This is a genomic window from Parafrankia sp. BMG5.11, from assembly GCF_004337455.1.
This window is the reverse complement of sequence record NZ_SJXI01000171.1, coordinates 1-57,671: the sequence shown is the minus strand read 5'-3', so window position 1 is coordinate 57,671 and position 57,671 is coordinate 1. Positions and strand designations below refer to the sequence as shown.

The 57,671-nt window shown below is 70.6% G+C and carries 54 protein-coding genes and 4 pseudogenes (1 of these 58 running past the window's edge); 31 read left to right on the top strand and 27 right to left on the bottom strand.

Going from position 1 to position 57,671, the window contains the following annotated elements; genetic code table 11:
• From E0504_RS49130 to E0504_RS49090, 9 genes are all read left to right on the top strand, one after another.
• On the top strand, positions 1-624 hold the 3' portion of the coding sequence (locus tag E0504_RS49130; RefSeq protein WP_112106660.1) for a response regulator transcription factor. The gene continues 18 nt to the left of window position 1, outside the view; only the last 624 of its 642 coding nucleotides appear in the window; its start codon lies off the left edge, out of view; the stop codon is at positions 622-624.
• A 178-nt stretch (positions 625-802) separates the two neighbouring features.
• Positions 803-1,945, top strand: a complete 1,143-nt coding sequence (locus tag E0504_RS49125) for a hypothetical protein (RefSeq protein ID WP_112106659.1) — start codon at positions 803-805, stop codon at positions 1,943-1,945.
• Positions 1,946-2,151: 206 nt separating this feature from the next.
• Entirely contained in the window at positions 2,152-2,964 is an 813-nt protein-coding gene (locus tag E0504_RS49120; protein WP_112106658.1) for an SAM-dependent methyltransferase, read from the top strand.
• An 82-nt stretch (positions 2,965-3,046) separates the two neighbouring features.
• Complete coding sequence (locus E0504_RS49115) at positions 3,047-3,718, top strand: TetR/AcrR family transcriptional regulator (protein WP_112106657.1); 672 nt, start codon at positions 3,047-3,049, stop codon at positions 3,716-3,718.
• A gap of 61 nt (positions 3,719-3,779) precedes the next feature.
• Complete coding sequence (locus tag E0504_RS49110) at positions 3,780-4,565, top strand: SDR family oxidoreductase (protein WP_071067153.1); 786 nt, start codon at positions 3,780-3,782, stop codon at positions 4,563-4,565.
• Positions 4,566-5,513: 948 nt separating this feature from the next.
• Positions 5,514-6,692, top strand: coding sequence for an ABC transporter substrate-binding protein (locus E0504_RS49105; protein WP_243657996.1), 1,179 nt, complete (start codon positions 5,514-5,516; stop codon positions 6,690-6,692).
• Between the two features lie 40 nt (positions 6,693-6,732).
• Positions 6,733-7,953, top strand: a complete 1,221-nt coding sequence (locus E0504_RS49100) for a DUF2993 domain-containing protein (protein WP_131628012.1) — start codon at positions 6,733-6,735, stop codon at positions 7,951-7,953.
• A gap of 226 nt (positions 7,954-8,179) precedes the next feature.
• Positions 8,180-8,737: a hypothetical protein gene (locus tag E0504_RS49095; RefSeq protein ID WP_112106654.1), complete on the top strand. Its 558-nt coding sequence runs from the start codon at positions 8,180-8,182 to the stop codon at positions 8,735-8,737.
• Between the two features lie 419 nt (positions 8,738-9,156).
• Complete coding sequence (locus tag E0504_RS49090) at positions 9,157-10,380, top strand: cytochrome P450 (protein WP_112106668.1); 1,224 nt, start codon at positions 9,157-9,159, stop codon at positions 10,378-10,380.
• A 58-nt stretch (positions 10,381-10,438) separates the two neighbouring features.
• Here the strand turns inward: E0504_RS49090 and E0504_RS49085 are convergent, their stop codons facing one another.
• The 6 genes from E0504_RS49085 to E0504_RS49060 form a co-directional block, all read right to left on the bottom strand.
• Positions 10,439-10,969, bottom strand: coding sequence for a DinB family protein (locus E0504_RS49085; RefSeq protein WP_131628010.1), 531 nt, complete (start codon positions 10,967-10,969; stop codon positions 10,439-10,441).
• Positions 10,970-11,047: 78 nt separating this feature from the next.
• The gene (locus E0504_RS49080) at positions 11,048-11,887 is read right to left on the bottom strand and encodes an SAM-dependent methyltransferase (RefSeq protein ID WP_112106652.1); all 840 of its coding nucleotides are present in this window, start codon (positions 11,885-11,887) and stop codon (positions 11,048-11,050) included.
• Positions 11,888-12,149: 262 nt separating this feature from the next.
• Positions 12,150-13,775: a GMC oxidoreductase gene (locus E0504_RS49075; RefSeq protein WP_112106651.1), complete on the bottom strand. Its 1,626-nt coding sequence runs from the start codon at positions 13,773-13,775 to the stop codon at positions 12,150-12,152.
• Positions 13,776-14,337: 562 nt separating this feature from the next.
• Positions 14,338-14,910, bottom strand: coding sequence for a heme-binding beta-barrel domain-containing protein (locus tag E0504_RS49070; protein WP_071063289.1), 573 nt, complete (start codon positions 14,908-14,910; stop codon positions 14,338-14,340).
• A 65-nt stretch (positions 14,911-14,975) separates the two neighbouring features.
• The gene (locus E0504_RS54850; RefSeq protein ID WP_165938881.1) at positions 14,976-15,425 is read right to left on the bottom strand and encodes a hypothetical protein; all 450 of its coding nucleotides are present in this window, start codon (positions 15,423-15,425) and stop codon (positions 14,976-14,978) included.
• Between the two features lie 219 nt (positions 15,426-15,644).
• Complete coding sequence (locus E0504_RS49060; RefSeq protein WP_112106649.1) at positions 15,645-16,067, bottom strand: TOBE domain-containing protein; 423 nt, start codon at positions 16,065-16,067, stop codon at positions 15,645-15,647.
• Positions 16,068-16,941: 874 nt separating this feature from the next.
• Between E0504_RS49060 and E0504_RS49055 the strand changes: the two genes are divergently transcribed.
• On the top strand, positions 16,942-17,373 hold the full coding sequence (locus E0504_RS49055) for a Zn-ribbon domain-containing OB-fold protein (protein ID WP_131628006.1): 432 nt from the start codon (positions 16,942-16,944) through the stop codon (positions 17,371-17,373).
• 1 nt (position 17,374) lies between these two features.
• Positions 17,375-18,520 carry a thiolase family protein gene (locus tag E0504_RS49050; protein ID WP_112106648.1) on the top strand — a complete coding sequence of 382 codons (1,146 nt, stop codon included), beginning with the start codon at positions 17,375-17,377 and terminating at the stop codon, positions 18,518-18,520.
• Positions 18,521-18,652: 132 nt separating this feature from the next.
• Here the strand turns inward: E0504_RS49050 and E0504_RS49045 are convergent, their stop codons facing one another.
• From E0504_RS49045 to E0504_RS49030, 4 genes are all read right to left on the bottom strand, one after another.
• On the bottom strand, positions 18,653-19,327 hold the full coding sequence (locus tag E0504_RS49045) for a bifunctional 2-polyprenyl-6-hydroxyphenol methylase/3-demethylubiquinol 3-O-methyltransferase UbiG (protein ID WP_112106647.1): 675 nt from the start codon (positions 19,325-19,327) through the stop codon (positions 18,653-18,655).
• A gap of 218 nt (positions 19,328-19,545) precedes the next feature.
• Positions 19,546-20,340, bottom strand: a complete 795-nt coding sequence (locus E0504_RS49040) for an SDR family NAD(P)-dependent oxidoreductase (protein WP_112106646.1) — start codon at positions 20,338-20,340, stop codon at positions 19,546-19,548.
• 37 nt (positions 20,341-20,377) lie between these two features.
• Positions 20,378-21,196, bottom strand: a complete 819-nt coding sequence (locus E0504_RS49035) for a TetR/AcrR family transcriptional regulator (protein ID WP_112106645.1) — start codon at positions 21,194-21,196, stop codon at positions 20,378-20,380.
• A 28-nt stretch (positions 21,197-21,224) separates the two neighbouring features.
• Positions 21,225-21,998: a sugar phosphate isomerase/epimerase gene (locus E0504_RS49030; protein WP_112106644.1), complete on the bottom strand. Its 774-nt coding sequence runs from the start codon at positions 21,996-21,998 to the stop codon at positions 21,225-21,227.
• A gap of 527 nt (positions 21,999-22,525) precedes the next feature.
• Between E0504_RS49030 and E0504_RS49025 the strand changes: the two genes are divergently transcribed.
• Both E0504_RS49025 and E0504_RS49020 read left to right on the top strand, forming a co-directional pair.
• Entirely contained in the window at positions 22,526-23,035 is a 510-nt protein-coding gene (locus E0504_RS49025; protein WP_112106643.1) for a MaoC family dehydratase, read from the top strand.
• Positions 23,036-23,084: 49 nt separating this feature from the next.
• Positions 23,085-23,891 (top strand): CoA ester lyase, encoded by an 807-nt coding sequence (locus E0504_RS49020; RefSeq protein ID WP_112106642.1) that lies wholly within the window; start codon positions 23,085-23,087, stop codon positions 23,889-23,891.
• 67 nt (positions 23,892-23,958) lie between these two features.
• On the opposite strand, the gene E0504_RS49015 is transcribed toward E0504_RS49020, so the two are convergent.
• Complete coding sequence (locus E0504_RS49015) at positions 23,959-25,440, bottom strand: CoA-acylating methylmalonate-semialdehyde dehydrogenase (RefSeq protein WP_131628004.1); 1,482 nt, start codon at positions 25,438-25,440, stop codon at positions 23,959-23,961.
• 105 nt (positions 25,441-25,545) lie between these two features.
• Positions 25,546-26,721, bottom strand: coding sequence for an amidohydrolase family protein (locus E0504_RS49010; RefSeq protein ID WP_200835306.1), 1,176 nt, complete (start codon positions 26,719-26,721; stop codon positions 25,546-25,548).
• Between the two features lie 25 nt (positions 26,722-26,746).
• Here E0504_RS49010 and E0504_RS49005 point away from each other — a divergent pair, with 25 nt between their 5' ends.
• Complete coding sequence (locus E0504_RS49005; protein WP_131628002.1) at positions 26,747-27,610, top strand: alpha/beta fold hydrolase; 864 nt, start codon at positions 26,747-26,749, stop codon at positions 27,608-27,610.
• Positions 27,611-27,767: 157 nt separating this feature from the next.
• On the top strand, positions 27,768-28,433 hold the full coding sequence (locus tag E0504_RS49000; protein WP_071063271.1) for a nitroreductase family protein: 666 nt from the start codon (positions 27,768-27,770) through the stop codon (positions 28,431-28,433).
• 148 nt (positions 28,434-28,581) lie between these two features.
• Here the strand turns inward: E0504_RS49000 and E0504_RS48995 are convergent, their stop codons facing one another.
• The 7 genes from E0504_RS48995 to E0504_RS53930 form a co-directional block, all read right to left on the bottom strand.
• A complete protein-coding gene (locus E0504_RS48995; RefSeq protein ID WP_243657995.1) occupies positions 28,582-30,477 on the bottom strand; it encodes an ABC transporter ATP-binding protein in 1,896 nt (631 codons plus the stop codon).
• Positions 30,458-31,471, bottom strand: coding sequence for an ABC transporter ATP-binding protein (locus tag E0504_RS48990; RefSeq protein ID WP_112106638.1), 1,014 nt, complete (start codon positions 31,469-31,471; stop codon positions 30,458-30,460). The genes E0504_RS48995 and E0504_RS48990 overlap by 20 nt, the downstream gene beginning before the upstream one ends.
• 38 nt (positions 31,472-31,509) lie before the next feature.
• A complete protein-coding gene (locus E0504_RS48985; RefSeq protein WP_112106637.1) occupies positions 31,510-33,081 on the bottom strand; it encodes an ABC transporter substrate-binding protein in 1,572 nt (523 codons plus the stop codon).
• A 169-nt stretch (positions 33,082-33,250) separates the two neighbouring features.
• A complete protein-coding gene (locus tag E0504_RS48980) occupies positions 33,251-34,150 on the bottom strand; it encodes an ABC transporter permease (protein ID WP_112106636.1) in 900 nt (299 codons plus the stop codon).
• Positions 34,147-35,100, bottom strand: a complete 954-nt coding sequence (locus E0504_RS48975) for an ABC transporter permease (RefSeq protein WP_112106635.1) — start codon at positions 35,098-35,100, stop codon at positions 34,147-34,149. Before E0504_RS48975 ends, E0504_RS48980 begins: the two co-directional genes overlap by 4 nt.
• 1,552 nt (positions 35,101-36,652) lie before the next feature.
• Entirely contained in the window at positions 36,653-37,423 is a 771-nt protein-coding gene (locus E0504_RS53935) for an ABC transporter substrate-binding protein (protein ID WP_306769444.1), read from the bottom strand.
• Positions 37,420-38,121, bottom strand: coding sequence for a hypothetical protein (locus E0504_RS53930; protein ID WP_306769443.1), 702 nt, complete (start codon positions 38,119-38,121; stop codon positions 37,420-37,422). Before E0504_RS53930 ends, E0504_RS53935 begins: the two co-directional genes overlap by 4 nt.
• Positions 38,122-38,743: 622 nt before the next feature.
• On the opposite strand from E0504_RS53930, the gene E0504_RS48965 reads away from it, so the two are divergent.
• Positions 38,744-39,385, top strand: coding sequence for a TetR/AcrR family transcriptional regulator (locus E0504_RS48965; RefSeq protein WP_112106634.1), 642 nt, complete (start codon positions 38,744-38,746; stop codon positions 39,383-39,385).
• A gap of 97 nt (positions 39,386-39,482) precedes the next feature.
• On the opposite strand, the gene E0504_RS48960 is transcribed toward E0504_RS48965, so the two are convergent.
• Positions 39,483-40,706, bottom strand: a complete 1,224-nt coding sequence (locus tag E0504_RS48960; RefSeq protein WP_071063256.1) for an RtcB family protein — start codon at positions 40,704-40,706, stop codon at positions 39,483-39,485.
• A 364-nt stretch (positions 40,707-41,070) separates the two neighbouring features.
• Between E0504_RS48960 and fabG the strand changes: the two genes are divergently transcribed.
• On the top strand, positions 41,071-41,832 hold the full coding sequence (gene fabG, locus E0504_RS48955; protein ID WP_112106633.1) for a 3-oxoacyl-ACP reductase FabG: 762 nt from the start codon (positions 41,071-41,073) through the stop codon (positions 41,830-41,832).
• 88 nt (positions 41,833-41,920) lie between these two features.
• Here fabG and E0504_RS48950 read toward each other — a convergent pair whose 3' ends face one another.
• Positions 41,921-42,808 carry a fumarylacetoacetate hydrolase family protein gene (locus E0504_RS48950; protein WP_071063252.1) on the bottom strand — a complete coding sequence of 296 codons (888 nt, stop codon included), beginning with the start codon at positions 42,806-42,808 and terminating at the stop codon, positions 41,921-41,923.
• A gap of 187 nt (positions 42,809-42,995) precedes the next feature.
• On the opposite strand from E0504_RS48950, the gene E0504_RS48945 reads away from it, so the two are divergent.
• A complete protein-coding gene (locus E0504_RS48945) occupies positions 42,996-44,213 on the top strand; it encodes an acetyl-CoA C-acetyltransferase (RefSeq protein WP_131627998.1) in 1,218 nt (405 codons plus the stop codon).
• A 77-nt stretch (positions 44,214-44,290) separates the two neighbouring features.
• Here E0504_RS48945 and E0504_RS48940 read toward each other — a convergent pair whose 3' ends face one another.
• Complete coding sequence (locus E0504_RS48940) at positions 44,291-45,448, bottom strand: acyl-CoA dehydrogenase family protein (RefSeq protein WP_131628022.1); 1,158 nt, start codon at positions 45,446-45,448, stop codon at positions 44,291-44,293.
• Between the two features lie 229 nt (positions 45,449-45,677).
• Between E0504_RS48940 and E0504_RS51080 the strand changes: the two genes are divergently transcribed.
• From E0504_RS51080 to E0504_RS48915, 8 genes and pseudogenes are all read left to right on the top strand, one after another.
• The gene (locus tag E0504_RS51080; protein WP_160144284.1) at positions 45,678-45,821 is read left to right on the top strand and encodes a hypothetical protein; all 144 of its coding nucleotides are present in this window, start codon (positions 45,678-45,680) and stop codon (positions 45,819-45,821) included.
• Positions 45,806-46,006, top strand: a pseudogene (locus tag E0504_RS54845) (CoA transferase); the annotation flags it as partial. The gene E0504_RS51080 and the pseudogene E0504_RS54845, both read left to right, overlap by 16 nt.
• 86 nt (positions 46,007-46,092) lie before the next feature.
• A complete protein-coding gene (locus tag E0504_RS53260) occupies positions 46,093-46,251 on the top strand; it encodes a hypothetical protein (RefSeq protein WP_235014047.1) in 159 nt (52 codons plus the stop codon).
• A gap of 16 nt (positions 46,252-46,267) precedes the next feature.
• On the top strand, positions 46,268-46,552 hold the full coding sequence (locus E0504_RS53255) for a DUF4158 domain-containing protein (RefSeq protein WP_131627996.1): 285 nt from the start codon (positions 46,268-46,270) through the stop codon (positions 46,550-46,552).
• Between the two features lie 595 nt (positions 46,553-47,147).
• Entirely contained in the window at positions 47,148-48,083 is a 936-nt protein-coding gene (locus tag E0504_RS48925; protein WP_160144282.1) for an RNA polymerase sigma factor, read from the top strand.
• Between the two features lie 135 nt (positions 48,084-48,218).
• Positions 48,219-48,971, top strand: a pseudogene (locus tag E0504_RS48920) (tyrosine-type recombinase/integrase); the annotation flags it as partial.
• Positions 48,914-49,264, top strand: a complete 351-nt coding sequence (locus tag E0504_RS54840; protein WP_368672080.1) for a tyrosine-type recombinase/integrase — start codon at positions 48,914-48,916, stop codon at positions 49,262-49,264. The pseudogene E0504_RS48920 and the gene E0504_RS54840, both read left to right, overlap by 58 nt.
• A 399-nt stretch (positions 49,265-49,663) precedes the next feature.
• A complete protein-coding gene (locus tag E0504_RS48915; protein ID WP_235014051.1) occupies positions 49,664-50,494 on the top strand; it encodes a class I SAM-dependent methyltransferase in 831 nt (276 codons plus the stop codon).
• Between the two features lie 139 nt (positions 50,495-50,633).
• On the opposite strand, the gene E0504_RS48910 is transcribed toward E0504_RS48915, so the two are convergent.
• Positions 50,634-50,954 carry a hypothetical protein gene (locus tag E0504_RS48910; protein ID WP_131627992.1) on the bottom strand — a complete coding sequence of 107 codons (321 nt, stop codon included), beginning with the start codon at positions 50,952-50,954 and terminating at the stop codon, positions 50,634-50,636.
• Between the two features lie 28 nt (positions 50,955-50,982).
• A complete protein-coding gene (locus E0504_RS48905; RefSeq protein WP_112106626.1) occupies positions 50,983-51,330 on the bottom strand; it encodes a CHAT domain-containing protein in 348 nt (115 codons plus the stop codon).
• Between the two features lie 104 nt (positions 51,331-51,434).
• On the opposite strand from E0504_RS48905, the gene E0504_RS48900 reads away from it, so the two are divergent.
• The 5 genes from E0504_RS48900 to E0504_RS48880 all read left to right on the top strand — a co-directional run bounded on the left by E0504_RS48900 (position 51,435) and on the right by E0504_RS48880 (position 55,289).
• Positions 51,435-52,205, top strand: a complete 771-nt coding sequence (locus E0504_RS48900; RefSeq protein ID WP_112106625.1) for an NYN domain-containing protein — start codon at positions 51,435-51,437, stop codon at positions 52,203-52,205.
• A gap of 353 nt (positions 52,206-52,558) precedes the next feature.
• On the top strand, positions 52,559-52,957 hold the full coding sequence (locus E0504_RS48895; RefSeq protein WP_112106624.1) for a hypothetical protein: 399 nt from the start codon (positions 52,559-52,561) through the stop codon (positions 52,955-52,957).
• 49 nt (positions 52,958-53,006) lie between these two features.
• Positions 53,007-53,234, top strand: a complete 228-nt coding sequence (locus tag E0504_RS48890; RefSeq protein ID WP_112106623.1) for a hypothetical protein — start codon at positions 53,007-53,009, stop codon at positions 53,232-53,234.
• The gene (locus E0504_RS48885) at positions 53,231-54,202 is read left to right on the top strand and encodes a hypothetical protein (protein ID WP_131627988.1); all 972 of its coding nucleotides are present in this window, start codon (positions 53,231-53,233) and stop codon (positions 54,200-54,202) included. The genes E0504_RS48890 and E0504_RS48885 overlap by 4 nt, the downstream gene beginning before the upstream one ends.
• 784 nt (positions 54,203-54,986) lie before the next feature.
• The gene (locus E0504_RS48880) at positions 54,987-55,289 is read left to right on the top strand and encodes a DUF6342 family protein (RefSeq protein WP_112106621.1); all 303 of its coding nucleotides are present in this window, start codon (positions 54,987-54,989) and stop codon (positions 55,287-55,289) included.
• Between the two features lie 180 nt (positions 55,290-55,469).
• Here the strand turns inward: E0504_RS48880 and E0504_RS48875 are convergent.
• The 3 genes and pseudogenes from E0504_RS48875 to E0504_RS48865 form a co-directional block, all read right to left on the bottom strand.
• Positions 55,470-55,838 (bottom strand): annotated as a pseudogene (locus E0504_RS48875) (pyridoxamine 5'-phosphate oxidase family protein); the annotation flags it as partial.
• 2 nt (positions 55,839-55,840) lie between these two features.
• Positions 55,841-56,017, bottom strand: a pseudogene (locus E0504_RS48870) (IS701 family transposase); the annotation flags it as partial.
• Between the two features lie 28 nt (positions 56,018-56,045).
• Positions 56,046-57,671, bottom strand: a 1,626-nt coding sequence (locus E0504_RS48865) for a recombinase family protein (protein ID WP_131627986.1), incomplete at its 5' end; no start/stop codon positions are given.

Below are 57,671 nucleotides of genomic sequence, written 5' to 3'. Positions count from 1 at the left end.
GAGGACTCGCTGCTGATCCGGGTCGGCCTGACGAAGCTGCTCACCGACGGCGGCTTCACGGTCGCCGCGGCGGTGGGGAACGCCGACGAACTGCTGACCGCGGTGGGCGAGCACCAGCCGGAGCTGGTCGTCGTCGACGTCCGCATGCCGCCGACGCACACCGACGAGGGCATCCAGGCCGCGCTGGTGATCGGCCGCCAGTACCCGCGGATCGCGGTGCTGGTGCTCTCCCAGTACGTCGAGGAGCGGTACGCCACCGACCTGCTGTCCACCCGGACCAGCGGCGTCGGCTACCTGCTCAAGGACCGGGTCGCCCAGGTGCCGAGCTTCCTCGACTCGCTGCGCCGGGTGGCCGCGGGCGGCACCGCGCTCGACCCGGAGGTGGTCGCCCAGCTGATGGTCCGGCGCCGCACGGACCCACTGGAGCGGCTGACGCCGCGCGAGCAGGAGGTGCTGCGGCTGATGGCGGAGGGCCGCTCGAACAACGGCATCGTCACCGCGCTGAAGGTCAGTCACAGCGCGGTCGAGAAGTACGTGAGCAGCATCTTCGTCAAACTCGACCTGCCGCCCACCGACACCGACCACCGCCGGGTCCTGGCGGTTCTGCGGTTCCTGGAGGCGTGAGCCGGGAGGCGCTTGCTCCGAGACGTGTCGGACGTGGGAGGCTATCGCCCATATCGGGGGTGACGGATACGGCATGCGGTTGTCACTGTGGCGACTTGCCTCTCCTGGGTCCGCTTCCCGCGTTCCTCCCTTCCTTCCTGCGCCGAGGAGAGCAGCACACGTGACGAGACTTCGTACGGTGGCGGCCCTGGTCTGTTCCATGGGGCTGGCCTTCGGCCTGGTCGCCTGCGGCGACTCCCAGGACGAGCCCGCGACCGCCGGCGGTGCCGGCGGGACGGCCGCCGGGGCGAGCTACACCACCCCGCTCAAGGGGGTCTGCCCGGACACCGTCGTCGTGCAGACGAGCTGGTGGCCGGAGGTCGACTACGGCGCCACCTACCAGCTCCTCGGCGCGAATCCGAAGATCGACACGGGTGATTTCAAGGTGACCGGGCCGCTCGGCGCCACCGGGGTGAACCTCGAGATCCGTTCCGGCGGGCCGGCGGTCGGCTTCGACTCGGTGTCGTCGCTGTTCGAGACCGACGACGACATCCTGCTCGGCTACCTGGACCTGGACGAGGTGATCCGCAACTCCGCGGAGCACCCGTCGGTCGCGGTCCTCGCGCCCTACGCGAAGTCGCCGCTGATGTTCTTCTGGGGCGATCCGTCGCTCGACTTCAAGTCGGTCGCCGACATCGGCAAGTCGGGCAGGACCGTGCTGGTCGGCGACGAGGCGTACATGAACGTCCTGATCGGCGAGGGCCTCCTGCAGCGGTCCCAGGTCGACAACTCCTACGACGGTAGCGTGAGCCGTTTCGTCGCCGAGGACGGCGGCATCGTCCAGGTCGGGTTCGTCACCGACGAGCCGTACCGGCTCGAACACGACGTCAAGGAGTGGGCGAAGCCGGTGAAGTACGTCCTCGTCGGCGACGAGTACCCGGCGTACGCGAACGTGCTCGCCGTCCGCAAGGACAAGCTGGCGGCCAGCCAGGACTGCCTGACGGCGCTCGTGCCGCTGTTCCAGCGCGCGATGGTCGACTACCTGGCCGACCCGAAGCGGGCCAACGACCTGATGATCGAGGTCACCTCGAAGCTGGACACCGCCGGCTACGAGCTGTCGACCGGCCTGCTCGAGGACGGGAACACCAGGCAGCAGGAGCTCGGGCTGGTCGCCAACGGCACCGACGGGGTCTTCGGGACCTTCGACACCAGCCGGGTCCAGAGCCTGATCGGACGCCTGACCCCGGCGCTCACCACGGCCGGGACGCCGCCCGCCCCGGGGCTCAAGCCCGCCGATGTGGCCACCGACGAGTTCGTCGACCGGTCCATCTCACTGAAGTAGCCGAATGGCAGGAGCCGCCCGGCGGCGGCAGGTCATCGCGAGGGCGCGGATTCTCCGGACGGAGGCCGCGCCCTCGCGGCGTGTCGGGGGCTGTGACCAGCCCCAGTCGCGAGAACCGCCTTAACAGGTCTTACGATTTCGGCCGATACGACGGAGACAGCATCGGCCCTCGCCAGAAATGGCCCTCGAACGGGAGCTCACGCGCCGTGACCAACTACCCGCCCCCGACGTTCGACACCACCAGGCCGCACTCGGCCCGGGTCTGGAACTACTACCTCGGCGGCAAGGACAACTTCCCCGTCGACCGCGCGCACGGCGACCGCACCATCGCGGTCTTCCCGCAGATCCTCGACGTGGCGCGGGCGTCCCGGTCGTTCCTGGCGCGGGCGATCACCCACCTGGTCACCGAGGAGGGTGTGCGGCAGTTCCTCGACGTCGGAACGGGCCTGCCGGTCGAGAACAACACCCACCAGGTGGCCCAGCGCCTCGTGCCGGAATGCCGGGTCGTGTACGTCGACAACGACCCGATGGTCCTCACGCACGCCCGCGCCCTGCTCGCCAGCTCCCCGGAGGGTGTCACCACCTACCTGGACTCCGACGCGCGCAACCCGGAGCGCATTCTCGACTTCGCGGCCGAGACCCTGGACTTCACGAAGCCGATCGGCCTGATGCTCATGTCGATCATGGGTCTGATCCCCGATCTCGACGAGGCCTACTCGATCGTGAGCCGGCTGCGCGACGCCCTGCCGTCGGGCAGCTTCATGGTGCTCGAGGACGGGTCCGACGACCGGACGTCCGAGCCGGAGACCCGCAAGGACCTCACCGTCGACGACCTCAACCAGGTCACCACCGTCGGGAACGGATACCACTACCGCTCGGTCGCGGAGATCTCCCGCTACTTCGACGGCCTCGAGCTCGTCGAGCCCGGCATCGTCTCCCCGCCGTACTGGCGGCATGTCCCCGAGCCCGGCGAGCCGCTCGCGCCGCTGGAGTCGTGCGGCGTCGGCCGCAAGCCGTAGCCGGAGCACCGGGTTGGCAAGTCGGGCGTCTTACCGGTAAGGCGCTTGACTTGCTCTCCCGCGCGGTGTTTGTATCCGGCGCATGCCGGTGGTGACCCCGTCGACGAAGGAGCAGATCGTCCGCGCGGCCGAGCGCCTGTTCGCCGCGCACGGCCTGGACGGGATCTCGCTGCGGCAGATCGGCGCGGCGGCCGGCAACGGCAACAACTCGGCCGTGCAGTACCACTTCGGCTCCCGGGACCAGCTCGTCCAGGCGATCTTCGAGTACAGGCTGCCCTGGCTGCACGAGCGGCGCACCCTGCTCATCGCCGAGCACCGGCCCGACGACCTGCGCTCGCTGCTCGACTGCCAGGTGCGCACCCTGCTGGAGCACAGCGAGCTGCCCGGCAGCCACTACCTGTGCTTCGTCGACATGCTGCGGCAGTACGGCCGCAGCGACGTGTTCGAGGGCCTGCCGGCGGCGCTCCGCGACTCGGTGCGGGAGTTCCAGGAGCGCCTGGGCGGGTTCCTGCCCCACCTCGTCGAGCCGCTGCGTGCCCGCCGTGTCGCGCAGGCGATGGCGTTCATCGTCGACGCCGCCGCCGACCGGGAGCGCGCACATGCGCACGGCCGTCCCGTGGTGCCCTTCGCCCTGCAGGTCACGGACCTCCTCGACGGCATGGTCGGCTTCCTCAAGGCACCCGCCTCACCGCGGACGCTCGCCGTGCTCGAACGCACCGACCCGGCCGCCGCGGTGTGGCCGGCCTTCCTGTAGACCAGCCCGCCGCGCCGGCAGCTGGCTGGGCGCGCCGGCCACACGGATGAGCGGGGACGCCATGACTGTCAGACTCGACGGCGCGGTCGCGGTGATCACCGGGGCGGGCAGCGGCATCGGCCGGGCCGCCGCGCACTCGCTGGCCCGGCGCGGCACCCGGGTGGTCGTGACCGACGTCGACGCCGGCCGCGCCGCCGCCGTCGCCGGTGAACTGGGCGACGCGGCGGTCGCGGCGCGCTGCGACGTCACCGCCGCCGCCGACCTGGAGGCCGCCCGCGATCTCGCGCTGGCCCGGTTCGGGCGGGTCGACGTGGTCATGAACAACGTCGGCATCCTGGCCGTCGGCGCGGTCGAGGACATACCGCTCGAGGCGTGGCAGCGGGTCATCGACGTCAACCTGCTCGGCGTCGTGCGCAGCAACCTCGTCTTCCTGCCGCTGCTGCTCGCGCAGGGCTCGGGGCACGTCGTCAACACCGCCTCGACGGCGGGGCTGCTGCCCTACGGGTTCGACCGCCTCCCTTACACGGCGACGAAGCACGCGGTGGTCGGGCTCTCGGAGTCGCTGGCCCTCTACCTGCGCCCGCGCGGCATCGGCGTCACCTGCCTGTGCCCGGCCGGGGTCGCGACCAACATCATCGAGAACGTCACCTTCTTCGGGGAGCCGAAGCCGCCGCGGGGGCCGCGGTTCCCGGTTCTCGATGCCGACCCGGTGGGCGAGATCGTCGCGGACGCGATCGAAACGGGCCGGTTCCTGGCGCTGACCGCGCCGGAAACAGCCGATGACCTGCGCGAACGCGCTGCTGACATCGAGGCCTACCTGGACAGGATCGTCGGCGAGCAGGGCTGAAGCGCGTTCCCTGCGCCCGTGACGGCGCGTTCACCGATGGTGCTGAACGCGGAAATTCGGCGTTCGCTACCGGGAAGGCGAGGGCTGATCCCGCCACCCATGCCCGCGCGGTGCTGCCGGAATAGGCCCGCTCGCCGCCACCGTTCGCCGGCATCTTCCTGATTGCTCCGCGGCCCCGGTACGCGGGAATGTCGATCCGGAGCTGAAAGAAATTCGCGTCGAGACCGGGCTGGTCTGCCGGCGGCATTCAATGCGGCCGTCCCGGCGAGTGCGCGGGTTATCCTGGCGATGTCGCCGCCGGCGCGGCGCGTTCGGCGGGCCCGGCGGGCGCGCGAGCCCGGCGGGTTCCGTGGGTCTGTACGGGTGCCGTGGGGTTGGCCGGTGCCGCCGCCCGGCCGCCCCACAGCCGGAGCGGCCCCGGCGCCGGCCGCCCGGAGGACTCCCGCTGTGGCGGGTGGTATCACGGGACCGGCCTTGGTCGCCCCGGGGCCGGCGCAGAGCGGAGCATTTCCGCCCAGCCGGCGGGCGATACGGAACTTGCTGTACAGCAATTATTGGGATTGGCGGGCATCGTCCTGAAGTTGCCGCCCCGGCCGGGTGGGTGCATTGATGCCGTCCGGTTCCTGTTCCTGTTAGGGTGCAGGAACAGCCGAGATTTTGGTCCGGTGGGCGTGCGGCAGGTGTTCTCGCGCCCGGCCCGTCATCGGCCCGAGGAGGGTGACGCTTTCTTTTGCGGGGCAATGGCGGGTGTCCGCACGCGGATGCCGGCCGAATACAGAAAATCCCTGGCGGTCGTGCCCGCGGTTCCGAGGCGCGCGGTCCCGCCCGTGTGCCTCGGTTATCGGGGCCGGTGTCGCGACATGGCGTGGGACGAACATTGATTCTTGGTTGGGGGCTGATATGAACTCCGCTCGATCCGTGTTGTGTGCGGTGGCGGCCGCATTATCCGTGGCGTCGCTCGTCGGCTGTGCGGGCGACGACGCCACTACGAACACCGCGGATGGCTGCGTCGCGCCCGGCGTCACCGCGGACGAGGTCGAGGTGGGGATGCTGTACCCGGACTCGGGTGGCCTCGCCAGCTCGTTCAGCGCGGCGCGGGCCGGCATCGACGCCCGGTTCGGGCTCGCGAACGCCTCCGGCGGGGTGCACGGGCGCCAGATCAGCTACGTGTGGCGCGACGACCAGGCCAACCCGTCGACGAACCTGACCATGAGCCGGCAGCTGGTGGAACGGGAGGGGGTCTTCGCGGTCCTGGAGACGAGCACCGCCACCTCCGGCGGGGCTCCCTACCTGGCCGAGGCGGGGGTGCCCGTGGTCGGCCTCGCGGTGGAGGAAGCGTGGTCCAGGTACCGGAACATGTTCTCGTTCTCCTACCTCTTCACCGACGGGGGGTCGGTCGACACGTTCGGCCGGTTCGTCCGTGAGCACGGTGGCACCCGGGCGGTGATCGTCCGGGACTACGCGGGCGGGAGCACCTCGGTGCAGTTCGCCGACCAGCTGATCGTGAGCCTGCGAGCCGCCGGCGTCGAGATTCCCGCGGAGCAGGTCACCGAGTACCAGCCGGGACGGGCGAGCGCCTCCCGGATCGCCGAGTGGATGCTGAACAACGGCGTCGACACCCTCGTCGCCGCGATGGACACCGAGACGCTCGCTCAGCTCGTCGACGCCGCGGGCGAGGCCGAGGTACCGCTCAAGGTCATCCTGACCGGCCGCGAGGTCAGCGCGGAGCTGCTGGAGACCTACGGTGCCCGGCTCGCGGGGGTCACCTCCTATGCCAACTACCTGCCGTTCCAGGTCAGCTCCCCGGCTCTCGGCGCCTACCGGGCGGCGGTGGCCCGGTACGCCCCCCAGCTCGTCGACCCGGACCAGACCCTCGCCCTGACCGCCTACGTCGTCGCGGACATGCTCGTCCGCGGGCTGGAGGAGGCCGGGGAGTGCCCGAGCAGGCAGTCCTTCATGGACGGCCTGCGCGCCGTGGAGGACTATGACGCTGGCGGTCTCATCACCAGAACCGACTTCGGCGAGGATTTCGGGCGCCTCCGCGAGTGCTACGCCTTCGTCCGGGTCAACGCCGAGGGCACGGGCATCGAGGTGGTGGACCCCGACTTCTGCGGCAGTAGGCTCTGAGCCTGGCCGACGCCGAGCGGAGCGGAGCGGAGATGTCCCGGTGAACCACGGCGGTGACGGGACGGGCCAGCACGCGGACGAGGGCGACATCCCCGCCCACCGCTCACCGTGGGCACGGCCCGCATCGGGCGAGTGGCCCGCATCGGGCGAGTGGCCCGCATCGGGCGAGTGGCCAGCGCCGGGTGGCGACCAGCCGACGATGGACCTGCACCACCGCGCCGGCGCGGCGGCCGCCACCGGCCCGCGCTCGGGGCAGCCGGCCCCCCCGCCCCCCGCCGGGGCGTTCCAGTCGGGCCGGCCGGCGTGGCCGGCGGCCGGCGGAACGGGGGGCACGGACCGGTGGGAGGAGAACCACCAGCCCGACGAGCCCGGCCGCCCGCCGATCCCTCCGACGATGTCCTACGGATCCGCCCCGGACGATCATCGGCTGCTGGCCGGGACGACCCCGTCGGCCGGTACGGCTCCGGCACGCCGGCGGCGGCGCCGGTGGCTGTGGGCCCTGGTCGCGGCGGCCGTCGGCTTCGTGCTGCTGGTGGTGGGTGACCGGGCCGCGGTCTCGGTCGCCGAGGGTCAGATGGCCAAGCAGATCAAGGTCAGTGTGGCGGAGAGCCTGGAATGCGGTGCCCCCGCGCCGACCGTGCGCGACGTGCACATCGGCGGCTTCCCCTTCCTCACCCAGATCCTGCTCGGCAAGTTCGAGGAGATCGGGGTGACGATCGAGGGAATCGCCACCCCGGGGCCCCGGATCTCCGCCGTGCAGGCGCAGCTGTCCGGCATCCACGTGCCGCTCGGGGACATGATCTCCGGGTCGGTCGGCGCGGTGCCTGTTGACGACATCCGGGCGACCGTCCGGCTTGACTACGCCGACCTCAACACCTACCTGGCCGGGCTGCCCGGCGCCCTCCAGGTGAACCCGGTCGACGGCGGGCGGCGGGTCGAGATCTCCGGGCGCACCGACCTGTGGCTGTTCGGCTCCCAGGAGATCGGGGGCGTCACCACCTTCGAGGTCCGTGACAACGTGCTCACGCTCGTCCCCAGTGAGGTGACGCTGCGCGGGGCCATCAACGCCACGATCCCCGTGCCCGTGGGCGGCCTGCTGCCCCCGATCAAGATCCCGGTCGGCCAGCTGCCGCTGGATCTCGACATCGTCGAGGCGTCGACGGGCGGGTCCGGGCTGTCGCTGACCGCCACCGCCCACGACGTCGTCCTGCCCGCGGCGGAGCAGCCCGCGCCGCGTCAGTGCCCGCCCGGCAACACCTGACCATCCGGCGGCCCTCCCAGCACAACCGTGGCAGCGCGGCGCCGCCGGGCCAATGGCCATTCAGAGATACGGGAGCCCTGGCGCAGCTTCGGCACGGCGTCGGCCGTTCGTTCGCCGCGTCGGAGCGTCGCTGACCGCTTTGGTTCCGAGGACCGATCACGGCGGGACGCCCCCGACCGGGGGAATTCTGTGGCCGGTCGCGCTGCATGCCAAGAACGACGGCTGGGTGAAGACCACTCGGGTTCTTAGCGCCCGGGTGATACGTGAGCTGCTAGGTTTCACCGCGACGCTGATGGACGAGTACTGGGGCCAGATGCAGTTGGACGCGCCGACCGGCCGGGTTGCCTGGATGGGACCCGTGCCAGTGCCGGTATGGCTGGGCATCGGGCGGGATTTCACCGAGCACTGGGTTCATGACCAGCAGATCCGTGCCGCCGTTGGCGCACCCGGACTCGATGACGACTACTACCTGGGCACTGTGCTAGGCGTCTTCATCTGGGGCCTGACCTGCCACTACCGGTCCAAAACCGGCCCGGATATCGATCTGGTCACTGAGTTCACCGGAGAGGCGGCCGGCGTCTGGACGCTGCAACGCCGCAGCGAAAGCTGGGACCTCACCGAAAGCCGAGTTTCTGCCGCGTCGACTTTGGTCCGGATGCCGGCAACAGTAGCCTGGCGAATGTTTACCGGGGCCTTGAGCGACCGCGAACTCAGGCTCATCGAGCGGACGGGTGATCTCGACCTTGCCGACCATCTGCTCGCCGCCAGATCAATCATCATCTGACGTCAAGCGGCACAGAGGGCGTCAAACGAGGTACACGCCGGTTCCGTCGCGGGGACGTTCCACCGGCGGCTGCCGGCTACCCGGGGGCCTCGATACCTGCGCCCTTACGCCCGGCACTGAGGTGGGGTCTCGCCTGCCCCCGCCACCGAGGCGTTGGCCCGTGCGCGCACAGCCGGTGGTGGGCGTCGGCGGAACGCCGTCCTGGATGGCCGTTCCCGGCCTCGGTCGCGCGCCGTCCGGGGGACCGCGTGGGTCCCCGGATGCCCTGTGCCCCAGCGTGAAGTGCCGGCCGGTCGCTCTTGTCGAGGCCGGAGCCGACAAAAGATTAGCGAGGACTCACTCACTGGTACGCTGCTCGCGACACAGCCCGTTTGCCCGACTGGGGACGTTTACATGGACGTGTGCGAGGTGCGGTGGAGATGACGGACGCAGCTACCGGTCAGCTGGACGCGGAGTGGGTCGAGCACCATTTCGACCACCTCTCGCCCGAGCTCGCCCGCGATCTGCACCCCACGCTGGCCCTGGCCCGGTCGCGGTGCCCGGTGGCGCACAGCGACCAGTACGACGGCTTCTGGGTGGTGACCGGATACGAGGACGTGCTCCGGGTCGCGCAGGACTGGGAGACGTTCAGCTCCGAGCTGGGCATCACCGTCCCGTACACCCCCACGCCGATGAAGATCCTGCCGGTGACGATCGACCCGCCGCTGCAGCGCACCTTCAAGCGCCTGATAAACACCCACTTCAGGCCGGTCGTCGTCGTCGAGTGGGAGCAGCAGACCCGGGCGCTCGTGAACCGGCTCATCGACGGTTTCGTCGAGGCCGGTGAGTGCGACTTCATGACGGAGTTCGCCCGCCCGCTGCCCGGGCTCGCCTTCTTCGACATGGCGCTGCACGCGCCCGCCGAGGACCTCGAGATGGTCAACCACTGGGCCACCCTGGCGTCGCTGTCGCACCTGGAGGAGTCCCGGGAGAGCCACGGGAAGCTGGCGGCGTGGATCGGGGCGCTCATGGCGAAGCGGCGCGAGGAGGGCCCGCGCGGCGACGTCGTCGACGCCGTCATGAACGCCGACATCGAGGGCCGTCCGATCACACCGGCGGAGGCGGTCGGGACGGTCCAGCTCCTCGTCCTCGGCGGCCTGGAGACGACGGCCGGCGCGCTCGGGATGTCGATGATCCGGTTCTGCCGGCACCCGGAGATCCTCGCGCGGCTGCGCGAGAACCCGGAGCTGATCCCCGACGCGGTGGAGGAGCTGCTGCGCCTCGACGGCTCGTTCATCTGCATCGCCCGGACGGCCCGGCACGACACCGAGCTCGGCGGGCGCCAGATCAAGGCCGGTGAGCGGGTGCTCATCTACTGGGCGTCGGCGAACCGGGACGAGTCCGAGTTCGACAACGCCGACACCTTCGACCTCGACCGCGGCCGCAACCGGCACATCGCGTTCGGCGCCGGGCCGCACCGCTGCGCCGGCTCCAACCTCGCCCGGATGAACCTGCGCATCGCCCTCGAGGAGATCGTCACGCGCCTCGTCGACGTCCGCCTGCAGCCCGGCGCGGACATCGACTACCACTCGACGTTCAACCGGGCGCCGCAGTCGGTGCCGATCACCTTCACCCCGGGGCCCCGGCTGACCCCGGCGGGCTGACGGCCGGGAGCGCCGGTCAGCCGGGCGGTCGGCCCGGAGTGCCGGGAGCGCCGGGTGGTCAGCCGGGGTGGACGAGCCCGCGGACGAACGCCGCCTGGCCGGCATGCTGGAGGTCGTCCGCGACGACGCTCACCAGCCGCACGCCGAGCGTGACGGGCGGGTCCCACGCCTCGTCCACGATCCGGTCGAAGTCCGCGTCCCGCAGCTGTCCGAGGTAGCGGACGGTCTGCTCGTGGACGGCGTCGTGGTAGCCGAGCAGCAGACCGGGATCGGTGACGCGTACCGCGTCGACGTCGGCTGAGCTGTGGCCGTAGCCGATCGCCCGGTACCCGGCCTGCGGCCCGGTGGGTACGGCCAGCCCGAACCGCTGCTCCCAGCCGCCCGTGGACCAGACCTGCTCCGACCCGGCCGCGGCGGCGACGTGGTCGTCCTGCACCCGGGTGAGGTGCCAGACGAGCCAGGTGATCGAGTTGGCCCGGCCGTCCAGCCGGTGGTTCAGCTCGTCCGGGGTCAGCCCGCTGACGATCTCGTGCACGATCTCCCGGATCCGCCCGAACGCGTCGGTGAGGAGCGGGACGCCGGAGCCCATCGCAGTACTGTACGAGGCCGCCGGCGGCGGAGGGGAGCACCTGGCGCCGGCCGGTTCGTCGTGTTCGGCGCGGGCGGCCTACTTGCGGGCGACGCCGCTGTAGCCGGGGACCTCGGCGTCGGTCAGGCCGTCCGCCGTGCCGTCGGGCCGCCACCGGTGGATCACCTGCACGCCGGGCTCGAGCAGCGTCAGCCCGTCGAAGAGACGCGTCACCTCGTCGCGGGTGCGGAACTGGCAGGCGAGCCCCCGCTGCCGGTAGCTGTCCACGATCCGCTGGGCGCCCGGGTCGAGATCGGCGGTGCCGTGGCTGAGGACGAGATGGCTGCCGGGAGCGAGCCGCTCGAGTAGCCGGCGCACGATCGCGTACGGCTCGTCGCCCTCGACGAAGTGAAGGACCGAGACGAGGGAGAGCGCGACGGGCTGGGAGAGGTCCAGAGTCGAGTGCAGCTGCTCGGATTCCAGGATGCTGTCGGGGTCGCGCAGGTCCGCGTCGAGGTAGGCGGTCCGTCCCTGCGGGCTGCTGGTGAGCAGCGCGCGGGCGTGCGCCAGGACGATCGGGTCGTTGTCGACGTAGACCACCCGGGCGGCCGGGTCCACGCCCTGGACGACCTCGTGCAGATTCGGGCTGGTCGGAATGCCCGTGCCGATGTCGAGGAACTGCCGGATGCCCACCTCGGCGGCCAGGTGCCGCACCGCGCGGACCATGAACGCCCGGTTCTGGCGGGCGGCGTCCCGCAGGCTCGGAAAGACGGCGATGGCCTGCTCGGCGCCCTCCCGGTCGGCCGGGAAGTTGTCCTTTCCGCCGAGATAGTAGTCATACATACGCGCGGAGTGCGGAACATCCGTCCGTAGCTGGACGGTCGGGATCTCCTCCACCAGCTTGTTCCAGCGGCGGATACCCGCCGGCTTGTCGCCCACTTCCCGTCCCTCCGCTACGTCCGACCATCCACGGCGTTGCCCCCGTCGCCTTCGCGGAACGGCTGACCTGTGACGTCGAGGTCGTACCGCGAGGATCGGTCCTGTTATGACCGAATTATGGCTGTTCGTCTGCGGAGCGTCTCGGTCGGGCGGCCCCCGCGCGCCGGCCGCGCGGGCGTCGGTTCCGCCGCAGCGGGCCGGGGGTACCGGATTCCGCAGGTCGCGGGATCCGGTACCCCGGGGGCGTGCCGGGAACGGGAACCTAGAAGACGCTTCCGACGTCCTGGAGCACGATCTTGGCCATGCTGTGCTCGGCGAGGGCCGCGATCGTCATGGACGGGTTGCAGGCGCCGGTGGAGCCCGGGATCCGCGCGCCGTCGAGCACGTAGAGGCCCTTCTGGCCGATGACCCGGCCGTAGAGGTCGACCGCGGACCCCATGGGCACGCCGCCCAGGGCGTGCCAGGTCGAGTTCGCCTGGGCGTTCGTGTCGATCATGATGCCGCCGCCCACCTGGGCGATCTTCTGCATGCGCGCGGCGATCAGCGCCTGCAGCGCGGCGTCACCGCTGGACGGCCAGGTCAGGACGGCGTCGTCCTTCGCGGAGTCGTACGCCCAGGTGCCGGCGGGGTTCACGATCCCGAAGCCGACGACCGTCATCAGCTTGCCGGCGGTACTCGGAATGGGGGAGCCCGCGTGGATGATGGTGAGCGGGATCGAGCTGGTGGTGTCGCGACCGCCGACGCAGGCGGGACCACCCTGCTGGGTCCCGATGTCGCCGTTCATGCCGTTCCACACGTAGATGCGGTCGCCGTTGTTTCCCCACTGGGTTCCGACGGCGTCCGGCAGGTTGGGGATCAGCCCCTTCGCCTTGGACTTCACCAGCAGGCGGGTCGTGCCGGCGGAACCCGCGTTGAGGAATACCGCGTCCGCGACGATGGCCTTCGTCTCCTGGACGATGCCGCCGGTGTTGATGCGGTCGACCGTCAGTACCCACTTCTTGTTCGCGTCGAGCGCGATGTCGCGGACGACGTGCAGCGTCGCGACGCGGACCCGACCGGTCGCCTCCGCGGCCTTGAGGTAGGTGACGTCAATGGAGCGCTTACCGCCGTTGTTGACACCGAAGGCGATGTCACTGGTGGTGTAGGTCGGCTGGTACTGGCCGTTCAGCTCACCGCGCACGTACTGCCAGTCGATCGGCAGGGGAACCTGGAACGGCTCCAGGCCCGCGCCCGGAGCGACGTCCCGGAAGACCCGGGAGGACTTGTACGGGTCGCTGTTCAGGATGTCGTTGGGAATCGTGGAGACTCCCAGCATGCTGGCCACCAGCGGATACGCCCACAGGTTCAGCTCGTCGTAGAGGTTCGCGGCCACCGGGATCGACGCGGCGAAGTTCGCCTTCGAGGGCTTCAGTGTCATGCCGTGGTACATGACGGAGCCGCCGCCGACGGCCGCTCCGCAGTTCACCGTGATTCCGTTGCCGGGAATGCTCTCGATCACCCCGGTGTAGGGCTCCCACGTCTTCACGACGCCGCCGACCGTGGCGTGGTCGGTCAGCCAGGCGGAGCGGTTGTCGATGTTGGCGAAGCGGCAGAACGTCGTTGCGTTCGGCCCGGTGGGCCACCGCAGCCCGCGCTCCAGGACCAGCGTCGACACGCCGACCTGGGCCAGCCGCAGCGCGGTCACGCCGCCGCCGAAGCCGCTCCCGATGACAACGGCGCGCTCCCGCTGCACAGTGGCCGGCACGGGGGTGGCGGCCCGGGCCCGGGTGGCACCCGGTCCCGCGGTGAAACCGCCGACCGCGGCGGCGCCGATCGCCGCCGTGCCGATTAAGTGCCTGCGATTGAGGCCGGGGGTGGATTCGACGGCGTCGGGCGTGTTTTCGGGCATGGCGGACTCCAGAGTTGAATTGCGGGCATGACGCGCATCCTTCGGCCGCGAGCGGGTGGACGAGGGTCCACCGGCCCGCGGGGGTGCGCCGACGTAAGTCACGAAATCCGGGCGGACGCAGGCAGGGTCAATTGCCGGGGGGTGCGTCCGCTGCAGGAGAGAATTCAGATGCTCTGGTGCTTGTACGGCCCGGCCTGGCGCGAGCGGGGAAATGTTCCGCTCTGGGCGTCACCCAGCATCGTTAGTAACGGCTCACGTGTCAATAGACAGATGTGTGCCCGTATGGTCGCCTCTTTTGAGAATAGGGCGCCTTGTTTCCCGCGGGGGATTCCTGATCGGGGCGACCTGTTTGTCATATGTGCAGTTCACGCTGCGCCGGCATCGCGGCCGTCGTGGCCTGGGGGCGCGCGAGAAGGCTGCCTCATGCGCGAGCGCCGGACTGGAACAGTCCGGCGCTCGGTGGTTCGTATGAAGGTGGAGTGTGCGAAGGTGGAGTGTGCGAAGGTGCCGTGCGAAGGTGCCGTGCGAGGGCGCTGGGCTTGGGCTTGGTGGGCGGCCTCGGCTACGCCTCGGGCAGCCGGCGCAGCACGTTGTGGTCGGTGTGGGCGACCGGCTCGGACACCCGCGCGTGGTCGATCGTGGTGGTGGAGTCGTAGGTGAAGCTGCCGTCCGGGGCGACGGCGATGGTCACCTCGTAGAGAGTGGTGTTCGCGGCGCGCGCGAGGTACGGGTTGGACAGGATGCCGTACACCGTCGAGCCGACCTCCGCGCGCAGCGTGTAGGTGGTCGCGTCCGGCGCGACGGTGCCGCCGGCGATCAACACCTGGCCGCGGGGAACCATGAAGCAGCGCATCACATGCCCGAGCTCGGCGTCCCACAGCCAGTAGCCGATCTCGGTGTGGAACGGGTTCTCCTCGCCGGTCCGCCAGGCGGCCATGTGGTAGTCCAGGCCGTAGAGATGCTGCGTGCCGTTGTCCACCGGGCCGAACGGCTTGAAGGTGACCCGCTCGCGGAACGGGGTCGTGATCATCGAGCCCTCGGTGTTCCCGAAGGCGACGTCCACCCCCTGGTCGCCCTCCCACTCACCGGCCAGCGCCGCCAACGGACCGAACTCCGGGCCAACCTTTTCCGCCACCGCTGAGTCCTCCTCGACCGGCCATGATCTCGAGCCGGCCTGATACCGGATCGTCCCGAGATTACCTATTGACGTCGAGTGCCCCGTTTGCTGAAGGTCCGTGCCGGCGAGCGCCCGCGGCCCGCCGGCGGGACGTCCGTCCTGCTCACGAAGCCGGCCCCGGCCGGGTGGGACGGGGTGGATGACGGTGCGTCATCGCCCCCTTCCGGCCGGTTGGCCTCGGGTGGGGAGCCGCCGGCCCCTGGGGCGCCGGGCCATCGCCCGGCCGCCGGGAGACGAACGGCAGGCGCCCGCCGTCCCCGGCGGGGAGGTCCGTCGGCACCAAACGCACCGGGCGGACCGGGAAGCACCTCGGCCAGCTTCCGGTGGCTTTCCCGATCACTCTGGTGGAATTCGAAGGCCTGGACGTCTGCGCCGTTCTCGCGCCGTATTTCGGCCAGAATGGCGGCGGTGCGCTCCCGGCCGGACGCGTAGGTGAACCAGACGATGTCGCCGTTGCGGGCGAAATGGCGCACGGTGGCCCGGCCGATCCCGCTCGACCCTCCGGGGGTCGAGCACGTTTCGCGGCAGGGCACGACTGGCGGAGCGAGCGCCGTCCTGCACGTGCCGCCCGGGTACCGCCGTGGATCGCCTCCGGTCGGGTCCGCGCCGGCGGCGGGCGGCTGTCCCCGCGGCCCGGAGGCCGCGGGGAGGGGGCCCGGCCAGGTGGGGGCACGCGGGCCGCGCTGGACTCGTCAGGCGGCGGCGACGGCCACCTCGGTCGACTTGACCAGGGCGGTCACGGCGGTGCCCGCGGCCAGGCCGAGTTCGGCCGCGGCGGCGAGGGTGATCGCCGCGGTGAGCTCGCCGCCCTGCTCGAGGGTGACATGTGCCACGGCCATGGCGCCGCCGGTCTCGATGCTCGAGACGGTGCCGCGCAGCTGGTTGCGGATGCTCAGGCCGTCCACGTTGCCGGTGGCCAGCGAGATCTCGGTGGACTTGATCAGGACGTCGACCCCCGAGCCCTCCTTGAGGCCGAGGTCGTCGACGGCGTCGAGTGTCACCGCCGCGGTCAGGCTCTGCCCGCCGGGCAGCGTGATCAGTACCGTGCTCATCACCGCCCCCCGGGTGATCTCGCTTACGGTTCCGGTCAGCTGGTTGCGGATGCTCAGGCTCACTGGCCACCTCGTCGTGTCGAAAGCATGACTGGCCGGGCGCCGAGCGGCACCCGAGAGCCCTTCCTACCCATTCACTCGCCGGAACGCACTCGTCGTGACCGTGGGTCACCTGTCTGCGGCAGATTCACGAATGTGAGCGGTGAGGTACTGGTACGTGCTACCGGCGGTGTGGATAGAGGTGGGTGTACCCGCAGCCGCCTTTGCTGATTGGCGCGCCTCACTCACCCCGTGAACACGGTTATCCAGGTCGGGTGACTCCGCGGTTGCGGAATGGGATCTTTCCCGTTCAAAGCGATACCGGCCGGCCGCGGGCCGGGATTCGGGTGCCGCGCCCGGTGCCCCGTGCGACGCCGGCCGCCACCGGCCGTGGTCGGCGCCCGACTCCGCGAGTCATCGCGGCCCGCGGCCGATGTGGGTCACGGCGACATTCCGTGGGCGGCGGTGGGTGCCACCCCCGGCCGGCCTGGCCGGGCCGCGGGCCCGTCCACCGCGGTGATCCGGTTGCCGGGACCGTCGCTCCGCCGCCAGATCGTTTCCCGTGCGGGTACGTCGGGAATGTGCATATGCTGCCCCTACCCGGGGGCTGTGCGCCTTCGGGCGACCCGCTGATCGCCGGCGCCCGGCGCACGATCCGCACGATGTGGAGGGCCGGATCCCGTTGCTCGTCCCTCGTCCCGGCCGTGCGCTGGTCCGCGGCCCACGCGATCGGCGGAACCCGGCCACCTGCGTTCGCGGAGTCCCGGGGCGAGGTGACACCGGTGCGGTCCGTCGAAGACGTCCGATGCCGAGCTGAGCGCCGTGGCCTCCGCCGGCCGACATCCGGATGATTTTCAGTGACCTGTCCGTGGCCGGTCACCATGCTAGGAGTGTTCTGATGGCACAGATTCCCTTTGCTCCCGACGTGTTCACCTGGCCCGCGAAAAAACCACAGTTGATCGGCGCCCGCTGCCGCAGCTGCGCGGCGGTCACGTTCCCCGCGCAGGATTCCTGCCCGCGCTGCGGCAAGCTCGAGATGGAGCAGCGCCTGCTGCCGCGCGAGGGCACCCTGTGGACGTGGACCACCCAGGAGTTCCTGCCCAAGGAGCCCTACGCCAGCGGTGAGACGCCCGAGACCTTCAAGCCGTTCGCGGTGGGCCTCGTGCAGCTCGGGGACGACGTGCGCGTCGAGGGCCGCCTGACCGTCAGCAAGCCTGACGAGATCAGGTTCGGGATGGGGCTCGAGCTGGTGATCTACCCGTTCCGCACAGACGAGGACGGTACCCAGGTGATGTCGTACGCGTTCGCGCCGTCCGAGGGAGGAAACTGACATGGAGGACGTCGCGATCATCGGGGTGGGTATCCACCCCTTCGGGCGCTTCGGCAACAAGTCGGCGATCCAGATGGGCGCCGAGGCCGTCCGCTCCGCGCTCACCGACGCCGGCCTGGAGTGGAAGCAGGTCCAGTTCGCCTTCGGTGGGAGCTGTGAGGTGGACAACCCCGACGCGGTCGTGGGCCTGCTCGGCCTCACCGGCATCCCGTTCATGGACGTCTACAACGGCTGCGCGACGGCCGCGACCGCGCTGGAGCTGACCGCCGACGCGATCCGGTACGGCAAGTACGACATCGGCCTCGCGGTCGGCATGGACAAGCACGCCTTCGGCGCCTTCACGGCCGATCCCGTCCACTACAGCGCCCCGCCGTGGTACGGCGACATCGGTCACTTCCTGACGACGAAGTTCTTCGGGATGAAGATCAACCGCTACATGCACGACCACGGGATCTCGCACCGCACGCTGGCCCGGGTGGCGGCGAAGAACTACCGCAACGGCGTGCTGAACCCCAACGCCTTCCGTCGCAAGGCGCTGACGGAGGACGAGATCCTCACCTCCCAGATGCTCAACTACCCGCTGACGAAGTACATGTTCTGCAGCCCGGACGAGGGCGCCGCGGCGATCATCCTGTGCCGCGCCGACATCGCCCGCCAGTACACGTCCAACCCCATCTACCTGCGGGCGAGCACGCTGCGGACCCGTACCTACGGCGCGCACGAGGTGCACAGCTCCTGGGCCGCGGTGGAGCACGCCGAGGCCCCCACCGTGTTCGCGTCGAAGGCGGCCTACGAGACCGCGGGCATCGGCCCGGAGGACGTCGACGTCATCCAGGTCCAGGACACCGACTCCGGCGCCGAGATCATGCACATGGCGGAGAACGGCTTCTGCGCGGACGGCGACCAGGAGAAGCTGCTCGCGGAGGGCGCCACCGAGATCGGCGGCCGGCTGCCGGTCAACACCGACGGCGGGCTGATCGCCAACGGCGAGCCCGTCGGCGCCTCGGGTCTGCGCCAGATCCACGAGCTGGTCCTGCAGCTGCGCGGGCAGGCCGGCGACCGGCAGGTCCCCGGCAACCCGCGGGTCGGCTACGCCCAGCTCTACGGCGCGCCCGGCACGGCCGGCGTGTCGATCGTGACCACCTGACCGCTCCCGCGGACGCCCGGTCGGCCCCGCGCCTCCCCGACGGGGGCGCGGGGCCGATCTCGTCCTGTGCCCCCTGGCCGGGGAATGCGTGGGGCCCGCCGCCGGGCGGTCGCCCACTTCCGGGGTGCCCGGTCAGGTCGGGCGCCGCAGGCGCAGGGCGTTCTCGACCCGGAAGCCCACCTGGCCGTTCGGGCGCGACATGGGCGCCTCGTACATCTCCCGCAGCTCCACCGCCCAGCCCTCGGTGGCCGCGCCCAGCTCGGCGCGGACGTCGTCGGGACCGGCGAGCCTGGTGTGGGGCTTCTTCCTCGGCTCCCAGGACGGGGCACCGGCGTGCCCGACCACCAGCAGCGTCCCGCCCGGGGCCACCCGGGCGGCGCTGGCGCGGAGCACCTCCGCTCGCGGCATGCCGACCGGGGAGTGCAGGAAAAGGGCGAGGACGAGGTCGAAGGAGCCCTCGGGGACGCCGTCGGCCAGGTCCTCGCATCGCCAGGTGACCCCCGCGTCGACGCCGGCGGCCGCCGCGGCGCCGGCGGCCCGGGCCAGCGCCGTGGGTGAGACGTCGACCGCGGTGACCCGCCAGCCCCGGGCGGCCAGCCAGACGGCGTCACCGCCCTCGCCGCACCCGAGGTCCAGCGCCGTCCCAGGCGCCAGCCCGCCGACCTCCCGGACGAGCAGCTCGTTGGGGGCTCCCGTCCACATCCGGTCGGTGCGCCGGTAACGGTCCTCCCAGAACCGGCCGCACTCGCCCGGAGAAGGTGTCGTGCCTGCTGTGTCGGCTGTGCCGTCAGCCGTCGTTCCTGCCACGCCCCATGGTCACGGGTGCTGCGCGCGGGGCGGACCTGTCGCGAGTCCCACGCCGCCGTTCCCTTCGTCCTCCCGAGACCAGGTCACGATGGTCAACAATCAAGATAGTCAACAATGTTGACGGTGCTGGGTCGGCGTTCACGATCATGATCTGGTGATTTCGAACCGGGGCGGGCTCGGCGTCCGCTCAGGAGACGCACGAGGTTCTGAGTCGCGCCTCAGGTGTCGCGGATCCCGCCCAGGCTCGGGCCGCCGTCGACGGCGAGGGTCTGCCCGGTGATGTAGGACGCCGCGTCGCTGGCGAAGAAGAGGATCGCGTTCGCGACCTCCGCGGGCGTCCCTGGCCGGCCCAGCGGGGTGGCCGTGCTGAACTCGGACGTGTCGATGCCGGCGACGCGCCACGCCTCGACCGCGCGCTCGGAGGCGACCGGCCCGACGGCGAGGCAGTTGGCGCGCACCCCGTAGCGCCCCCACTCGGCCGCGGTGACCGTCGTGAACATCTGCAGCGCGGCCTTCGACGAGGCGTAGTGCGCGCCGCCCCGGACCCCGTGCAGGCCGGCGTCCGAGGAGATGTTGACGATCGCGCCCGAGCGCTGCGCCACCAGGTGGCGGCCGGCCTCCCGGGTGCAGAAGTAGGCCGCCCGCACGTTGAGATCGAAGCTGGCGTCCCAGGCCCTGGTCGGCAGCGAGGAGAGCGGGCCCATGCGGGTGCCGCCGGCGTTGTTGACCAGCACGTCGATCCGGCCGAGCTCCTCGACGGCGCGCCGCACCAGCCGGATCACCTGCTGCTCGTCCTTGACGTCCGTCGGCACGGGCAGGCAGCGGCGGCCGGTGGCGGCCCGGATGTCCGCCGCGGTCCGCTCCAGGTCGTCGACGGTGCGCGCGGCGATGGCCACGTCGGCACCGTGGGCGGCGAGCAGCCGCGCCGCCGCCGCCCCGATGCCCGTCCCGCCGCCGGTGACAACGGCCACCCGGCCGGTCAGGTCCAGCAGGTCGGTCGTCGGTGTGGTCACGCGTCGCCGCCGGGGGTGCGCATCCGTCTCGTCTCCTTCACTGGTGGGCGGACGAGGCCGGATCGCCCGCGCCGCCCGTGCTCCCGGGCTGTGCCGGGGGCCGCCGCGGCTCGTCGTGGGGGATCCCCGTAGGGTCGCGCAACTGGAGCGCGTTCACGAACAGCCTGGTGATCTGCGCTATGCCGACGTCGAAGTCGCACACGGGCTGGCCCTGCACGAGCCACTGCTCGGCGAAGCGCCACATCATCGCGCCGAGAGCGGCCGAGGTGACGGCCGGGTCGAGGTCGGGGTCGGCGAGCCGGTGGCGCTGGAGCTGCTCGATGGAACGGGCGACGTCGTCCGAGTGGCGGCCGAAAAGCTGGGTCCAGACGGTGTAGACCTGCTCGTCGTGCCGGGAGACCTGCTCGATCACGCTCATGATCCGCGCCTCGGCGCGGTACGCCTCGAAGTGGACCCGGATCGCCTCGGTCAGCCGCTCGTGCGGCGACATGCTCGAGTTGCGGGCGAGGATGATCGCCATCCCGGCGCTGAGGGCGGCGTCGATGACCGCCGCCACCTCCCGGAAGATCTGGTCCTTCGAGTCGAAGTAGTGGTAGAAGGACCCGTGCGACACGCTGGCGCGCTCGGCGATGTCCGCCACCCGCGTGTCGTGGTAGCCCTTCTCCTCGAAGACCGCCTTGGCGGCCTCGACGAGGCGCGCCCTGGTCTCGGCTCCGCGGCGCGAGCGGGGGCCACCGCCACCGTCGGGACGGCTGTCGGCGGCGGCACCGGCACCGGCCGCAGCGCCAGGACCGGCACCGGCACCGGCTCCGGCGCGGGCCGCGCCGGCTCCAGGACCGGCGCCGGTCCTGGTCACGCGCGCGTCCCGGGTGGGCGGCGCGAGGTCATCGCCAGAACCCGGCGGTCGTCTCGTAGGCGCGGCGGGCGAACTCGGCGACGGGCAGCCCACGCAGCTCGGCGTTGAGCACCTCGACGCTGACCAGGCCCGACCAGCCCCGGTCGAGCAGGGTGGCGGCGAACCGCTCGAGGTCGAAGATCCCCTCGCCGGGCATGGCGCGGCGGTGCATCGTCTCCTTGATCCCGTTCGGGGAGATCGGCGGGAGCGCGTCGTCGAACTGGACGTAGGCGATGCGGTCCAGGGGCACCTGCTCGAGCTGCTCCCAGGTGCTCTCCCCGTTGAAGAAGTGCCACGTGTCGATCAGCACGCCCGCGCGGTCGGGGCCGGCGGCCTCCACGATGTCCACGGCGGTGGCGATCGACTTCGTGCCGCCCAGCGGGCTGAACTCCACCGCCATCCCGGCACCGGCGGCGGCGAACAGCGCGGCGCACCGGGCGATCAACGGGGCGCTCCGCTCGTCGAGCCCCACCCGGAAGCCGGTCAGGACCCACCGGGCGTTCACCGCGGCCGCGGCCTTCGCGACCCGGCGAGCCTGGTCGATCGTGGCCTGCTCGTCGTCGGTCACGATCAGGGCCAGGATCTCGTGGCAGCGCAGGCCCGCCGCGGCGAGGACGGCCGCTCCGGCGGCGTCGGCGTTGGCCTCGGCGAGCCCGACCGACCCGAACCCGGCGCCCGCGGCCGCCGCCACGAGGCCGGCTGTGTCGACGTCCCAGCGCGAGTCGGGCGTCAGCGCCAGCTGGACTTTCGGTTCCGATGTCATCGCCCGTCCCGCCCTGGTGCGCCGACGGCGCGACCGGGGGGCGGCGCCGCAGTGTGTCCGCCGGATGACGGCTCTTCCGAGCCGACGTTCAAAGTTGACGTCAGTGTAAACATATGACGCGGGCAACCCGCAAGACCCCCTGCCTCCCGCGCCCGCCCGGCCCGTCCGCCGGAGCCCCTCGTCGGAGGTGGGACGAGTGCCGTCCGGCCTGGCCTGACATCGGAGAGGAAACGCTCACTTTGAATGATGGGTGGAAGTTCGCGTGCCGAGCCGCGGGCCCTGCCGGGGCCGTGCGCGACGCCGGGCGGTGCGCTACGGGCGACGTCGACCACTATCGGCGGCTAACGGTCGACCGTCGCGCGCGAAATTGCTATAAGGGTTAGTCCGGGGCGCGGCGACCGCGTATACGCGCGTTGACAGTCGCGCTGGCTGGTCCGTACAGTACAGTTCGTCGCGGGACGGATAATCCGGAAAATCGTCGGTGGAATAGTGCGGGCGAAAATCGGGCAGACAGATCAGGCGGAGATGTGACGCGAATTCAGCAGCGCGGGCTTTATTTCGAGGAGCTGCAGACCGGCGCGATCTACGTGCACAGCCCGGGCCGCACCCTCGGCGAGGCCGACAACACTTTCTTCTCCACTCTCACGATGAACCCGCAGAGCCTGCATCTCGACGCCGCCGCGAGCGCGTCCACGGAGTTCGGTGAGCGGCTCGTGAACAGCATGATGACCCTGTCGGTCATGGTCGGGCTGAGCGTCCCGCAGCTGACGCAGGGCACGACGGTGGCGAACCTCGGCTTCGGCGCCATCAGCTTCCCCGCGCCCGTCCTCGCCGGCGACACCATTTACGCCGAGACCGAGGTCCTGTCGAAGCGGGATTCCCGCTCGCGGCCGGCGAACGGCATCGTCGTCTTCGTGCACCGGGCCCGCAACCAGCGCGGCGTGCTCGTCGCGCAGGCCGAGCGGACCGCGCTGATGCTGCGGCTGCCGGCCGGTGAGGGCGCCGGCGGGGAGCCTGCCGGCCCGGACGCCGGCTGACGTATCCGGTGGTCGATGTTCTGCCGGGAGTTTCGAGGTGGGAGACAGCGTGACCGACTGGGCACTGGGATCGTCGCTTCTGTTCTGCCCGGCGGACCGGCCGGACCGGTACGAGAAGGCCCTGGCGGCCGCGGACACCGTGATCCTCGACCTCGAGGACGCGGTCGCCCCCGCGCGGCGCCCTGAGGCCCGTGTGGCGCTCGTCGAGCACCCCGTGGATCCGGCCCGCGTGATCGTCCGGGTGAACCCGCGGTCGACCGCCGACTACGACGAGGACATCCGCTGCCTCGCCCGCACCGGGTACCGCACGATCATGCTGGCGAAGACCGAGGACGTCCGCGAGGTCGAGGAAGCGGACCCCTACCAGGTGGTCGCGCTGTGCGAGACGGCGCGCGGGGTCCTCGCCAGCGCCGAGGTGGTGCGCGCGCGGAACCTGGCGGGCGTGATGTGGGGCGCGGAGGATCTGATGGCGTCGCTCGGCGGCAGCTCGAGCCGGCTGCCCGACGGGCGGTACCGCGACGTCGCGCGGCACGCCAAGTCCACCGTCCTGCTGCACGCCGCCGCCTCCGGCGTGCCGGCGATCGACACGGTCTTCCTGGACGTCGCCGACGTCGCCGGCCTTGCCGCGGAGGCCGACGAGGCCGTCGCGTCCGGCTTCGTGGCCAAGGCGTGCATCCATCCCTCACAGGCGGCCGTCGTCCGCCGGGCGTTCCAGCCGTCCGACGAGGACGTCGCCTGGGCCCGGCGGGTGGTGAAGGGCAGCGAGGGCAGTGCCGTCTTCCTGCTCGACGGCCAGATGATCGACGCGCCGCTCGTCGCGCAGGCCCGCCAGATCCTGCGCCGGGCGGACGCCTAGCCGTGCCGGCCGGGCGCCGGGGGGAGCGGGCCTGGTGTGTGCCCCGTCCCCCCGGAACCCGGGGCTGTCAGCGGTTCGCGGGGAAGACCAGGTCGACGGCGGTGGGGGTCGACTCTGGCCACCGTGAGGTGACGACCTTCGGCCGGGTGTAGAAGCGGATCCCCTCCGGGCCGTAGATCGGGGCGTCGCCGAAGATGGACGCCTTCCAGCCGCCGAACGAGTGCCAGGCGACCGGCACCGGGATCGGCACGTTGATCCCGATCATGCCGACGTCGACCTGGCGGGTGAAGCGGCGGGCAGCGCCGCCGTCCTGGGTGAACAGCGCCACGCCGTTGCCGTACTGGTTGCTGTTGATCAGCTGGATGGCCTCGTCGTAGCTGTCCACCCGCACCACGCTCAGGACCGGGCCGAAGATCTCGTCGTCGTAGACGCGCATCCCCGGCCTGACGCCGTCCAGCAGCGAGCAGCCGACGAAGTACCCCTCCTCACGGCCGGCGGAGCCGTCGACGACGACGCGGGCACCCTCGTCGGTCGCGCCCTGGACGTAGGACCGGACCCGGTCGCGGTGCTCGGCGGTGATCAGGGGGCCCATCTGGGACGACTCGTCCGAGGCCGGGCCGACCACCACGTCGGGGATGCGTGCGGCGATCGCGTCGACCAGCGGGTCGGCGACCGCGCCGACCGCGACCACGACCGAGATCGCCATGCAGCGCTCGCCGGCGGACCCGTAGCCGGCCGAGATGGCGGCGTTCGCGGCCGACTCGATGTCGGCGTCCGGCAGCACAACCATGTGGTTCTTCGCGCCGCCGAGTGCCTGCACCCGCTTGCCGGCGGCGGTGCCCGTCTCGTAGATGGAGCGGGCCACCGGGGTGCTGCCGACGAACGACACGGCGTCCACCCCGGGGTGGGTGAGCAGGGCGCGCACCGCCTCGGCGTCGCCCTGCAGGACGTTGAACACGCCGTCCGGGAAACCGGCCCGGGTGACGAGGTCGGCCAGGATCAGCGAGGCCGACGGGTCCTTCTCCGAGGGCTTGAGGATGAAGGTGTTGCCGGTCGCCACCGCGTTGGCCAGCATCCACAGCGGCACCATGACGGGGAAGTTGAACGGGGTGATGCCCGCGACCACGCCGACCGGGTGCAGCTCGGTGTGGACGTCGACGCCCCGGGAGACCTCCGAGCTGTGCGAGCCCTTCAGCAGATGGGGGATGCCGCAGGCGAACTCGACGCACTCGATGCCGCGGGCGACCTCGCCGAGCGCGTCGGAGTGCACCTTGCCGTGCTCGGCGGCGACGGCCGCGGCGAGCTCGTCACGGCTGGCGTCGAGCAGCTCGCGTAGCCGGAACAGCAGCGTCGAGCGGTTGCTGAGCGAGGACGCGCCCCAGCTCACGGCGGCGTCCCGGGCGACGCGCACCACGTCGTCGACCTCCGCGGGGGAGGCGAGGGTGACCTCCCCGGTCTGCACTCCGCGGCCCGGGTCGAAGACGCGGCCGACGCGGCCGGAGGCCGAGGGGGCGGACTTGCCGTTGATCCAGTGCCCGATCGTCTTCACGCGTTCCTACTCCTGACTCGCATCCTGTACGGATGCCCGATTGTGTCTGGACATGAAGCGCCGGGGCGACCGGGGCAGGACCCCCGGCTGCCCCGGCTGACTGGTTCAGAGGCGGTACAGCCTGCGGGCGTTCTCTCCCAGGATCTTCGCCCGGGCCTGCGGAGACAACGTGGCCAGCTTCGGCCCGACGGTCCCCAGCGGGTCGGGATAGAGGCAGGTCGGGTGGGGGAAGTCCGTCTCGAAGAGGATGTTGTCCTCGCCGACCGCGTCGATCAGTGCCGGGAGCTTGTTCCGGTTCTTCTCGAACCAGAACGTGGCGTAGATGTTGCTCCGGAAGTACTCGGACGGCGGCTTGCGCATCCGGCCGAGCTCCTCGGGAGCGTTCTCGGACATCTCGTAGTCCAACGCCTCGAGGATGAACGGGATCCAGCCGACACCGCTCTCCACCGACACCGTCTTCAGGTCGGGGTGCCGGTCGAAGATCCCGGAGAGGATCAGATTCGTCACCACCCGTGCGTTCCCGATGAACAGCAGTGTGCCGCCGATGGCGAGCTTGGTGTTGTTGTCGTGTGACGGCCACGGGTACTTACCGTAGAACGTCATCGTGGTCACGCTGGCCCCGATGTGGAAGTGGACCGGCAGTTGCAGTTCGGTGCACACCTCCCAGAACGGGTCCCAGGCCGGGTTGGCGAGGTCGGGGGCGCCCAGGTCCTGCGGGTCCGAGGTCATGTTGACCCCGCGTGCGCCGAGGGCGTGGACCCGGCGGGCCTCGGCGACGCACAGGTCGACGTCCCAGGCCGGCATGAGCGGCAGGGGTAACAACCGGTTCCCCGAGTCGCTCTGGATCTCGGCCATGGCGTCGTTGTAGATCTCGACCGAGAGCCGGGTCAGCGCGGGGTCACTGGCCGCGCCCAGGTCCTGGCCGCCGAGGCCGATCGTGCTCGGAAAGATGATCTGCGCGTCGATGCCGCACTCGTCGAGCACGCCCAGGCGGACGGCCGGATCGTAGGCGCCGACGTGGACCTGGTCGATCGTCCAGTGGTGCAGCGCGGTGTCCGCGCTCTCCTTGTGGCCGTCGCGGCCGATGACACCGGCTGCGCTGAAACGCCCGACAGGCTTACCGTCGAAGACCCACATCGGGGTGCCGTCGACATCCTCTACGCGAGGCACCCGGTCACGGTATGCAGCCGGTGCACGCTTGGTGAACAGATCCGGGGGCTCTGACCAGTGCGAATCCGCATCGACGATGAACAGGTCGCTCTCTTTCAAAGATATCGACATGGATGTCGATGTTAATATGTGACTCATGACACGAGCAACAGTTAACGGGTTGTCGGTCGCCTACGAGCTGATCGGCGAGACAGGCCAGCCCTGGGCGATCACGCCGGGTGGGCGTTACAGCAAGGACACGCCGGGTGTGCGCGAGCTGGCCCAGGAGATCGCGCTGACCGGTCGGCGGGTTCTGATCTGGGACCGGCCGAACACCGGCGAGTCCGACGTCAGCTTCGACGGGGCGTCCGAGTCGGAGATGCAGGCGGACACGCTCGCCGCGCTGATCAGGCATCTTGACCTCGGGCCCACGGTCATCGCGGGCGGCTCGGGTGGCTCCAGGGTGTCGCTGCTCACGGCCGCACGTCATCGGGACGTCACCTCCGGCCTGGCCATCTGGTGGCTCAGCGGTGGCATCTACGGTCTGATGAGCATTGGTGTGCACTACGGCAGCGGCTCGTTCACCGCCGCCTGGAACGACGGAATGGAAGCGGTCGCGGCGCTCCCGGAATGGAGCGAGCCCATCAGCCGTAACCCGGGGAACCGCCAGCGTATTCTCGACCAGGACCGCAAGGAGTTCCTGGCCACCATGGAACGCTGGATGTCGGTCTACTGCCCGCGGGAAGGCGAGCTCGTGCCCGGCCTTCCCGATGACGACGCGCGCAAGCTCGATATCCCGGCGCTTGTCCTGCGCAGCGGCGTCAGTGATATTCACCACCGGCGGGAGACCTCCGAGCAGATTGCGCAGCTGCTGCCCAGGGCGGAGCTCAAGGAGCCGCCGTGGAGCGACACTGAATGGAACGACCGGCACACCCCGGAGGCGACGAAGGAAGGTCTTTTCTTCAACTGGCCGAAACTCGCCCCCGTACTGCTGGAGTGGGCTGACGAGAATCTGACCTGATCGAGGTTCGCGGTACGCGGCGGCGCTCCGCCGGGAGCGCCGCCGGCTCCCCGCCGCGGGCCGTGGGCTCCGGGCGGTTTGACGCGCGTCACGGGTGTGGTGAAGGTTGACATGTCGCCATGCCCGTCGCGGGTCGGACCAGAGGAGTAGCTGCCGAATGAGTGATCTGGAACCGGGATCCGCTGCGCCCGCCATCGAGCTCCGCGAGGCCATGCGTACCGCGCGCTCGCTGCGCCGTTTCCGGCCCGACCCGGTCTCCGACGAGGTGCTCGCCCGCTGCCTGGAGGCGGCGACCTGGGCGCCGTCGGGGTCCAACGCCCAGTCCTGGCGGTTCGTCGTGCTGCGCTCCCCGGAGGTCCGCGCCGTGCTCGGCCCGGCGTTCCGCGAGGGGTGGGACTGGGTCCGCACCATCTACGGCCAGGCCGACGAGCGGCCGGCGCCCGACGACGACTCGCGCGAGGCCCGGCTGACCCGCACGATGCTGCACCTCGTCGACAACTTCGAGAGCGTGCCCGTCTACGTGCTGTTCTGCTACCGGCTGACGGGCTTCGTGCCCGAGTTCATCGAGGGCGGCTCGATCTACCCGGCGATGCAGAACTTCCTGCTCGCCGCGCGTGCCGAGGGCCTGGGCACCGTCCCGAGCACGTGGTTCACCTTCGCTGAGGAGAAACTGCGTGCCGTCGTCGGTATCCCGGACGAATGGCGGATCGCCTCGCTGGTGTCCGTCGGCTGGCCGGTGGGCAAGCACGGACCGGTCCGCCGCCGTCCGCTGCACAAGGTCGCCGCCCTCGACACCTGGGACAATCCCCTGCTCAACGGGTGACGCCCGAGGTGTGTCCTCGCTGACGGCTCATCTCGCCCGACGTACGTGCCACCGCCTGGGGCCTCCGGCAAGCGAGGCCCCAGGCGCAGACCAAGGTCTGATGCGGCGTTGCCGGAGCCGATCCCGGAAATCTGGGATCGGCTCCAGGTCAGGCGGTGGTGCCCCCAGAGGTCTTCTTCGTCTCCCCGGCTGCGCTGCCGTCCGCGTCGTCGCTCACGGTCGTCTCGACGGTGGGCGGGTCACCAGCGTCCGTGGCCTGCTCCGTGGTCGCTGTAGCCGTGGGAGGCTCGGTGCTCGCGGGCGCCGCGGTGCCACTCGGCGTCGTCGCGGTCTCGGCCGTGGCCGGGTCGTCGGTGGCCGGGGTTGGCACGGCGGCGGTCCCGGCCGCCACTGACTCGTCGGTGGTCGGCGTCGTCGAGGCCTCGGTCGCGGTCGCGGTCTGCTCACCGACGGCCGATTCGACCGTCGGCGGGTCGCCCGCCGCCTGGTCGTCCGCGGCCTGGTCGTCCGCGGCCTGGTCGTCCGCGGCCTGGTCGTCCGCGGCCGCCGCCTCGTCGCCCGTGGTGGCGGGTGCCGCGGCGGCCTTGGCGAGCGCGGGCTCGGCGGTCACCGACGTGGCGAGCGTGGGCTCGGCCACCACGGGCTTGGCGACCTTGGGCTTGGCGACCTTGGGCTTGGCGACCTTGGACTCGGCGACCTTGGACTCGACAGCCGTGGGCTCCGCCGCCGTCGCAGTCGCCGGTTCGCCGGGCGTGAGCTTGGCGGCCGCGACCGCGGGCTCGCTGGCCGCGGGCTTGCCTGCGACCGGCTCGGCCGCCACAGGCTCGGCCGTCACCGGCTCGGTGGCTGCGGGCTCGGCCGTCACCGACTTGGCGGCTGCGGGCTCGGTGACCGAGGGCTCTTCGGTGACCGGGGGCTTGGTGGCCTCGGGTGTGGTGACTGTGAGCTCGCTCGCCGGGGGCTCGGTGGCGTCGGGCGTGGTCTCGGTCAGGGTGGCGGTGACCGGCGTGGCCACCTCCGTGGCCGCTGCCGCGGCCGCCGATTCGGCCAGCGGTGAGGTCAGCGGGAAGTGGCAGGCCACGTACTGGCCCGGGCGGACCTCGCGGATCTCCGGCTCCTCGGAGGCGCAGCGCTCCTCGGCCAACGGGCACCGGGTGCGGAAACGGCATCCCGTCGGCGGGGACAGCGGGGAGGGCAGATCGCCCTCCAACGCGGGGCCGGTGAAGCCGCGCTCCGGGTCGGTCAGCGGGACGGAGTCCAGCAGCGCCCGGGTGTAGGGGTGGGCGGGCTGGTCGTACACCAGGTCGGAGTCGCCGAACTCGCACACCTTGCCGAGGTACATGACCAGGACGTCGTCGCTGACCGCCCGTACGACCCCGAGGTCGTGCGCGATGAACACGACGGTCAGGTCGAACTCGGCCTTCAGCTCCTCGATCAGGTTGAGGATCTGCGCCTGCACGGAGACGTCCAGGGCGGAGACCGGCTCGTCGCAGATCAGCAGCCGCGGGTGCAGCGCGAGCGCGCGGCCGATCGCCACCCGCTGCGCCTGGCCGCCGGAGAGCTGGCGGGGCAGCATGTCGGCGAAGCGGTCGCCGTCCAGCCCGACCTGTCCGAGGACGGACGCCGACACGGTGGCCCGTTCGGACGCCGGGGCACGGGCGACCGCCAGACCCTCGACGACGATGTCCTTGACGCTGCGGCGGGGGTTCAGCGACGCCACCGGGTCCTGGAAGATCATCTGGATGGAGCGGCGGAGCTCGCGCATCCGGCGTTCGCCGACTCCCTCGATGCGCTCGCCGGCGAACGTGATCTGGCCGGAGGTCAGCCTGTCCAGCCGGAGCACGGCGCGCCCGGTCGTGGACTTCCCACAGCCGGACTCACCGACGATCCCGAGCGTCTCGCCGGGCAGGACGTCGAAGCTGACCTTGGAGACGGCCTGGACCACCCCGCCCTTGGTCGGGTACTCGACCACCAGGTCGCGCACGCTGAGCAGCGCATCCTCGCCGCGCAGATGGGCGGTTCCGCTACCGGCCAACGAGCTCACCTCCGGGGACGACCGCGGCGCCGTCCTGCACCGGGCTGATGCAGGCGACATCGTGATCCGCACCGACGGAGACCATCTGCGGCCCGGGGTCGGCACACTTGGGGTCGACGTGCCCGCAGCGCGCGGCGAACCGGCATCCCGGGGGCGGGTCGATGGGGTTGGGCAGCGAGCCCTGGATGAGCCGCATCGGTGCGTGCCGCTCGTGGTCGATGGTCGGGGTCGCCTCGAGCAGCGCGTGGGTGTAGCGGTGCCGGGGGGCCTCGAAGACCTGCCGGGTGGCCCCGGCCTCGGCCAGGCGCCCCGCGTACATCACCGCGACCCGGTCGGTGCGGCCGGCGACGACCGCCAGGTCGTGGCTGATCAGAATCATGGACATTCCGTGATTGCGCTGGACCCGGCGTAACAGGTCGAGGATCTGGCGCTGGACGGTCACGTCCAGCGCCGTGGTCGGCTCGTCGGCGATGAGCAGTGTCGGCTCGCAGGCGAGCGCGGTCGCGATCATGACCCGCTGCCGCATGCCGCCGGAGAGCTCGTGCGGGTAGTTGCGCAGGCGCCGCTCGGGGTCGGGCACCCCGACCTCCCGGAGGAGGTCGAGGGCCCGACCGCGTGCTTCGGAGCGGCCGACGCCGAGGTGCTTGCGCATCCCCTCGGTGAGCTGCCGTTCCACCCGGACCACCGGGTTGAGCGATCGCCCCGGGTCCTGGAACACCATGGCGATCTGCTTGCCCCAGATCTCGGCGCGTTGTTTGCGGGGGAGGGTGAGCAGGTCCCGGCCCTGGAACACCACCTGGCCGGAGCACCCGGACCGCGCCGGCATCAGGCCCATGATCGCGCGGGCCATCACCGACTTGCCGGACCCCGACTCCCCGACCACGCCCATGGCCTGGGCGGGGTCGAGGTCGAGGGAGACGTCGTCGACGGCGCGCACGACTCCACGCGGGGTGCCGATGTAGGCGCGCAGGTTGCGCACCTGCAGGACAGGATCAGTACTCATGGGCGCAGGGACCTCTCATCCATCCTCCGGACCTACGGCTACTTCTTGATCCAGAGTTCCTCGACCAGCAGCGAGCCGCTGCCGTACTGGACGATCCCGCCGACCTTGGCGGTGCCGATCGCCGCGTTCGTCGACCGCTGGTAGAACACGACCGGGCTCAGCGCGACCAGCCGCTTCTGCACCGTCGCGTAGGCGTCCTTGCGGTCCGCCTCCGTCGTCGCGGTCCGACCCGTGAGCAGCGCGTCCGAGAGCTCCTTGTCCTTGACGCCGGACAGGTTCGCCACGGAGTCCTGGCTGAACGCCTGCCACAGCCGCGGCTCCGGGTCCTGGAAGGACGCCGACGAGACGAGCAGGTCGAAGTCGAAGGTCGTGCGCAGCGCCGCGACCTGGCCGAGGTCGACGATCTTGACGGAGACCGTGATGTTCTTGAAGGCGCTCAGCTGGGCCTGGATGTTCTCCGCGATCGCCCGGTTCTCCGAGGACGGGAAGCTGGAGAAGGTGAACTTCACCGGCTTGCCGTCGGCGGCGAGCTCGTCGAGGAGCTTCTGGGCGAGAGCCTTGTCCGTCTTGTGTAGCGGCGTGTCCGAGAAGAGGGGCGAGGTCTTGTCGAACAGCGTGTCAGGCATGGGGGCGGTGCCGTTGTAGGCGGCGAGGTTGAGCGCGTCGAGGTCGATCGCCGCCGACACCGCCCGGCGGGCGCGGATGTCGTCGAACGGCGCCCGGCGCGAGTTGAACGCCATGAAGTTGCCGCCGTTGAGGGTGGTCACCACGGCGTTGAGATCGGACGTCTCAGCCTTGTCGATGTTGACCGTGTTCGTGTCGATCGCGACGTCGGCGCCGCCGCTGATCACCGTGTTGAGGCGCTGGGTGGCGTCGACCGCCGAGCGCATGGTGAGGCGGTCCAGGTAGGGCTTGGGCGCGTCCCAGTACTTGGGGTTCTTGACGAACTTGATGTCCGCCTGGCGGGTCCAGCTCGCCAGGGTGAACGGCCCTGCGCCGATCGGGTTCTTGTCGAAGGAGTCCCGTCCGGCCTTCAGGGCGTCGGGCGAGGCGATCCAGTTCAGCGACGAGTTCAGGACGGCCTGGGCGTACGCCGGCACGGGGCTGACCATCGTGGCCTTCAGCGTGACGTCGTCGACCACCTCGGTCGACTCGATCATCCGCGCGTCCACGACGTAGGAGGAGCCGACGGTCGGGTCCTTGATGCGGTCCCAGTTGAACTTGACGGCCTCCGCGTTGAGCGGGGTGCCGTCCGAGAACACCAGGCCGGGCTTCAGCTTCAGCGTGAAGGTCTTGCCGTTGTCAGTCGTGGCGAACGACTCGGCCATCGTGTACTTGACCTTGCCGGCCTCGTCGGTGATCATCAGCGTGCCGTACAGCGCGTTGCCGACCGGGGCGGTGATCGCGGCCTGGTTGCTGAGGGTCGCCGGGTCCAGGCTGCGCGGGTCGCTCAGCAGCAGGATCCGGCCCTCGCCGCCGGCGACCGGCTGGCCCGCGGCGCCGCTCGTCGACGAGGCGGTGTCGTCACCGCCTCCACCACCACAGGCCCCCAGGGCGAGTGCCGCGCCGCACACGACAGCGGTGGCGACTAACCGGGACTTACGGAACATCGTTGACCTTTCGTCAGCTCTAGAAACGGAGAGTGTGGAACGGAAGCCGTGCAAACGGCGGGTGGGGGCAGCGCCGTTTGTTCACGGCCCAGGCGGTGCGCGCTGGGAAGAGCCAGTCGCGCACGCCAAGTGGGGTGCGTTCGGTCGCGCGTCCTGCTCGGGCGGGTCGTCAGTCGCGCATCGTCCGGTCGAAGCGGCTGCGCAGGTGGTCGCCCGCCTGGTTGAGCGCGAAGACGGTGAAGAAGATGACGACCGCCGGCACCAGCACCATGTGCGGGGAGTCGGCGATGGCCTCCTTGCCGTCGGAGATCATGCCGCCCCAGCTGGGCTGGGGCGGCGGGATGCCCATCCCCAGGAAGCTCAGCGACCCTTCGGCCACGATCAGCGCGGCCATCACGACCGGCAGGAACGCGCCCAGCGGTGGCAGCAGGTTCGGGAGGATCTCCTTCACCAGGATCCGTGTGTGCCCCGCGCCCATGTTGCGGGCGGCGGTGACGAACTCGCGGGACGACCAGGCGAGGGTGTTCGCCAGCGCGAGCCGGACGAACGTCGGGATGATCAGGAGTGTCAGGCCCACCAGCAGCGTCCGCACGCTCGGCGTGAGGATGGACGACAGCGCCAGGAGCAGGATCAGCGGCGGGAACGCCAGCATCGCGTCGGTGATCAGCCGGATGATCCAGTCGACGGCCTTGCCGAGGTAGCCGGCGAGCATGCCCAGCAGGGTTCCGATGACGGCCCCGATGAGGCCCGCCACGGTTCCGACCAGGAGCGAGACGCGCGCGCCGTACACGCATCGCGACAGGATCGACCGGCCCTGCTGGTCGGTGCCCAGCCACAGGTCGAACGAGCTGAAATCCGGTCCCTGGCGCGGCTTCCCGATGGGAATGGAGTACGACGCCAGCGGCAGCACGTCCGCCAGCGCGGCGAGCGCGATCACCGCGATCAGCCAGACGTACGCCAGGTACACCAGGATCGAGCGGGACTTTCGCACCGCCGGGACGATCGGCGTGTCCAGCGCCGGGGCCGGCGGTAAGTGGACCTCGCGGTCCACCACGTCGGGGGTGGTCATGCGTTGGCAGCCTTCCTGACGCGCGGGTCGAGCCAGCCGTAACTGAGATCCACGAGCATGTTGATGACCACGTAGACCACGGCGATGAACACGACGATGCCCTGAACGGTGATGATGTCGCGGGCAGTGATCGAGTAGACGACGAGCTGGCCCAGGCCCGGCAGCGAGAACAGGGACTCCACGATCACCGTGCCGCCGATCAGCCGGCCCAGGTTGATGCCCACGAGGGTGACCAGGGAGAACGAGGACGGCCGCAGGGCGTGGCGGGACATCACGTAGGACGGGCTCATGCCCTTGGCGCGGGCCGCCCCGATGAAGTCCTCACGCAGCGTGCCGACCAGGTCGGTGCGCAGCAGCCGGTGGAAGGACGCGATCTCGGTCAGGGAGATCGCGAGGACGGGCAGGATGGCGCCGCGGAGGTTGTCTCCGAGGCCCTCGCTGACGCGCGACCAGCCCGTCACCGGGAACCACCCGGCCTGCAGCGCGAAGAAGTAGATCATGACCGGGCCCGCGATGAAGGCGGGTACGGAGAGGAACACCGAGGACAGCGCGGTGATCGCCCGGTCGATCGGAGTACCCGGCCAGCTTGCGGACACCACCGCCAGCAGTACGGCGACGAGCAGCGCGAAGACCAGAGCCATCGCGGCGAGCTGCAGGGTGACCGGCAGCCGCTCGACGATCGCGTCCAGGACGGGTTGGTTGGTCACCGGGGAGGTGCCCAGGTCGCCGGTGACGGCGTTGCCGAGCCAGTGCGTGTACTGCGACCACAGAGGCCGATCGAGTCCCAGCTTGGCGTTCAGAGCGGCGATGGCATCCGGTGTCGCGTTCTCCCCCAGGATGACGGAGGCCGCTGACCCCGGAGCCAGGCTCAGTAGCGCCACGGCCCCCATGGTCACGAGTAAGACCACCAGCAGGCTACGGCCTACACGTCTCGCAACAGTGAGCAGCATGCAGCTCGCTTCCTTGATCCTTCGAAGGTCGCACGGACAACGACTGAACCGGTCTGCGTAACGTCACCGACGGCGAATACGCCGATATCTCTCGGACAGAGTTATAGCCGGTGATCACGCCGTTGCCAACATTTCGGGTGTCCCGGTGTCACCTCCGTCCGCACCGTCACTGACCAGCCCATCGTGGGCCAGAGTAGGGCTCGGTGGCACCCCCCGGCGATGTTGATCTTGTGGGCCCAGTGGTGGTCGCGACATATCGGACACGTCGTTCCCGTGGGGGGAACCCATATATCGCTGTTATGAAAATGCCGTTCTGTGCAAGTTTTCGGTCCATTGGAGAATTCTTTTCTAAGCATTCTTTTGGTGCCTGGCCGGGTGGCGTTGACGGCTGCCCGTGCATGTTGCTGTGAGGAAGCTCTCGTGGTTCGGGTGGTGCGGGGGAACGGTGACCCAGGCCACTGCTCGTCGCCACTGAAACGGGGTGGGGAACTCGCCGGGTGGGGTGTCGAAACGAAGATCCCGTGATTTCCATCACGGCCGGATGCGGCCGGGTCGGGCGGGACTGGAGTGCGGGTCGTTCGCGCTGCAAGGAGGCCTGGCCCGTGGCGTCCTGGTGAGCAGTCAGGGGTGGCCCGTCGTGGCCGGGAGCGCATGGTCGGGACGTCCCGTGGTGCCGGATCGGCACGGTCGGCGCCGCCGGTCCGCCGCGCTGGCCGCTGGGCGGTGCCAAGCCGCCGGCACCCACCGGTACAGCGGTTTTGGACGCCCGGGCGGCCGGGCCGGCGCGGTCCCATCCCGCCCCCGCCGACCGGCGCGGGCGGCCGCGGCCCCCGGTGCCGCCCGCGCGCGGGGCCCGGACGGCGGCCCGGCGGCCGCGGTCGGGCGCCGCCCGGCACGGCGTGGCCGGCGTCCGCGTGGCCGCCGGGAACAGGTCGCTGCCAGGCCGGGAACAGGGGGGAATCAGGCAGATATGCGGCCTGGTTTGGTGCGGTCCACTAGTGCGGACCGGTCCTCGGGAAGTACGAATCCCGCACTGATCGTGACATCGGCCGCGGCCCGGCGGCGCTTCTCATAAATCCGGGTGAAGGGCGGTTCTCGGCCGGTCGTGAAGCGGGCGGCGGCAGCGTCGAACCGGCTGGCCGACAATTGGTTGAATGATTCTGTCCCGGGTCGCCGGCCGGCACCGTGACAGGGGTGTCAACTGGCGGCATGGGAATACCGCCGAACGTGATCCGTCCGGGTCGGGATGCATGCCGGCGGTCAGCGCTCGGCTGTCTCCGGGCAGGGCGAGACCGGCCCCGGTCGCCCGGCACCGCGAGGCCCGCCCGCGACGCCGGGCCGCCCCGTGGGCACGATCGCGGTGCCGGTGCCGGTGCCGGTGCCGAGTGTGGCTGCGTCGTCGTCTCCCGAGGGTGCGGCCCGCCCCCGCGAGCGCGGCGCGGAGGATCGGCGGCGGCGCCGTCGTGCTCGCGTCCGCGTCGCCAGGCTCGCGCCCGCGGGATCCGGCCACCTCGCGTCAGTTCTCCGATGGGCGGAGTGGGTGAGTACTTCTTCACTTGTGGTCGAGAGTGGGAGCGCGGCGGATGGCGCTCGCGTCCACGAGCTCGGCGGACGAGATGCACGAGGCGGCGGCGCGGGGATCCCGGTTGCCGGGTGTGCCGCCGTCCACTGTGTTCCTGATCCGTCCGGTCGAGGTGACGATCGGCCTGGTCGGCCTCAGCTGATGCTTGGCGGGCCGGGGCTCGGACCGCGACCGGTCGTTGTTCGGCCAGCAGAAGAAGAGATCCTTCTCCGTACCGCCCACGACCTTGAACTTCCCGTTCCGCACCTGGACCACGGCGAAGCACTCCTGTTTGTAGTCGTGGGTCGCCGGGTCGTCCTGCGTCGGGCTTTCGTGCTGGCGGCTCCAGCCGATGGGATTGATCAGGCCGTCCGCGCTGTACTCGGTCATGACGTTCGTCGCGGCGATGACCTTGGCGCGGTCAAAGGAGGGTCCGGCGGCGAGAATTCCCTGGTAGGCGAGGTCGGCGTCGATCCAGTCGTTCATCGCGGCCTCGGTGGGCTCGGCGCCGGTCTCGTTCATCCACTTGAAGTAGTCGGCGAGCGCGCTGCCGCTCGCGTCGGCCTCGAACGGGCGGAAGGCGACGCCGATGTAGTCCCCCTCGAACAGGTCGCCCGCCGCGGCGACGAACTTCTGGTCATAGGTGTTCGGATGGTAAAGCGGGATGTCGCCCATGCCCTGGCGCTCGAGCTCCTGTGTCAGCGTCTTCATGCCGTTGAGGTCGAGGCAGGTGCCGATCATGTCGGCGCCGGCACGCTTCATCGCGGAGCCTCGGGGCCGATCCCGTTCGGCAGGCCGAAGGCCAGGTCGTCGTTCTTGTACACGACCTCCTGGCCGGTCTTGTCGTGGTAGAGCTCGATCGTGTCGGTGATGGTCGACGCGCAGCGCTTCGAGCTCTCCGAGACCCCGTAGCCGAGGGCGCCGATCTTCTTAGCGCCGGCGAGCTCCGCCGCGTACGTGAAGGTCCGGTTCGTGCACTCCAGGCAGGTCACTCCGGCGTTGCCGAAGATCGAGTCCTGGCCGGCCATGGCCTGCGGCTGGATGGCCCACACGTACTGCGGGACGCCGGCCTTGGCCAGGTCACCCCAGCAGGTGGGCAGCTGCGCGGCGCCGAAGTCGGCGAACGTGTCGTTCTTGGTGATGATCTGCAGCGCGCCCTGCTGGTTCTGCCCGAGCGCGTCGTCGATCTCGGTGGTGACGGTCAGCCTGCGGCCGTGCACCCCACCCGTGCTGTTACGGAAGGCGAAGCAGGCCTTGATCCCCCGGGAGAAGCAGTCGAGCATGCAGGAGCCGGTCGGGTTGTTGGTCTTCGTGCCGAGAACCGAGAAGCGGATCTCGTCCTGGGTGACCCCCGGCGCCCCGTTCACCGTCAGGTCGGGCGCGGCCGTCGTCTCCCCGCCGTCGGCGTCGTCGCTGGAACTGGAACTGGAACAGGCGGTGAACGCCAGGCCCAGGGTCATCAGTAGACCCAGTAATCGTGTCGGCGGGTACCTGACTTCTTCATCGGGATGATTCATCCTCTGTTTCCAGGCGCGGGGGCTGCTTCCAGGTGGGCGGCACGGCTCGGTGTCGGCTCGACGGCTGGTGACGGCGATGCGGAACGGGCGGTCCGAGACCGCGAAGGCGGGCAATCCTGATGCCTGGTTCGACGGCATTCAGGATGATCTGACCGGGGAGCATAGCGCCATTCGTGCGAGAAGTCTCGCCTTAAAGTGGTGTGCCGCCGTCCTGGACTCCGGGCGCCAAGGCCCCCGGATCATGCCTGGTGACCCGGTTCGTCGGCCGGTGTCGGGACGCGGCGACGTGAGCGTCCTGCGGGCGCGGGTGGGTCTCCGGAAGGTCTTGGGGAGTGAGCACTCACCATTTCTGGTCCGGCTGCGTCCCGCAGGGAGCCCGCCGCGCGGGACGGCGTCCCGTCCGGGAACTGGCAGACTGGCCAGGCAGGGCAGGCGAGCCCCCAGACCGAGGCAGGTGCCGCGATGCGCAACGACCGCACGTTCCACGGTCGTGGCTAGACCCGCGCGCGATCCGGCGGCGTCACCCACGGCCGGGCCGCCGGCGTCCACCGGGGCCGAGCGGGCGGTGCCATCGGCGGCCGAGCCGGCGGTGCGACCCGAGGGTGAGCAGTCGGAGTCGGGCCGCCGTTCCTACGACAGCCCCGTGCGCCGTCAGCAGGCCGAGCGGACCCGGGAACGCATCGTCGCGGCCGGAGCCGAGATGGTCCACGGGTTCCCGAGCTGGGACTGGCGTGAGCTGACCGTGCGGGCCGTCGCCCGGCGTGCCCAGGTCAACGAGAGCACGATCTACCGCTACTTCGGCAGCGAGCGGGGGCTGCGTGACGCGGTGATGCGCCACCTCGAGCAGGAGGCCGGCGTGGACGTGGACACCCTCCGCCTGGACGCCTTCGGCGACGTCATCGGCCGGGTCTACTCCTATCTCTCGTCGTTCCCCACGAGCGGCGGGCCGACCGGCGACCCGACGTTCGCGGCGCTCGACCGGCGCCGCCGCGACGCGCTCGTCGCCGCCGTGGCCGCCGCCGCGGACGACTGGTCGCCGGCCGAGTGCGAGCTCGTCGCCGCCGCCCTTGACGTCTTCTGGAGCGTGCCGTCGTTCGAGCGCCTGATCACCGTGTGGGAGCTGGACGCCAGCCAGGCGAGCCGCGTCGCCGGCTGGGTGATCGAGCTGATCCGCGGCGCCGTCCGGGACGGCCACGGACCGCGCTGACCCGCGTCCGCCCGGCGGCCCGGCGCCCGCCGGCAACGCAGCGCCCGCCCGGCCAGCGGAGCGCGGACCGGGCGGACGCGGGCTGGTCCGGGTCGGGTCAGCCCTTCACACAGAGGACGGCGCGCAGCTCGGCGGCGACGTCCACGAGATCGCTCTGGTGGGCGATGACGGCGTCGATGTCCTTGTAGGCGGCGGGGATCTCGTCGAGGACTCCGGGGTCCTTGCGGCACTCGACGCCGGTGGTCTGGGCGACGAGGTCGTCGGTGGTGAACTCCTTGCGGGCACGGGTACGGCTCATCCGCCGCCCGGCGCCGTGCGCGGCCGAGTGGAACGACTCGGCGCTACCGAGGCCGCGGACGATGTATGAGCGGGTGCCCATGGAGCCGGGGATGATCCCGTACTCGCCGGCCCGGGCCGAGATCGCGCCCTTGCGGGTGACCAGGACGTCCGCTCCGTAGTGGTGCTCCTCGGCGACGTAGTTGTGGTGGCAGTTGACCGCGGCGAAGGCGGTGTCGGCGGCGTGCGGCCCGTGCGTGGGCGGGGTCGGCACGCGCAGCGTGGGCAGGTGGTCGCGCAGCGCGTCGACGTAGAGAGCGAGCATGGTGTCGCGGTTGCGGCGCGCGTAGGTCTGCGCCCAGGTGAGGTCGGCCCGGTAGGCGGCCATCTCGGGGGTGCCGGCGAGGAAGACGGAGAGGTCCCGGTCGCGCAGGCCGGTGTTGTGCGGGAGCTTCTTCGCGGCCGCGATGTGCAGCTCGGCGAGGGTCTTGCCGATGTTGCGCGAGCCCGAGTGCAGCATGAGCCAGACGGCGTCCTCGGTGTCCAGGCAGAGCTCGACGAAGTGGTTGCCCGAGCCCAGGCTGCCCATCTGCGCCATCACCCGGTCTATGCTGCCGCTGCGCCCGGTGACCTTGGGGTGCAGGTCGCCGAAGGTCCCCCACAGGTCGGCGTAGCCGCGGACCCGGCGGGAGATCTCGGTGTGCCCGCGATGGCCGACGGGGATGGCCGCCTCGACCGCGGCCCGTACCGGCCCGAGGTCATCGGGCAGGTCGGCGGCGGTCAGGTTGGTCCGCAGCGCGGCCATCCCGCATCCGATGTCGACGCCGACGGCGGCCGGGGAGACGGCGTCACGCAGCGCGATCACCGAACCGACCGTCGCGCCCTTGCCGAGGTGGACGTCCGGCATGACGGCGACGTGGTGGTGGACGTAGGGGAGTTCCGCGATGGTGCGGAGCTGGTCGAGCGCGGCGCTTTCGACCTCCTGTGGAGAGGTCCACATCCAGATCGGCGCGGTCGCTCCCGCCAGCTCGTGGACGGGGGTCACGGGGCATCACTCCTCGGTCACGGCGCGGGACCGGTGCCCCGCGTGCCGCCGAGATCAACGATGGCCGGTTTCCGTGCCGACGGCCATTCAATTTCCGTTGGCCCGGCGGATCCCCTCCCCGCGGAGCAGGTCGTTCGGACTGATCCGCGGGGCGGGGATCCGCCGTTCGAAGCCCGGCGTCAACCCGTTACCCGTGAGGCCCGCCGGGCAGGTCGTCGCCGTCCTGGACGCGTCGGTCGTCGGCGCCTGACAGACTTTCTCGGCGACCCGGTCTCCGCCCGGTCTCGCCCGGTTCCAAGCGGTCCCGGGGCGGCCCGGTCGCCATTCGTCCGACAAGCGAACGTCATCGTGCGAGGAGACCAGCATGCCCGCTGCCCAGGACCGCGTCGCGATCGTCACGGGGGCCGCCCGCGGCATCGGTGCCGCCACGGCGCGCCGGCTCGCCGCCGACGGCATGGCCGTGGCGGCGCTCGACCTGGAGGAGAGCGCGTCGAAGGGCACCGTCGAGGCGATCGTCGCCGCCGGCGGGACCGCGATCGCCCTCGGCGTGGACGTGAGCGAGGCCGAGCAGGTCACGGCCGCGGTGGAGCGGGTGGCCGCCGAGCTCGGCGGGCCGACCGTCCTGGTGAACAACGCCGGGATCACCCGCGACAACCTGCTGTTCAAGATGTCCGAGACCGACTGGGACCTCGTCATGGGGGTGCACCTGCGGGGCACGTTCCTGACGACCCGCGCTGTGCAGAAGTTCATGGTCGAGGCGGGCTTCGGGCGGATCGTGAACCTGTCGAGCACGTCGGCGCTGGGTAACCGTGGCCAGGCGAACTACTCGGCGGCGAAGGCGGGCCTGCAGGGATTCACCAAGACGGTGGCGATCGAGCTCGGGAAGTTCGGCGTCACCTGCAACGCGGTGGCGCCCGGTCTGATCGCGACCGAGATGACCCGGGCGACGGCCGAGCGCCTGGGGCACACGTGGGACGACTACGCCGCCGCCCGCGCGGCCCAGATTCCCGTGGCCAGGGTCGGCGAGCCCGAGGACATCGCCCACACCGTCTCGTTCCTGGTGAGCGAGGGCGCGGGATTCGTGTCCGGTCAGGTGATCTACGTCGCCGGTGGGCCGAAGGCGTGAACGTGCCCGGTGACCCCGGCCCGCGTTGACGCGGAACACGGGTGTGGTGGGCCGACCCGACCCGCCACGGGTTCGGCCCACCGCCGGGTCACGGCCGGGCGGACGCGTCCACGACCGGGTTGCGGATCGTGCCCACCCGCTCGATCCACACCTCGACGACGTCACCCGGACCCAGGTAGCGGGGCGGCTTGCGGATGTAGCCGACCCCGGCGGGAGTTCCGGTGATCAGGATGTCACCCGGGTTGAGGGTCAGGGTGCGGCTCACGAACGACAGGATCCGGCCGATCGAGAAGATCATGTCGCTGGTGTCGCCGTCCTGTACCACCTCGCCGTTGACGCGGGTGACCAGCCGCAGGCCCGCCGCCGGATCGCCGACCTCGTCGGCGGTCACGACGGGCCCCATCGGCCCGCTGCGGTCGGAGTTCTTGCCCAGCGTCCACTGCGCCGAGGCGCCCTGGGCGCGGCGGGCGCTGAGGTCGTTGAACACCGCGTAGCCGAACACGCCGCGCAGGGCGGCGTCCTCGTCGACATCGGTCATCCTGGACCCTACGATGACGGCGAGCTCGCCCTCCCAGTCCAGGCCCCGCTCGCCCGGCGGGACGGGGACGGGGGTGCCGTCCACCGTCAGGGACGCGGTCCACCGGCCGAAGATCGGTGGCCGCCTGGGCAGTTCCAGCCCGGTCTCCGCGGCGTGCGCATGATAATTCAGCCCCATGCCGAGGATCCGGGCTCCGGCCGGTACGGGCGGGACGAGCTCGACGTCGGCGAGGTCATGCTCACCGGCGGTCATCCGGCGGGCCTTCGCCGTCCAGTCGGCGAGGTCTCCGTAGAACTCGTCGACGTCGGCGACGCGGGCGACCCGGGGGCGTTCGTCCCCGGCCGTGCCCATGGGCCCGCCCTGCGGGCCGGCCCCGTCGGCACCGAACACCAGGCCGACCACGACCCGCCGTCCGTCCCGCAATCCCACGAACCGCATCGAACCCGTCCTCCCTCCCACCCCGACACCGGCCGCCCCGGCTCGGATCGGACACCGGAATTGTGCACCACGGGACGCCAGGAAGCCGGCGCCCGCGTGTTATGACAGCGACATCGTTCTGGTCCAGTTCACCTCCGGCGCCACACATCCGGTCCCCCCGGGCCACCCGACAACTAACGGAGGACTCATGCGTGAGGCGGTCATCTGCGAACCGGTGCGCACCGCGGTCGGGCGCTACGGCGGTGCGCTCGCGGCGCTGAGCGCGCAGGCGCTCGGCGCGGCCGTGCTGCGCGGCCTGCTGGACCGGACCGGCCTGCGGTCAGCGGACATCGATGACGTGATCTTCGGGTCGTGTTATCCGACGATGGAGGCACCCGCGCTTGGCCGGGTGGTCGCCCTCGACGCCGGCCTCGACGTCACCGTCGCGGGCCTGCAGCTCGACCGCCGCTGCGGATCGGGCGTGCAGGCGGTCACGACGGCCGCGATGCAGGTCCAGACCGGAGTGGCCGACGTCGTGATCGCCGGGGGAGCGGAGAGCATGAGCAACGCCCCCTTCTACTCGACCCGGATGCGCCGGGGGTCGGGCGGCGGGGACGTCACGCTGCACGACGCCCTGGCCCGCGGCCGGGTGACCGCGGGCGGCGCGAACTTCCCCGTCCCGGGCGGGATGATCGAGACGGCGGAGAACCTGCGGCGGGAGTACGGGATCTCGCGCTCCGAGCAGGACGAGTTCGCGCTGCGGTCGCATGTCCGGGCCGTGGACGCGCAGGCCGCCGGTCGGTTCGCGGACGAGATCGTGTCGGTGTCGGTGTCGGTGTCGGGTCGCGGCGGTTCGGTCGTCGTGGACGTCGACGAGCATCCCCGCGCCGACGCCAGCCTCGACACGCTCGCCGCGCTGCGCCCGATCATGGGTAGGACCGACCCGGAGGCCACGGTCACTGCGGGCAATTCCAGTGGGCAGAACGACGCGGCGTCGGCGTGTGTCGTCACCCATCCGGAGGCGGCGAGGCGACTCGGCCTGCGTCCGCTCGGTCGGCTGGCGAGCTGGGCGGTCGCCGGTGTGGAACCCGCGAGGATGGGGATCGGACCCGTTGCGGCCACGGCGAAGGCGCTGGAGCGGGCGAACCTCAAGCTCGCCGACATCGACCTGATCGAGCTCAACGAGGCCTTCGCGGCGCAGGTGCTCGCCTGCACCCGGGAGTGGGGGCTCACGACCTCGGACCTGGACCGGCTCAACGTCAACGGTTCCGGGATCTCGCTCGGTCATCCCGTCGCGGCGACCGGTGGCCGGATCCTCGCGACCCTGCTCCACGAGATGGAGCGCCGGGACGCCCGGTACGGGCTGGAGACCCTGTGCATCGGCGGCGGCCAGGGGATCACCGCGATCTTCGAACGGGTCGGCTGATTCGGGTCGGCCGACAGCGCGGGGCCGCCTCGAACCGGGTCGGCCCCGCGCTGTCGGCCGTCACCTGCCGTTCGCGCCTACCTGACGCCGGCGTCGCGCAGGAGCTGACGTGCGATCACGATCTGCTGGATCTGGCTCGTGCCCTCGTAGATCCGGAACAGCCGGGCGTCACGGTAGAAGCGCTCGACCGGGACTCCGCGCATGTAGCCCGCCCCGCCGTGGATCTGCACCGCCCGGTCGGCGACCCGCCCGACCGCCTCGGAGGCGAAGTACTTCGCGCACGAGGGGCCGATCCGGGTGTCGCTGCCGTCGTCGAACCGGGCGGCCACGTCGACGACGAGCGCCCGCGCCGCGTAGAGGTCGGTGGCGGAGTCGGCGAGCAGTCCCTGCACGAGCTGGTGGGTACCGATCACGCCGCCGCCCTGCACCCTGGTCGCGGCATAGGACACGGACTCGTCGACCAGCCGCTGGGCCAGCCCGACGCACAGCGCGGCGATGTGGATCCGGCCGTGGGCCAGGCAGCGCATCGCGGTCGCGTAGCCGCGGCCCACCCCGTCCTCGCCGCCGATCACCGCCGACGCCGGGACCCGCACGTCAGCCAGCAGGACGTCCGCCGTCCACGCGCCCGCCTGGCCCATCTTGTGGTCCTTTGGGCCGACGCTCAGCCCCGGCGCGTCGCGTTCCACCATGAACGCCGTGATGCCGTGCCCGCCCTCGGCACCGGGGTCGGTGCGGGCGAAGACCATGAAGACGTCGGCCAGCGGCGCGTTGGTGATGAAGCGCTTGGCACCGTTGATCACCCACTCGTCGCCGTCGCGGCGCGCGGATGTCGCCAGGCCCGCGGGGTCGGAGCCGGCGTTCTCCTCGGTGAGGGCGAACGCGGCCGTCCACTCGCCCGAGGCGATCAGCGGCAGGTAGGCCTTCTTCTGTTCCTGGGTGGCGCCCTCGAGCAGGACGTGGCCGGCGATGCCGTTGTTGGTCCCGAACATCGAGCGGAAGGCCGGCGTGGTGTAGCCCAGCTCGAAGACGAGCTGGACCTCAGCGCTCATGTCCAGCCCCAGGCCGCCGTACTCCTCGGGGACGGCGAACCCGAACAGGCCCATCGCCGCCGCCGCACGGCGCAGGTCGGGCGGGATCGCGTCGGTCCGCTCGATCTCCGCCTCCGCCGGGACCACGCGCTCGCGCACGAAACGCCGGGTCGAGGCGATGACCTGCCGCACATCATCATCGAGCACGAGATCTCCATCCAGGTCTGGTCCGCTCACGGTCCACGGTCCACGGTCGGCGGGCCGGATGAGCGTCCCGCCACCCGCCACCCGTGTCCATCGACCGTGGGCCGTGGGCCGTGGGCCGTGGGCCGTGGGCCGTGTCGACACCGGCTCAATAACCGCATACTTTATCTAATCTGAGCGTGCGGTCGCTCCCTCGGCGGTCGCGCCGGCCGAGGCGACCATGGGACGGGCAATGTATGGATCTTCCAGCCGTGGGACCGGCGCGGAGGGCGGCGAGACGACCGGCGTCATGGCCGGCGTACGGGTCGTCGAACTCGCCTCCTGGGTCTTCGTCCCCACCGCCGGGGCGGTGCTGGCGCAGTGGGGGCCGACGTGATCAAAATCGAGCACCCCTGGCTCGTCGGCCAGGCGACACGCCCGGCCCCGGCGGGCGGTTCGCCCGACCCGCTGGATGAACTGCTGGAGCGGGCGAACCGTGGCAAGAGGAGCATCGCGCTCGACATCACCCAGGCCCCGGGGCGCCGGGTGCTCCGGGGCCTCGCCAGCCGCGCGGACGTCTTTCTCACGGACTGGCCGGACGAGGTCCGCCGGCGGGAGCAGGTGGACGTCGCGGACCTGCGCCTGTCATCTACGCCCACGGGGCCGGTGTGCCGCTCGACGACGCCCCCGGGCGGTTTGAGCGCGCCGAGACCGCCCGGACCTCGTCGGTGGACCGGACGGCTCCCGTCGGGCCGCCTGCCGCCGGGGCCGCCGACGAGACGGCGGACGTCCCGCGCTCGCTCAGCTCGGTCGTGCCGGGCCTGTAGTCGCCGGAGGAGACCCGTGGTCGTCCGCCAGATCGACGAGGGCGAGTTGATCATTGACTGGATGCTGGTCGGCGATGAGCTGGCTCAGGTGGCCGGCAAGCGTGGACCGACCCGTCTCGGCTTCGCGCCGATCTTGAAGTTCTTCACCCGGTACGGCCGGTTCCCTCGTGGCCGTGGCGAGTTGCGCGACGAGGCGATTGCCTTTGTGACCCGGCAGGTGGGGGTGCCTGCCGCCGATCTGGGTTTCTTCGAGTGGCAGGGGCGTTCGAGTACCACCGTGCCCAGGTCCGGCGGGAGATGAGCCGGGAAGAGGTTGGACCAGACGAGTAAAGGAAATCGACGTCGGTTGCCACGTACGTTCCGAGGTCGGCCCGTCGGGCCGGCCCGGGAGCGGAAGGGCGACTAGCCGATGGTGGAGTTGAACGACCCAATGTCCCTGCTGGGAACCATGGCCTGTGGCCAGGTGGCCGGGCGTCTGCTCGAGGCGGGGACGCGGTGGCTGTGGGCTCGTGGCCGGGCGGCGCTGGCCCAGTGGGTGCGGCGTCTGGCGACCAGCCCGAACCCAGACCAGGGCGGGGAGCGAGGCGCCTAAACACACCAGGTCCGGGGGCTGGCAGGCACAGGGGTGCGTCTGCCAGCCCCGGTTTCGGAGGCCTCCGAAAAATCTTGAAAATCGTTTGTAAATGGTTCGGTGCGTCAGCGCCTCGTACCCGGTGTCCGCCGCTTCCGTCGAGGAAGTGGTACCCGACCCGAAAGCAGGCCACCCCCGATGTCCGTTGATCCCGTGCCGCTGGTAGTGATGGCGTCATGACGCATGCTCGTTGGCTGTCGTTCCGTGGACTGCGGACGACGTGTGGCGGCGTCCGCGGTCTGCCGGCCTGGGGATAGGGGGTTCGGTGAGCAGCAAGCCCAAAGAGAGCGAGTATGCAGACGGGGCGGTGCCGGAGCAACCCAAGTCGCAGCCCGCTCCGGCGACCGGACGTCCCCTCGATCGGAAGGCGAACTCGAACGACGAGAAAGCCAGGGCACTCGAGCCGGTGAGCCTGGAGGTTGCAGCTGCCGTCGACGGCACCTATCGGGAACACGCCGAGCACCTGCGGGCGTTCGTGCGCCGGCAGATGTCCATCCACGGGCTGAGCGACTCCCAACTCGACGCCGAGGGCGTGGTACACGAAGCCTTCACTGAGACGCTGTCCCATTGGGGGAAGATCGATAATCCGGCCGCCTACCTGTTTACGATCGTGCGGCGGATGGTCGGCCGCGCGGCGCCGAGGGCCGGCCGAGTCTCCGCGACCGACACCGCGGACCTCGACCAAGCCATGGGCCGCGGCAGATCCACCCTTACACTGCGTGCCACGACTGAGGACGCCGCCGCCGCACGCAACGTCATGGAAGCGATCGGACGGCTGCCGGACCGGCAAGGCGTCGCGACCTACCTGCGCCACGTCGAAGGCTGGTCGCAGGCCGAGATCGCGGACCTGCTCAACTGCGCACCGAGCACGGCCGGGGTGCAGGTCCACCGTGGAGTGCAAGCCGTACGTAGCAGAGTGCTCTTCTGCATCCTGCGGGCTTGGCGAGACGCTGTCGTGGCCAAGCGCGACGAACAGCACGCCGTCGACGAGGAAAAGGAGACTCCTGCTCCGCGCGTTCTGATAACACATCTCGGCAGGCGTCAATCGATTGCGATCGCGCTGATCATGCTCGGGGTGATGGCGCCTGTGATCGCGATATTTGCGGGTCTGCCTGTCGCGGAGATCCACCGGTACGGTCTGGTGTTGTTCGCCCTCTACGAGGCTGCCCTCTACGCGGCTGGTGGTCACGATCGCGAGTAAGGGCGGGCTGTGAAAGTGCCCGCCGTCGGCGGGGCGATGCGTCGATCAGGCCCGGTCCTGATCATAAAAGCACATGATAAGAGAAGTTATCGTGTACTTAAAGTGATCAATCTCAGGTGATGGAAGGCGGGCAAGGTGACCGGAGCCGAGCCCGTCCTCCCGCCGTCGGTACTGGTGCTGCCAGCGGCGATCGGCGCGCTCGGCGAGTCGGTGCTCGCTGCCGCCACCGCCGGCTGGCTGCGCGAGCACACCGACGCCCCGACCAGCCAGCGTGCCTACCTGCGCGACCTCGCCGGCTGGCTCGACTGGTGCGCCGAGCACGGCGTCGACCCGACCGCCGCCCGACGCCCGGACGTCGCCGCCTGGCTCGAACAACTCGCCACCGAACCCCGGCCAGCGACCGGCCGGCCACTGGCGCCGGCATCGCGGGCCCGGGCACTGGCTGCGGTGTCAAGTTGGTACGGCTACCTGCTCGACCTCGACGAGGACCTGGTCGACCGCAACCCCGTCACCGTCCGCCGCCCGACCGTCAGCCGGCACCGCTCAGCCACCGTCGGACTCACCGAAGCCCAGGCCCGTGACCTACTCGCCGCCGCCGACGCCGACCCCTACCCGGCCGCAGTGCGGACCCGGGCGCTGATCCGGCTGCTACTCGAGACTGGGCTGCGGGTCGCCGAGGCCTGCGCCCTGGACGTCGCCGGTTACGGCCACAACCGCGGCCACCGCACCCTGCGCTACACCGCCAAGGGCGGCCAGACCATGGAACGCGCTGTGCACCCCGACACCGCTGCCGCCCTCGACGCCTACCTCGCCGACCGCGCCGCCGACACCTGCATCCCACTCGATCAGCTCACCGGCCCGCTACTCGTGACCTCCACTGGCCGCCGCATCGACCAGCCCTATGTCTTCCGCCTGGTCCGCCGACTCGCCCGCGCCGCCGGCATCCCCGGCTGGCGGAAGGTCTCTCCCCGCACTCGCTGCGCCACGCCTTCGCCACCGTCTACCTCGACCGCGGCGGCAACCCCCGCGACCTCCAAGACGCCATGGGTCACGCCAGCCCTGCCACCACCCGCCGCTACGACCGCGACCGGCAGAACCTCGACCGTGACGCCGCCTACACCGTCGGTGCCGCCCTCGCCCGCCGCGCGCCCGTCGACGATACGAACACAGAGGCTCTGTAGATCATCTCCGAATTGCGGCTGGTGACAGCTTCCTTACCGGGGGTCGAGACTGGCAGAGTCGCGTGTTCGAGTGACCTGAATTCGCAAGATCGATACCGATGATCGTGACTGGCGGTAAGGGTGATCACTGTCACGTGACGGCTGGCGGGGCCGGTCGTATCTTGCCGTGGTCGCTGGGGCGTCTGAAGGCCCGCCGCTGACTGGCCGTTGATTGCGAGCTGGGTATGCGGACCGCCCGACCGCTTATCGTGGATCATGCTCGGTCGAGTGTCGCGTGTCCCATGGCTCGCCCGGCGACCGCGCGGGCTGCTCGTGGCGCCCGAGGGTCGGACCGGCCGGCAGCGTCAACGCTAGGTTGACGCCGACTTGCCGTCAACTTAGGGTTGACGCGTGACGGAGCTGAAGCGAGAGCCTGACCTGGTAGACGCGGAGACCGGCGTGGGCCACGCGAACGAGCCGCATCGTGCGCGGCGGGTGGCGGAATCGTTCGGCGTCGACGCCGAACGTTATGACCGGACGCGGCCGAGCTATCCGGAAGCGTTGGTCGCGCGGGTGGTGGCGGCCAGTCCCGGGCCTCGGGTGGTCGACGTCGGCTGTGGCACGGGCATCGTGGCCCGCCTGTTGCGTGCGGCGGGCTGCCAGGTGCTGGGGGTCGAGGTGGATGCGCGGATGGCCGAGTTCGCGAGACGGGGCGGGCTGGAGGTGGAGGTCGCGTCGTTCGAGGACTGGGAGCCGGCGGGCCGGGCGTTCGACGCCGTGGTCTCCGGCCAGTCCTGGCACTGGGTGGATCCGGTGAAGGGAACGGCGAACGCGGCGCGCGCGCTGCGCCCGGGCGGTCGACTGGCCGTGTTTTGGAACGCCTTCGCACCCCCGCACGAGATAGCCGAAGCCTTTGCCTCGGTCTACCGGCACGTCGCGCCCGACCTGCCGTTCAGCCCATGGGCGGCCCCCACCCTCGACGCGGATGCCTCGTTGGCCGCCTGGGCAGTCGACGGGATGCGAGCCGCCGGCGGTTTCGGCGACGCCGAACAATGGCGGTTCGGCTGGGAACGGACGTACTCCCGGGACGACTGGCTTGACCAGGTACCCACCCACGGCGGCCACAACCAGCTCCCGACAGCCCAGCTGAACCAGCTGCTGGCCGGTCTCGGCGCCGCGTTCGACGTGTTTGGCGGCAGCATCACGATGCCCTACGTGACCCTGGCGGTCACGGCCGAGCGCACCGGGTAGCTGCCGGCGGGCGTTGCGCCCGCCCGATCGCTGGCAGGGCCGGCGTAGTGGGTCCAGGTTCCGCCGACGTCGGCGGAACCTGGACCCACTACGCCGGAGGCGACCATGACGGAAGGGGATGAAACACCGCCGTAGATCGTCAGCGACGAGGTCTCGGTGCTTGCGTATCAGCTGGCCCGGCTTGGCCGATGTCCCGTGCGCCCATGACGCTCGCAAGCTCCTTCCGGTCATTCATGGCCCAGAACAGTAGGAAGAACGCGGCCATCCCGGCGAGCAGCCCGATGGAGTACCACCCGAACGCGTCACTTTGATTGGGGTCGAACAGTCCGGTCACCGCCGCGCCGCCGATGGCGCCGATCACCGTGACGATGTCGGTGACGGCCGTCCTGTGGGTGCGAATCAGTGTGCGGTAAGTGATGTAGCCGACCACAACGCCGAAGCAGCAGGCGCCGGCGGACATGATGTGCGAGCTTCCCACGCGTTTGCTCCTAACTGGCTGGCCGTAGGGCAAGATTGGCGAGGCAGTGGGGGGTGTAGGCCAGCCCCATGACGTTGCCCTTGCGGAGCATGGCCCACCGCGCGCCGCGCAGCGCCTCGCCAGCAGGAAGACCGTCGATAAGCCGGGTGAGCAATTCTTCCATCGCCCAGCCGGCCAGCCCCTGCTCCAGGTCCACCTCGGTGCCCACAACACCGGCGGCACCTGCCCACTGGGTGAAAGCCGGCACGAAGCTGTTCAGCGTGGCGCTGGAGAACTCGGTGGTGTGGCAACCGTTGAGGACGACCAAGGGGCGCCGGTGCGGCCAGTACGGAATGTCCCAGGCCGTCTGCGCCCACATATCGATGTCGAGCGGCCCGACGATGTAGCCGCCAAGGTCGAGGTATCGGTCGGCGCCCGCGTCCGGACTGCGTTGCTCGTAACCAAGGCCCCGACGGGAGCGAGATGAGCGTGCAGGGCACGACGGCCGCGGCAGCGCCGCTGCAGGTCGGCGTCTACATCGACGGGTTCAACCTGTACTACGGCGGCCGTGGGCTGATGGGCGGTGCCGGCAAGCCGGGCTGGCGCTGGCTCGACCTGCGTGCCCTGGCCGCCTCGATCGTCGCCGCACGGCCGGAGTGGGCCGGGGCGCAGATCGCCCGGGTGGTGTACTGCACCGCGCCGATCGACGGCGCGAGCAACCCCAGCGGCGCCGCCGACCAGGAGATCTACCTGCGGGCGCTGCGAGCCGCCTACGCCGTCGACGAGATCACCAAGGGCCGGTACATCACCAAGGTCGTGAGAGCGCCGTTGGCCGTGCCGGGCCCGAAGGGTCAGCCGGTCCTGGCCACCTCAGACTGGCCGGTGATGATCCAGGACCCGGCCGGTCAGCCGGTGCGCGACGCCCGCTTCCTGGTCTCCGTCGCCCAGCGGGAAGAGAAGGGCTCCGACGTCAACGTCGCCTCCCACCTCTTGCTCGACCTGCTGCACCAGCGGATCACCGCCGCCGTCGTGATCAGCAACGACAGCGACCTCGCCTTCCCGGTAGCTCAAGCCCGCGAGCTCGTGCCCGTCGGCGTGGTCAACCCCAGCAAGGGCTACCTCGCCGGAGCGCTGCGCGGCGTGCCGCACACCGGCGTGGGCCGGCACTGGTGGTACAGCCTGCGCACCACCGACCTCACAGCGGCGCAACTCCCCACACAGCTTGGCGCCCTCACCCGCCCACCTGGATGGTGAGTTTTGACAGCGAGCACCGCGCATGCCAAGCTCGCCGTCTAGACCACCCGGCCCCCTCGCGGGCCGGGTTTTTCCTTTTCGCGATCAACTGCTCCGCCGCGCTAGGCCACACGCATCGACGGCTCAAGCCACATCGCCGCGATGACAAGGCCTGCGGCACCGGGCACCGCCTCGCGCCGACTTGCGTGCCCTCCTACCGGGGCACAGCAGGACAGTGCGCGCCACCTGAGCGGATACCCCGCTGCTCTCCCAAGATTTTTTCGAACTGATACGCGGTTCGGTGTCGCGTCGGGCCCACCGCCTGTCCCTTCCTTCGGTACCTGCCAGTTGACCGAAGGAACCGGGTGATCCCCATGGATGATGACCGCTACCACGACGACACCGGCGAGGTCCGCTCCTGGTGGCGTACCCCCACCTCGGACGACGAGTACTACGACCCGTGGAGTCACATGCCGTCCGCGGGGGCGCAGCCCATCCCGAGCCTGGGCCAGGGCGACGAACAGCTGCTGGCCGCTCCCGAGCCCCGCGAGAACCCCGTACGCACCGCCCTCGCGGTCGTCGCCATCGGCCTCGGGCTCGCGCTCGTCGTGTTGCTGCTGCGTCACTGGGTCGACGGTGACGACAGCCAGTCGGGACGGTCCGTCGCGCAGAACCTCGGCGCCGCCAGCCTGTTCCTGGCCGCCCCGATGCCCACGACGTTGAGCAACCTCGACAAGACCCTCGTGATGGTTGCCTCTCATGACCAGAGCTGAGACCCGCGGCCACGAATGCCTTGCACCACCCGCATCCTCGGGTTTTCAGATGATCGCAGCCGTGGTGGGTGGGGCGATGGCAGCGATGTGCGCGCTCCTGCTGGACAGGGTCGGTCTGCCCTGCCTGCTCGCGCTGGCGGCGGCACCTTTCATCGGAGGGACGATCGTCGGCATGCTGCTCCTGATCACCGCCACCCGCACGGGCCAGCCCCGCCCGTTCATCGCACCACCCGACTGCGGGGCGGGCGGCGAGCCGAGCCGGCGGGCGCTGCGATGAGCCCACAGAGCGTGCGCGAGCCATGGGTTCCCGACATCGCCGTCGTCCGCCGGCTCCACCGCCAGGAGCCGGTATGCCGCACCGCGGTGAACACCACCGGGGTGATCAATCTGCGGGGTGCGGTCTCCGTCGTCGCCGCGTTCGACCCGATGGCCGCAGCGGAGAAGACGGACGTGCACGCCTCCGCGGCGTGGGCGGAGGTACTGCGCACCCTGCCGGGGCAGCTGCAACTCACCGTCCGCCGGCCAGCGCGGCCGCTCTACCTGCACCACAGCTTCCCGACGGATCGACGGGTGTTTCTCACCTGCTACGAGCCCAGCCGCCTGTGGCCAGGTAGCCGAGCGCGCGCCGCGACGGCGGCCCGCCACCGACTCGAGCAGGCTGTGAGCCTGCTCGACACCGCCGCCCTGCCTGCCCAGGTTCTCGACACCGCCGCCCTCTCCTGCCTGCTTGGCGTTCCCGTCGACCCGGATGACGCGCTCCCGCCAGCCGCGGACATCGACCACGAGCGACGGCCGGGTGGGTTCGTGGACGGAGGGTTGATCGAGGTCGGCGACGTGTACGCAGCCACCATCGCGATTACCGACCACCCTTCCGACGGCGACCTGTGGGCGGTCCGCATGGAGGGACTGCTGGCCTATCCGGACAGGTTCGACCTCGCATTGCACCTGACCCCAGTGAAACCTGGATGGCTGCGTGTCGGCCTGTACCTGACGGTCTACGCGCCCACCCCCGACCTGCTCGCCGAGGTGCAGGACGCCGTCACCTGCCACGCGGACGCCGTCGGGTTTTCGATCCACCCGCGCCGGATCCGGCCGACGCCAGGCTGGGTCAGCACCCTGCCGCTCGGGCTGGACCTGCTCAAGATCGGGCAGGCGATCAGCGTTGACGCCTTGGCCGCAGGCCTCACCTCCGTGTCTGCCACAGCGGGGACGGTCAGGGAGGGTCTGGGCGGCCGTCGGCGCTAGCGATGATCAGAGTTCTTGCATCGCGCTGCTGGTAGCCGCCAGGGACGCCGGTGCCGGCGGCGGTCCAGACCGGTAGCGCATGCAGCCCCGGCGTCAGCCAGGTGAGCAGCGTGCGCAGCTCATGGGAAGGCCAACCGGGGGTACCAGCGTCGACAAGATCTTCAGGTGGCCGAAATGCTGGACCGCGACTGACCAGTCCCGGCCGCCGAGGTGCGCGACCGGTGGGCGCGGCTGGTCCGGGATGCGCAGGGGAAGGCCGTTTTGTAGATCGCGACTGCCTCGACCGACCGGGCCCGACTCGGGTGTGTTGACGCTCGGTAATACGCCGCGCGCATTCCGGGTTTATTTCACCCAAAAGCGACACGATTTAACTGGGTCGATATATTCCGGTGATTTCCGCGTGTCGCTGCCTCTGGCGTGTGACGCTACGTATGCGACGGTGCGATTCCATCACTACCTCTGGGGGAGAGGTTTTGTGGCGCTCATGCCTGTGACTCGGATGGCTGGATGGCCTCCCCGGGACAGGAAATACGTAGACCAAGGAAGGGGTCGTCCCCGTCCGCTGCGGCGTCTACGCACCCGTTAGCTGGTCCGATCAGGTAGAAAAAATCGGCCAGGAGGGGCCGGCGGTCGAGTAAATTTTCGCCGGAACAGGCGCGTGTTCTCTCCGCGTCGACCTCTGCAGACGTACTTCCTGCTGGTCGACGGTCAGGTCTTTTCTGGAAAAGATACAGCCTACTCCGGTCAGGAGAGGTTCCCGTACGAACGAGAACGGAGCATCGTCATGGCGGACGTTGACCTCGGATTGGCCTCGGACTGGGAAGAGGGCGACACTCACGGCCGAGTCAAGTTGCGGCAGAACCAGAAGTACCCGACCTCGCCCAAGAAGGATGTGCTCATCAGCTCGCCGGTGAGCATCGAACTCTCGGTCAACACCAACTACTCCACCTCCCAGGAAGCCGACAAGATCTTCTTCACGACCCACCACGGCAACCAGAAGAAAATCATCGCGGTACTGGACTCCAACGGAGACCTCTACATCGCTGGCCGCGTGATCGAGGGGCAGTCGAACCTGTCCTACCAGTAGGCCGGCAGTTCGGGGTGGGCCGGCTGCCGCCGCGCCCACCCCGGCGTGGTGGGGGGGGCACGGTCTACGGTGTGGCTACCGGGTCGGACAGCGGTCACACAGAGCGGAGCTGTTTTTCTGGAATCGCGGAGAGCTCCTTGGCGGCTGGTGGCACGAACCCGAACCCCGGGCCTAGTACCCGAACTCGGACTCCTCCGCGGCCAGCACCCGGGCCCGCCCGAAAATCTGGGCTCCCCGACTACTGGCCTGGCCGACCAGCGGAGCGAACACCCCGAGAGACACCCGAGGATCCGCCGCAATGTTGCGCATCTTCGGCGAGGTGAGTGACGCCGTGAACATCACCGCGAAATCGAGATGGTAGTACCGGACCGGTGTCGCCAACGGCCCCTGCGGCCCGGACGTCGCCAGCACGCACATGTTCGGGGTCCGGTAGGAACGGAGCAGAGCACCGGGCTTGGTGTCACATCTGTTGAGATCCTGTCCCGGGGCGGCACCCCTGTCGAGGGTGGCGATCAGTTTCCGGATCTCGGGTACTGTCAGTCCGATCATGCTTAGACCTGCGGGGCTAGGGCCCCTTTTACCTGCTCGGCGCGGACGGCGGCCAGCGCGGCGTAGGCGAGCATCGACAGGGTGATGTGGGCGTACCAGGCCCGGTAGTCACGGACCTGGTAGTCGTCCAGGCCGCAGGCCTGTTTCGCCTGCTGGAAGCATTCCTCAGTGAGCCACTGGTAGTGCCCCTCAAACTATGATCATCTTTCATGTCTGGGTTCCGTTCGTGCTTGGGTCTGGCTGTGCCGGGCGGGGTTGGGTCCAGCGGGCTCGGGTGTAGTAGCCGGGTGGGCGGTCACGGCGTTCGCGGAGCCGCCTGATCTCGGCGTCGTCGGCGAGGATGATCCAGGATCTGCCGTCCGGGTGGCGCTGGGCAGTGATCCATCCTCGGTAGATCCAGTTGTAGAGGGTGGCGGTCGGCATGTGCAGGGCGACGGCGAGGTCGGCCACCGACCAGCGGCCGGGGCCGGGGTTGGCCAGGGCGGTGCGGGTGTCGTGGGGGTGGTGGACCCCGATGCCGAGTCGGCGGGTGAGGGTGAGGATCTGGGCGGGGCCGAACCAGGCGGTGCGTTTGGGTGGGCGCAGCCCCTCGGTGTTGAGCTGGTCGGCGATCTGCCGGCTGGAGTGGCCGGCGTCGGCGAGTTCGGTGATCCGTTCGACGAGGTGGGGGTAGTAGGAGAGCTGGTCGAGGCGGGCGACCGGGCGGGTGGTGCGGCCGTGGGTCTGGTGCCCGCCGGCCCAGGTGATGGTCACGTCGACGAGTTCGCTGGTCCCGACGACCGCGACGGTGACCTGGTCGATCAGGGTGCGCAGGAGTTGTTTGCGGTCGGTCTGGCTGGTGGTCGGGGCGTTCCAGAGCGCGGGCAGGTCGCGGGCGAGAGCGGTGATGGCCTGGCGTTCGTCGGGGGCGAGCGCCTGCGGGCGGGCCTCGACGAAGCGCTGGTAGTCGGCGGTCAGACGGTCGAGGTCGGCCAGCGCCGTCTCCCAGTCGGTTTCGAGCTGGCGGGTGACCAGCCGGTTTTCCGGTTCGGCGAGCTGGTACTGGCGCCGGGCGCGCTGGGCGGTGTAGCGGGCGCGTTCCAGCCGCTGATGCCACAGGGCGTCCAGCTCGGCCCGGTCTGCCTCGGCGTGGGCGGCCGCGGCCAGGGAGACCTCCAACGCGGCCGGGGCGACGGCGTCGAGCAGCTGGCCGATCACGTAGCGGTCGAGCGCCGGGCCGGCGAGGTGCTGACACGGCCGGCCGGTGCCGTAGGTGGCCGGCAGGTAGGCGCAGTGATAGTTGTGCGAGGGGAACCGGCTGGCCGGGGTGTGGTAGCTGACCGTCATCCGATGTCCGCACCGTCCGCAGCGCAGCAGGCCCGCCAGCAGCGCCGATCCCGACCTGGGCGCCCCCGGCGAGGCGGCGATCTGCCGGTTGGCCTCGAGGCGGGCCAGGTTCGCGGCATACCGTTCGGTGCTGATGTAGGCCGGCATCCGGTCGGGCAGCAGCACATGCCAGTCGTCCATCGCGCGCACCACCCGCCCTGTGCTGGGCCGGCCCGCCTGTCTGCGCCGCGCATCCACGCGGCGCCTGCCGTAGGCGTAGTACCCGGCGTAGATGGGGTTGTGCAGCATGACCTGCAGGGTTTCCCGGTTGGGGCGCCGCCAGGTCAGCTCGCCCTTGTCCACCCCGCTGTGGGATCGCACCGGCAGCTGCACCTCGTGGTCGACCAGCCAGCGCAGCACCGCGTTCAACGTCCCGAGCCGGTCGAACAGGTCGAAGACCAGCCCGACCACGGTCCGGGCCTGCTCGTCCGAGCCTGTCACGATTTTGGCTCTGCCGCACTTCCGGTG

Bases quoted from the DNA above. Each gene is read 5' to 3' on its own strand.
- E0504_RS53930 (WP_306769443.1), bottom strand. From the start codon at position 38,121: ATGACCCTGGGCCTGGCGTTCACCGCCTGTTCCAGTTCCAGTTCCAGC.
- E0504_RS48900 (WP_112106625.1), top strand. From the start codon at position 51,435: ATGAGCGTGCAGGGCACGACGGCCGCGGCAGCGCCGCTGCAGGTCGGC.
- E0504_RS49030 (WP_112106644.1), bottom strand. From the start codon at position 21,998: ATGACATCGGAACCGAAAGTCCAGCTGGCGCTGACGCCCGACTCGCGC.
- E0504_RS48950 (WP_071063252.1), bottom strand. From the start codon at position 42,808: ATGCGGTTCGTGGGATTGCGGGACGGACGGCGGGTCGTGGTCGGCCTG.
- E0504_RS49050 (WP_112106648.1), top strand. From the start codon at position 17,375: ATGGAGGACGTCGCGATCATCGGGGTGGGTATCCACCCCTTCGGGCGC.
- E0504_RS48945 (WP_131627998.1), top strand. From the start codon at position 42,996: ATGCGTGAGGCGGTCATCTGCGAACCGGTGCGCACCGCGGTCGGGCGC.
- E0504_RS48890 (WP_112106623.1), top strand. From the start codon at position 53,007: ATGATCGCAGCCGTGGTGGGTGGGGCGATGGCAGCGATGTGCGCGCTC.
- E0504_RS49075 (WP_112106651.1), bottom strand. From the start codon at position 13,775: ATGCCCGAAAACACGCCCGACGCCGTCGAATCCACCCCCGGCCTCAAT.
- E0504_RS49005 (WP_131628002.1), top strand. From the start codon at position 26,747: ATGACACGAGCAACAGTTAACGGGTTGTCGGTCGCCTACGAGCTGATC.
- E0504_RS49085 (WP_131628010.1), bottom strand. From the start codon at position 10,969: ATGGGCTCCGGCGTCCCGCTCCTCACCGACGCGTTCGGGCGGATCCGG.
- E0504_RS48905 (WP_112106626.1), bottom strand. From the start codon at position 51,330: ATGTGGGCGCAGACGGCCTGGGACATTCCGTACTGGCCGCACCGGCGC.
- E0504_RS48910 (WP_131627992.1), bottom strand. From the start codon at position 50,954: ATGTCCGCCGGCGCCTGCTGCTTCGGCGTTGTGGTCGGCTACATCACT.
- E0504_RS49010 (WP_200835306.1), bottom strand. From the start codon at position 26,721: ATGTCGATATCTTTGAAAGAGAGCGACCTGTTCATCGTCGATGCGGAT.
- E0504_RS48985 (WP_112106637.1), bottom strand. From the start codon at position 33,081: ATGTTCCGTAAGTCCCGGTTAGTCGCCACCGCTGTCGTGTGCGGCGCG.
- E0504_RS48895 (WP_112106624.1), top strand. From the start codon at position 52,559: ATGGATGATGACCGCTACCACGACGACACCGGCGAGGTCCGCTCCTGG.
- fabG (WP_112106633.1), top strand. From the start codon at position 41,071: ATGCCCGCTGCCCAGGACCGCGTCGCGATCGTCACGGGGGCCGCCCGC.
- E0504_RS51080 (WP_160144284.1), top strand. From the start codon at position 45,678: ATGTATGGATCTTCCAGCCGTGGGACCGGCGCGGAGGGCGGCGAGACG.
- E0504_RS48975 (WP_112106635.1), bottom strand. From the start codon at position 35,100: ATGCTGCTCACTGTTGCGAGACGTGTAGGCCGTAGCCTGCTGGTGGTC.
- E0504_RS49110 (WP_071067153.1), top strand. From the start codon at position 3,780: ATGACTGTCAGACTCGACGGCGCGGTCGCGGTGATCACCGGGGCGGGC.
- E0504_RS49000 (WP_071063271.1), top strand. From the start codon at position 27,768: ATGAGTGATCTGGAACCGGGATCCGCTGCGCCCGCCATCGAGCTCCGC.
- E0504_RS48880 (WP_112106621.1), top strand. From the start codon at position 54,987: ATGGCGGACGTTGACCTCGGATTGGCCTCGGACTGGGAAGAGGGCGAC.
- E0504_RS48990 (WP_112106638.1), bottom strand. From the start codon at position 31,471: ATGAGTACTGATCCTGTCCTGCAGGTGCGCAACCTGCGCGCCTACATC.
- E0504_RS49090 (WP_112106668.1), top strand. From the start codon at position 9,157: ATGACGGACGCAGCTACCGGTCAGCTGGACGCGGAGTGGGTCGAGCAC.
- E0504_RS48885 (WP_131627988.1), top strand. From the start codon at position 53,231: ATGAGCCCACAGAGCGTGCGCGAGCCATGGGTTCCCGACATCGCCGTC.
- E0504_RS48980 (WP_112106636.1), bottom strand. From the start codon at position 34,150: ATGACCACCCCCGACGTGGTGGACCGCGAGGTCCACTTACCGCCGGCC.
- E0504_RS53935 (WP_306769444.1), bottom strand. From the start codon at position 37,423: ATGAAGCGTGCCGGCGCCGACATGATCGGCACCTGCCTCGACCTCAAC.
- E0504_RS49055 (WP_131628006.1), top strand. From the start codon at position 16,942: ATGGCACAGATTCCCTTTGCTCCCGACGTGTTCACCTGGCCCGCGAAA.
- E0504_RS49115 (WP_112106657.1), top strand. From the start codon at position 3,047: ATGCCGGTGGTGACCCCGTCGACGAAGGAGCAGATCGTCCGCGCGGCC.